Annotated in this window: 61 protein-coding genes, 4 tRNA genes and 1 pseudogene (1 of these 66 running past the window's edge); 21 read left to right on the top strand and 45 right to left on the bottom strand. The window is 41.2% G+C overall.

Going from position 1 to position 57,671, the window contains the following annotated elements:
* Positions 1–6: 6 nt before the first annotated feature.
* Entirely contained in the window at positions 7–372 is a 366-nt protein-coding gene (locus tag BLT91_RS07125) for a transporter (protein WP_090818677.1), read from the top strand.
* A 177-nt stretch (positions 373–549) separates the two neighbouring features.
* Here the strand turns inward: BLT91_RS07125 and BLT91_RS31355 are convergent, their stop codons facing one another.
* From BLT91_RS31355 to BLT91_RS07170, 11 genes and pseudogenes are all read right to left on the bottom strand, one after another.
* The gene (locus tag BLT91_RS31355) at positions 550–702 is read right to left on the bottom strand and encodes a hypothetical protein (RefSeq protein ID WP_175532132.1); all 153 of its coding nucleotides are present in this window, start codon (positions 700–702) and stop codon (positions 550–552) included.
* On the bottom strand, positions 686–1,150 hold the full coding sequence (locus tag BLT91_RS07130) for a hypothetical protein (RefSeq protein ID WP_141224946.1): 465 nt from the start codon (positions 1,148–1,150) through the stop codon (positions 686–688). Before BLT91_RS07130 ends, BLT91_RS31355 begins: the two co-directional genes overlap by 17 nt.
* Positions 1,151–1,494: 344 nt before the next feature.
* Complete coding sequence (locus tag BLT91_RS31360) at positions 1,495–1,641, bottom strand: hypothetical protein (protein ID WP_175532134.1); 147 nt, start codon at positions 1,639–1,641, stop codon at positions 1,495–1,497.
* 32 nt (positions 1,642–1,673) lie between these two features.
* Positions 1,674–3,878: a glycoside hydrolase family 88/105 protein gene (locus BLT91_RS07135; RefSeq protein ID WP_090818684.1), complete on the bottom strand. Its 2,205-nt coding sequence runs from the start codon at positions 3,876–3,878 to the stop codon at positions 1,674–1,676.
* Between the two features lie 16 nt (positions 3,879–3,894).
* Positions 3,895–5,598, bottom strand: coding sequence for a hypothetical protein (locus tag BLT91_RS07140; protein ID WP_368086780.1), 1,704 nt, complete (start codon positions 5,596–5,598; stop codon positions 3,895–3,897).
* Positions 5,599–5,639: 41 nt separating this feature from the next.
* A complete protein-coding gene (locus BLT91_RS07145) occupies positions 5,640–6,587 on the bottom strand; it encodes a sugar phosphate isomerase/epimerase family protein (RefSeq protein WP_090818690.1) in 948 nt (315 codons plus the stop codon).
* Positions 6,588–6,602: 15 nt separating this feature from the next.
* Positions 6,603–7,625, bottom strand: a complete 1,023-nt coding sequence (locus BLT91_RS07150; RefSeq protein WP_090818693.1) for a Gfo/Idh/MocA family protein — start codon at positions 7,623–7,625, stop codon at positions 6,603–6,605.
* Between the two features lie 27 nt (positions 7,626–7,652).
* Positions 7,653–8,615, bottom strand: a pseudogene (locus BLT91_RS07155) (Gfo/Idh/MocA family protein); the annotation flags it as partial.
* 118 nt (positions 8,616–8,733) lie between these two features.
* Positions 8,734–10,425: a type 2 periplasmic-binding domain-containing protein gene (locus BLT91_RS07160; protein ID WP_254776816.1), complete on the bottom strand. Its 1,692-nt coding sequence runs from the start codon at positions 10,423–10,425 to the stop codon at positions 8,734–8,736.
* A gap of 59 nt (positions 10,426–10,484) precedes the next feature.
* Positions 10,485–11,357 carry a carbohydrate ABC transporter permease gene (locus BLT91_RS07165; protein ID WP_090818699.1) on the bottom strand — a complete coding sequence of 291 codons (873 nt, stop codon included), beginning with the start codon at positions 11,355–11,357 and terminating at the stop codon, positions 10,485–10,487.
* A 44-nt stretch (positions 11,358–11,401) separates the two neighbouring features.
* A complete protein-coding gene (locus BLT91_RS07170; RefSeq protein ID WP_254776848.1) occupies positions 11,402–12,286 on the bottom strand; it encodes an ABC transporter permease in 885 nt (294 codons plus the stop codon).
* 290 nt (positions 12,287–12,576) lie between these two features.
* On the opposite strand from BLT91_RS07170, the gene BLT91_RS07175 reads away from it, so the two are divergent.
* The 3 genes from BLT91_RS07175 to BLT91_RS07185 all read left to right on the top strand — a co-directional run bounded on the left by BLT91_RS07175 (position 12,577) and on the right by BLT91_RS07185 (position 17,698).
* Complete coding sequence (locus BLT91_RS07175) at positions 12,577–14,385, top strand: sensor histidine kinase (RefSeq protein ID WP_090818705.1); 1,809 nt, start codon at positions 12,577–12,579, stop codon at positions 14,383–14,385.
* Entirely contained in the window at positions 14,372–15,913 is a 1,542-nt protein-coding gene (locus BLT91_RS07180) for a response regulator transcription factor (RefSeq protein ID WP_090818708.1), read from the top strand. The genes BLT91_RS07175 and BLT91_RS07180 overlap by 14 nt, the downstream gene beginning before the upstream one ends.
* Before the next feature lie 666 nt (positions 15,914–16,579).
* Entirely contained in the window at positions 16,580–17,698 is a 1,119-nt protein-coding gene (locus BLT91_RS07185; RefSeq protein WP_254776817.1) for an ATP-binding protein, read from the top strand.
* An 83-nt stretch (positions 17,699–17,781) separates the two neighbouring features.
* Here the strand turns inward: BLT91_RS07185 and BLT91_RS07190 are convergent, their stop codons facing one another.
* Both BLT91_RS07190 and ftsW read right to left on the bottom strand, forming a co-directional pair.
* Positions 17,782–18,315 carry a YceI family protein gene (locus tag BLT91_RS07190; protein ID WP_090818713.1) on the bottom strand — a complete coding sequence of 178 codons (534 nt, stop codon included), beginning with the start codon at positions 18,313–18,315 and terminating at the stop codon, positions 17,782–17,784.
* Between the two features lie 161 nt (positions 18,316–18,476).
* The gene (gene ftsW, locus BLT91_RS07195) at positions 18,477–19,565 is read right to left on the bottom strand and encodes a putative lipid II flippase FtsW (RefSeq protein WP_302847464.1); all 1,089 of its coding nucleotides are present in this window, start codon (positions 19,563–19,565) and stop codon (positions 18,477–18,479) included.
* Positions 19,566–19,705: 140 nt separating this feature from the next.
* On the opposite strand from ftsW, the gene BLT91_RS07200 reads away from it, so the two are divergent.
* Positions 19,706–20,119, top strand: a complete 414-nt coding sequence (locus tag BLT91_RS07200; protein ID WP_090818719.1) for a hypothetical protein — start codon at positions 19,706–19,708, stop codon at positions 20,117–20,119.
* An 88-nt stretch (positions 20,120–20,207) separates the two neighbouring features.
* Here the strand turns inward: BLT91_RS07200 and BLT91_RS07205 are convergent, their stop codons facing one another.
* A complete protein-coding gene (locus BLT91_RS07205; RefSeq protein WP_090818722.1) occupies positions 20,208–20,885 on the bottom strand; it encodes a phosphatase PAP2 family protein in 678 nt (225 codons plus the stop codon).
* 192 nt (positions 20,886–21,077) lie between these two features.
* A complete protein-coding gene (locus BLT91_RS07210) occupies positions 21,078–21,734 on the bottom strand; it encodes a DUF1232 domain-containing protein (protein ID WP_090818726.1) in 657 nt (218 codons plus the stop codon).
* Positions 21,735–21,857: 123 nt separating this feature from the next.
* On the opposite strand from BLT91_RS07210, the gene ytaF reads away from it, so the two are divergent.
* On the top strand, positions 21,858–22,472 hold the full coding sequence (gene ytaF, locus BLT91_RS07215) for a sporulation membrane protein YtaF (RefSeq protein WP_090818729.1): 615 nt from the start codon (positions 21,858–21,860) through the stop codon (positions 22,470–22,472).
* 33 nt (positions 22,473–22,505) lie between these two features.
* Here ytaF and BLT91_RS33475 read toward each other — a convergent pair whose 3' ends face one another.
* Both BLT91_RS33475 and corA read right to left on the bottom strand, forming a co-directional pair.
* Positions 22,506–22,628 (bottom strand): hypothetical protein, encoded by a 123-nt coding sequence (locus BLT91_RS33475; RefSeq protein ID WP_302847465.1) that lies wholly within the window; start codon positions 22,626–22,628, stop codon positions 22,506–22,508.
* 20 nt (positions 22,629–22,648) lie between these two features.
* Positions 22,649–23,596: a magnesium/cobalt transporter CorA gene (corA, locus tag BLT91_RS07220; RefSeq protein WP_254776819.1), complete on the bottom strand. Its 948-nt coding sequence runs from the start codon at positions 23,594–23,596 to the stop codon at positions 22,649–22,651.
* A gap of 212 nt (positions 23,597–23,808) precedes the next feature.
* Between corA and BLT91_RS07225 the strand changes: the two genes are divergently transcribed.
* Complete coding sequence (locus BLT91_RS07225; RefSeq protein WP_090818735.1) at positions 23,809–24,486, top strand: DUF1345 domain-containing protein; 678 nt, start codon at positions 23,809–23,811, stop codon at positions 24,484–24,486.
* Between the two features lie 142 nt (positions 24,487–24,628).
* Positions 24,629–25,303 carry a phospholipase D-like domain-containing protein gene (locus BLT91_RS07230; protein WP_090818738.1) on the top strand — a complete coding sequence of 225 codons (675 nt, stop codon included), beginning with the start codon at positions 24,629–24,631 and terminating at the stop codon, positions 25,301–25,303.
* A gap of 92 nt (positions 25,304–25,395) precedes the next feature.
* Here BLT91_RS07230 and BLT91_RS07235 read toward each other — a convergent pair whose 3' ends face one another.
* From BLT91_RS07235 to BLT91_RS07250, 4 genes are all read right to left on the bottom strand, one after another.
* Positions 25,396–26,073 (bottom strand): DUF4337 domain-containing protein, encoded by a 678-nt coding sequence (locus tag BLT91_RS07235; RefSeq protein WP_090818742.1) that lies wholly within the window; start codon positions 26,071–26,073, stop codon positions 25,396–25,398.
* 70 nt (positions 26,074–26,143) lie between these two features.
* On the bottom strand, positions 26,144–26,476 hold the full coding sequence (locus BLT91_RS07240) for a hypothetical protein (RefSeq protein WP_090818745.1): 333 nt from the start codon (positions 26,474–26,476) through the stop codon (positions 26,144–26,146).
* A 91-nt stretch (positions 26,477–26,567) separates the two neighbouring features.
* Positions 26,568–27,443: a hypothetical protein gene (locus BLT91_RS07245; RefSeq protein ID WP_090818747.1), complete on the bottom strand. Its 876-nt coding sequence runs from the start codon at positions 27,441–27,443 to the stop codon at positions 26,568–26,570.
* Between the two features lie 27 nt (positions 27,444–27,470).
* Complete coding sequence (locus tag BLT91_RS07250; protein WP_217635186.1) at positions 27,471–28,370, bottom strand: stalk domain-containing protein; 900 nt, start codon at positions 28,368–28,370, stop codon at positions 27,471–27,473.
* 161 nt (positions 28,371–28,531) lie between these two features.
* Here BLT91_RS07250 and BLT91_RS07255 point away from each other — a divergent pair, with 161 nt between their 5' ends.
* Both BLT91_RS07255 and BLT91_RS07260 read left to right on the top strand, forming a co-directional pair.
* Positions 28,532–29,194, top strand: a complete 663-nt coding sequence (locus tag BLT91_RS07255) for a DUF2278 family protein (protein ID WP_090818752.1) — start codon at positions 28,532–28,534, stop codon at positions 29,192–29,194.
* Positions 29,195–29,383: 189 nt separating this feature from the next.
* A complete protein-coding gene (locus BLT91_RS07260; protein ID WP_090818754.1) occupies positions 29,384–29,962 on the top strand; it encodes a 50S ribosomal protein L25 in 579 nt (192 codons plus the stop codon).
* A 45-nt stretch (positions 29,963–30,007) separates the two neighbouring features.
* On the opposite strand, the gene BLT91_RS07265 is transcribed toward BLT91_RS07260, so the two are convergent.
* From BLT91_RS07265 to BLT91_RS33810, 3 genes are all read right to left on the bottom strand, one after another.
* Positions 30,008–30,241, bottom strand: a complete 234-nt coding sequence (locus tag BLT91_RS07265; RefSeq protein ID WP_090818757.1) for a helix-turn-helix domain-containing protein — start codon at positions 30,239–30,241, stop codon at positions 30,008–30,010.
* A 440-nt stretch (positions 30,242–30,681) separates the two neighbouring features.
* Complete coding sequence (locus tag BLT91_RS07270; protein WP_090818760.1) at positions 30,682–31,614, bottom strand: SPFH domain-containing protein; 933 nt, start codon at positions 31,612–31,614, stop codon at positions 30,682–30,684.
* A gap of 7 nt (positions 31,615–31,621) precedes the next feature.
* Positions 31,622–31,864 (bottom strand): NfeD family protein, encoded by a 243-nt coding sequence (locus BLT91_RS33810; RefSeq protein WP_090818763.1) that lies wholly within the window; start codon positions 31,862–31,864, stop codon positions 31,622–31,624.
* 817 nt (positions 31,865–32,681) lie between these two features.
* On the opposite strand from BLT91_RS33810, the gene BLT91_RS33815 reads away from it, so the two are divergent.
* Positions 32,682–32,918 carry a spore germination protein gene (locus tag BLT91_RS33815; RefSeq protein ID WP_175532136.1) on the top strand — a complete coding sequence of 79 codons (237 nt, stop codon included), beginning with the start codon at positions 32,682–32,684 and terminating at the stop codon, positions 32,916–32,918.
* 196 nt (positions 32,919–33,114) lie between these two features.
* Here BLT91_RS33815 and BLT91_RS32670 read toward each other — a convergent pair whose 3' ends face one another.
* Entirely contained in the window at positions 33,115–33,216 is a 102-nt protein-coding gene (locus tag BLT91_RS32670; protein ID WP_254776821.1) for a YjcZ family sporulation protein, read from the bottom strand.
* Positions 33,217–33,580: 364 nt separating this feature from the next.
* Here BLT91_RS32670 and BLT91_RS07285 point away from each other — a divergent pair, with 364 nt between their 5' ends.
* Both BLT91_RS07285 and xerC read left to right on the top strand, forming a co-directional pair.
* Positions 33,581–33,835, top strand: a complete 255-nt coding sequence (locus BLT91_RS07285; RefSeq protein ID WP_302847480.1) for a hypothetical protein — start codon at positions 33,581–33,583, stop codon at positions 33,833–33,835.
* 23 nt (positions 33,836–33,858) lie between these two features.
* The gene (gene xerC, locus BLT91_RS07290; RefSeq protein WP_090818773.1) at positions 33,859–34,533 is read left to right on the top strand and encodes a site-specific integrase; all 675 of its coding nucleotides are present in this window, start codon (positions 33,859–33,861) and stop codon (positions 34,531–34,533) included.
* 116 nt (positions 34,534–34,649) lie between these two features.
* On the opposite strand, the gene BLT91_RS07295 is transcribed toward xerC, so the two are convergent.
* The 9 genes from BLT91_RS07295 to BLT91_RS07330 all read right to left on the bottom strand — a co-directional run bounded on the left by BLT91_RS07295 (position 34,650) and on the right by BLT91_RS07330 (position 42,149).
* Entirely contained in the window at positions 34,650–35,738 is a 1,089-nt protein-coding gene (locus tag BLT91_RS07295) for a hypothetical protein (RefSeq protein ID WP_217635187.1), read from the bottom strand.
* A gap of 138 nt (positions 35,739–35,876) precedes the next feature.
* Positions 35,877–36,527 carry a DUF5677 domain-containing protein gene (locus BLT91_RS07300; protein WP_175532137.1) on the bottom strand — a complete coding sequence of 217 codons (651 nt, stop codon included), beginning with the start codon at positions 36,525–36,527 and terminating at the stop codon, positions 35,877–35,879.
* A gap of 191 nt (positions 36,528–36,718) precedes the next feature.
* Complete coding sequence (locus BLT91_RS07305) at positions 36,719–37,996, bottom strand: hypothetical protein (protein WP_090818781.1); 1,278 nt, start codon at positions 37,994–37,996, stop codon at positions 36,719–36,721.
* Positions 37,997–38,603: 607 nt separating this feature from the next.
* Positions 38,604–39,167 carry a hypothetical protein gene (locus tag BLT91_RS07310; protein WP_090818784.1) on the bottom strand — a complete coding sequence of 188 codons (564 nt, stop codon included), beginning with the start codon at positions 39,165–39,167 and terminating at the stop codon, positions 38,604–38,606.
* Positions 39,168–39,369: 202 nt separating this feature from the next.
* A complete protein-coding gene (locus tag BLT91_RS07315) occupies positions 39,370–40,281 on the bottom strand; it encodes a hypothetical protein (protein ID WP_090818788.1) in 912 nt (303 codons plus the stop codon).
* A 78-nt stretch (positions 40,282–40,359) separates the two neighbouring features.
* Entirely contained in the window at positions 40,360–40,980 is a 621-nt protein-coding gene (locus BLT91_RS07320) for a hypothetical protein (protein ID WP_175532138.1), read from the bottom strand.
* A gap of 76 nt (positions 40,981–41,056) precedes the next feature.
* The gene (locus BLT91_RS33480; RefSeq protein WP_302847468.1) at positions 41,057–41,191 is read right to left on the bottom strand and encodes a hypothetical protein; all 135 of its coding nucleotides are present in this window, start codon (positions 41,189–41,191) and stop codon (positions 41,057–41,059) included.
* A 45-nt stretch (positions 41,192–41,236) separates the two neighbouring features.
* Positions 41,237–41,425, bottom strand: a complete 189-nt coding sequence (locus BLT91_RS07325; protein ID WP_090818794.1) for a helix-turn-helix domain-containing protein — start codon at positions 41,423–41,425, stop codon at positions 41,237–41,239.
* A gap of 49 nt (positions 41,426–41,474) precedes the next feature.
* Positions 41,475–42,149, bottom strand: coding sequence for a helix-turn-helix domain-containing protein (locus BLT91_RS07330; protein ID WP_090818797.1), 675 nt, complete (start codon positions 42,147–42,149; stop codon positions 41,475–41,477).
* 221 nt (positions 42,150–42,370) lie between these two features.
* On the opposite strand from BLT91_RS07330, the gene BLT91_RS07335 reads away from it, so the two are divergent.
* A complete protein-coding gene (locus tag BLT91_RS07335; protein ID WP_090818801.1) occupies positions 42,371–43,501 on the top strand; it encodes a tyrosine-type recombinase/integrase in 1,131 nt (376 codons plus the stop codon).
* 125 nt (positions 43,502–43,626) lie between these two features.
* Here BLT91_RS07335 and BLT91_RS07340 read toward each other — a convergent pair.
* Together BLT91_RS07340 and BLT91_RS07345 are read right to left on the bottom strand one after the other, a co-directional pair.
* Positions 43,627–43,708: transfer RNA gene (locus BLT91_RS07340), tRNA-Leu, on the bottom strand.
* 18 nt (positions 43,709–43,726) lie between these two features.
* Positions 43,727–43,798, bottom strand: a tRNA-Glu gene (locus tag BLT91_RS07345).
* Positions 43,799–43,947: 149 nt separating this feature from the next.
* On the opposite strand from BLT91_RS07345, the gene BLT91_RS07350 reads away from it, so the two are divergent.
* On the top strand, positions 43,948–44,778 hold the full coding sequence (locus BLT91_RS07350; RefSeq protein ID WP_090818804.1) for a magnesium transporter CorA family protein: 831 nt from the start codon (positions 43,948–43,950) through the stop codon (positions 44,776–44,778).
* A gap of 112 nt (positions 44,779–44,890) precedes the next feature.
* On the opposite strand, the gene BLT91_RS07355 is transcribed toward BLT91_RS07350, so the two are convergent.
* From BLT91_RS07355 to BLT91_RS07365, 3 genes are all read right to left on the bottom strand, one after another.
* Positions 44,891–44,979: transfer RNA gene (locus tag BLT91_RS07355), tRNA-Ser, on the bottom strand.
* Between the two features lie 8 nt (positions 44,980–44,987).
* Positions 44,988–45,063: transfer RNA gene (locus BLT91_RS07360), tRNA-Asn, on the bottom strand.
* 20 nt (positions 45,064–45,083) lie between these two features.
* Positions 45,084–45,557, bottom strand: coding sequence for a SprT family protein (locus tag BLT91_RS07365; protein ID WP_090818807.1), 474 nt, complete (start codon positions 45,555–45,557; stop codon positions 45,084–45,086).
* 113 nt (positions 45,558–45,670) lie between these two features.
* Here BLT91_RS07365 and BLT91_RS07370 point away from each other — a divergent pair, with 113 nt between their 5' ends.
* From BLT91_RS07370 to BLT91_RS07380, 3 genes are all read left to right on the top strand, one after another.
* The gene (locus BLT91_RS07370) at positions 45,671–46,024 is read left to right on the top strand and encodes a hydrolase/acyltransferase (protein WP_090818810.1); all 354 of its coding nucleotides are present in this window, start codon (positions 45,671–45,673) and stop codon (positions 46,022–46,024) included.
* Between the two features lie 130 nt (positions 46,025–46,154).
* The gene (gene cmpA, locus BLT91_RS07375; protein WP_090818813.1) at positions 46,155–46,319 is read left to right on the top strand and encodes a cortex morphogenetic protein CmpA; all 165 of its coding nucleotides are present in this window, start codon (positions 46,155–46,157) and stop codon (positions 46,317–46,319) included.
* 232 nt (positions 46,320–46,551) lie between these two features.
* Positions 46,552–47,088, top strand: a complete 537-nt coding sequence (locus tag BLT91_RS07380; RefSeq protein ID WP_090818816.1) for a hypothetical protein — start codon at positions 46,552–46,554, stop codon at positions 47,086–47,088.
* Between the two features lie 469 nt (positions 47,089–47,557).
* Here the strand turns inward: BLT91_RS07380 and BLT91_RS07385 are convergent, their stop codons facing one another.
* The 4 genes from BLT91_RS07385 to alr form a co-directional block, all read right to left on the bottom strand.
* Entirely contained in the window at positions 47,558–49,912 is a 2,355-nt protein-coding gene (locus tag BLT91_RS07385; protein WP_254776824.1) for a Tex family protein, read from the bottom strand.
* Positions 49,913–49,996: 84 nt separating this feature from the next.
* Complete coding sequence (locus BLT91_RS07390) at positions 49,997–50,347, bottom strand: type II toxin-antitoxin system PemK/MazF family toxin (RefSeq protein ID WP_028553893.1); 351 nt, start codon at positions 50,345–50,347, stop codon at positions 49,997–49,999.
* A 3-nt stretch (positions 50,348–50,350) separates the two neighbouring features.
* Positions 50,351–50,632: a CopG family ribbon-helix-helix protein gene (locus tag BLT91_RS07395; RefSeq protein WP_028553892.1), complete on the bottom strand. Its 282-nt coding sequence runs from the start codon at positions 50,630–50,632 to the stop codon at positions 50,351–50,353.
* A 221-nt stretch (positions 50,633–50,853) separates the two neighbouring features.
* Positions 50,854–52,026 (bottom strand): alanine racemase, encoded by a 1,173-nt coding sequence (gene alr / locus BLT91_RS07400; protein WP_090819820.1) that lies wholly within the window; start codon positions 52,024–52,026, stop codon positions 50,854–50,856.
* 300 nt (positions 52,027–52,326) lie between these two features.
* Between alr and BLT91_RS07405 the strand changes: the two genes are divergently transcribed.
* Together BLT91_RS07405 and BLT91_RS07410 are read left to right on the top strand one after the other, a co-directional pair.
* Complete coding sequence (locus BLT91_RS07405; protein WP_090818819.1) at positions 52,327–52,971, top strand: efflux RND transporter periplasmic adaptor subunit; 645 nt, start codon at positions 52,327–52,329, stop codon at positions 52,969–52,971.
* A gap of 12 nt (positions 52,972–52,983) precedes the next feature.
* Positions 52,984–54,717: a DHA2 family efflux MFS transporter permease subunit gene (locus BLT91_RS07410; protein WP_090818822.1), complete on the top strand. Its 1,734-nt coding sequence runs from the start codon at positions 52,984–52,986 to the stop codon at positions 54,715–54,717.
* Between the two features lie 75 nt (positions 54,718–54,792).
* Here BLT91_RS07410 and BLT91_RS07415 read toward each other — a convergent pair whose 3' ends face one another.
* The gene (locus BLT91_RS07415) at positions 54,793–55,995 is read right to left on the bottom strand and encodes an outer membrane lipoprotein-sorting protein (RefSeq protein WP_090818826.1); all 1,203 of its coding nucleotides are present in this window, start codon (positions 55,993–55,995) and stop codon (positions 54,793–54,795) included.
* A gap of 216 nt (positions 55,996–56,211) precedes the next feature.
* Here BLT91_RS07415 and BLT91_RS07420 point away from each other — a divergent pair, with 216 nt between their 5' ends.
* Positions 56,212–57,291 carry an acyltransferase family protein gene (locus BLT91_RS07420; RefSeq protein WP_175532139.1) on the top strand — a complete coding sequence of 360 codons (1,080 nt, stop codon included), beginning with the start codon at positions 56,212–56,214 and terminating at the stop codon, positions 57,289–57,291.
* A 292-nt stretch (positions 57,292–57,583) separates the two neighbouring features.
* Here the strand turns inward: BLT91_RS07420 and BLT91_RS07425 are convergent, their stop codons facing one another.
* A protein-coding gene (locus BLT91_RS07425) for a hypothetical protein (protein WP_090818832.1) crosses the window boundary here: on the bottom strand, positions 57,584–57,671 show its 3' portion. 116 nt of this gene lie beyond the right edge of the window; only the last 88 of its 204 coding nucleotides appear in the window; its start codon lies beyond the right edge, outside the window; it ends in the stop codon at positions 57,584–57,586.

The raw sequence follows: 57,671 nt of genomic DNA on the forward strand, positions 1-57,671 counted from the left end.
GGTGGTATGCCTGGTGGTGGTTTCCCTGGTATGCCTGGCGGTGGTATGCCTGGTGGTGGTTTCCCTGGTATGCCAGGTGAAGGTTTCCCTGGTATGCCGCCAGGAGGCGGTCAGCAAGCTCCAACATCCGCACCCCCTGATTACACACCGCAAAAGCCTTTTACAGCTGCTGGCTCCACATTTGCTGTAGAGCCAGGAGGCATTAGACGCTGTTTGTTTAATTTCACCTTCATATGGCTGAGAAATGGTCAATCGTTCTGGTACTTCCCCGTTTTTGTTGGCCATAACTCCATCGCGGGCTTCCGTTGGACCGGTTTCTCATGGATGTATTTCGGTATTGATTTACGCTTTATTGATGCGTTTACTTGTTAATAAATTTTCAACAAGAGGAAGGCTGTAATTCTCATTGAGGGAATTACAGCCTTCTTCTTGTTTTTGACTGCATTCGGAATCTCTCGATAAAACACTACAACATCAACGTTAATGAGACTTTCGCCATCGATAAATTCTCATGGTCGGTTGAGACGCAATGAAATCAAATTTCAAGCGTTAGTAGTCAAGGCCATTAATGACAACGATATCTTTATCAAAGTGAGTTACATAACCACCATCGACCATGACTGAACTGTCAGGATACAAAACGTAGACATAGTGCTGAAACAAGATGATATTCTCAAAGTCCGTGTCATAGCAAAGCACCATCACGCACATTCCTCTCGTTCAATCGACTCGTGGCTTGGATTAGGACTGGCTCCCCAGCATTCCACCATACGACTTGAAGCTCAGGGTATAGCATCGCAATATGAACGGCTTGCTGTGCTTCACTTTCCACATAACGCGTGCAACCAAGATGAAGTGCCTTTTTCCCTTTCCATTCTGCAGTGGTTTTTTTCGGGGGATAAAGTATTTGGTCATCCCTCAGAAATACATCAGTCTTAATGCAATACCTAGCCATCCAAAGCTTGGTCCGTTCTTCATCCATCATAGGTCTGCCGGTAACAATGACATCTTGCTCTTCTAAAACAGTTCCGAACAATTTTGTCGTATTTAACCGGTGACGCTCCCAAGGCAGAATAAATCTGGCTCCTTTATCTTGGCATTCAAAACAATAAAAGGTTGGTTGACTGGCAGAAAAATGATCTTTACACACAATGTATCCGTTCAATAACCCGAATCAAGTAGGAATTGTTTGCAATCGATAAGTGTTTTACCAGAACCAGCAAATTCTTCAATCAGCAATATACGTTCAGATTTCGGCGGTATTCTTTTTCTCTAATTTCTTGTGCTAATTGATCTAATCTTAAAGAAATAGCGTTGTAGTCTAGGTAAATATGTCTCATAAGACCTCCAGTAATAATATCAACAAAACAAGCGATACTTGACCACCGCTTCTTAATGTTTAATTGGCTTTTCCCTTTTTGTTTCTGGGCTAAATCTTTAGGTATGATTTATATTACAGCCGAAAAGACCTAAACGGGAATTTTGTCGATTAAGTTAAAAATTCCCTAAAGAAACAACAAGAAAAAACCAGAGGAACATGCAATGTGCCTCTGGTTTTTTATCCTTCCTTAACTTTGTTGAATGATCGATAAATGGCTCAGCAGCAGCTGCTTTTTGCCATTTCCCTTCTGCAAGAGTCACAAAATACCTCTCTCTGTTGCTTGCCTCTAGCTCTACAGCTCTTCAAGCCAACGTTTCATCTTAACGATCTCGGTGCCCGCAAGCATCATGATACCCACACCATGGTTATCATTCGTTACGGTTAGCAGATCTTTCTTGTAATAGTCCGCTGTAAAGGCGTAGCGCGACCCACTGCACACACCGTGCACATTGCCTTGCCCGTCAATGGCATATCGGGTTAAACCATCCCAAGCTTTAAGCGCCGCTTGGATAAAGCGCTGAGGCTCCCTCAGCCAGCCGAATCGGACACCCCTGGCAAACGAATACGCAAACATTGCCGTACAAGAAGCTTCCTGATACGCGTCGGGATCGTTCAACACTTGATGCCAAAGCCCGCTTTCCGCTTGAAGATCGGCATAACCCACACACAACTCGTTAAAGAAGTGGATCAGCTCCGGTCGATTCACATGTTCGGCTGGCAAAGCTTCCAGTACCTCTGTTAGGGAAAATAATGTCCAACCGTTTCCCCGCCCCCACGGAATCCCCGTAGGAATATCGTATTTGAAGTCAAACACGTGCGACATGATGCGCTGTTCCGGCATAAATAAATATTTTCGGAATAATAGAAATTGCTTGGCTGCTTCATCCAGCGCCTCGCTGCTTCCCGTCACCCCCGCATAGCGGCACAGAAACGGTGTGCTCATGTATAGGTCGTCGGCCCACATGGTATTCTCCGAATATTCATCCGTACACACCCTGTAAAAGGCTCCATCTTCCTTTCTCTCCAGTTGTCTAAGCATGAAGCCGGCGATTCTTTCGGCGATAGGCAAATAACCAGGATCTTCATCTTCCTTGTAAGCTTCCAACATTGCTGACCCAAACGAGCCGCAGTTATCCAGCATTTTCATCATAACCAGCTGTTGATTGATCGCCGGGAACCCATACTGCTCGCGGTCCCACAAAGAGTACTCGAACATGTCTGTACAGCTTTGAACATGCTCAAGAGCATACGAGGTGATATCTGATCTTTCCAGTAAGCGACCTGCTTGCAGCAAGCCATAGATAGTCACGCCTAGTGGGTAATCCCAACGGGCATAATTGGTGACGTTACCGACCGTCCACTTATTGCTCAGCATCGCATTTTCATAAAAAGGACGTATCCAAGTCTCAGGCCGATCTAGACGCCAATAGGTGTTTTTGTAGACTCGATTCGTGGTAACTAAGTCCTCGTAGTCTATTGCCACATCTGTGTCAAGCGGTCCCAAATAAAGCCAAGGCTCCACAGAGCCGTGAGCGTTCACAGGTGAACTTAATGGAACAAGCTGTCCACCTACATGGGCATTCACCGTAAAGCCCCACGAACTATTTTCACAAACACTTCGGAGTAATAGATCGTGCTTTCCATACGAAAGCGGGACTTCCACCTGGAAGCTGCCTTCTTTCATAAGATCTAACACCTGATGGCCATCCACCCAAACGGTTAACGGACCGGTCGTTGTTCCCTCCAACACGCAGGGGTTCTCGCCAATGTTGACTGCGTTCAGCTGTGTCCATGCATAAGTCTTTTTACCAGGCTGCAGCCCGAACAAACGCTCACAAACGGGAGTTGTCTGCTCATCCTCACTCCAATCACCGGTTGGCAGCCAACTCAGGTTATGATCTTTCTCTGACGATAACGCAACCGGCAGCGGACTCCCTTCATAAACATCGAAGTCGCTTGGGGCTGAATATACCCATCCAGCTTGCCCTTGCCTCTCGGCAAAGGGAGATAGCACATTTAGAATTCTGACCTTAGCTTCATCGGATCCGAACAAGCATCCGAAGCCGGCTGCCGTATTTTTCGCTTTGATAAAAAGTCGATTCCAACCTTTAACGAAATTCAAGTTCAACTTGACTGTAGCGCCAGGCTTTATCTCATCAATGACGTTAGAGCGATACGCAAGCTCATCGTTAAAATAAAATTGAATGGGACCCAAGCAACGGATTAGCACGTCTAAATTTCGTTCACCGTCACTCCATGCCAGACCATATGCGTAAGCGAATTGACCTGGCTTTGCCTCTGGGAATTTACGACCAAGGTTCAGATCAAATAACCCTTCTTCATTCTGCAAAATACCTGCGCGGTTGAACGCACGGAAAGTAAATGGAACAGGAGGGTTAGCCCCTATATAGCGATCCGCAAGCACCTTCAAGGTGCGCTTATCGTCCTGTCCCAAACGAGACTTTATGCTCTCTACTTCATTAAAATAAGTTGTCATATCTGGCCACTCCTTTCTACAGCAACCGTACCGTGAATGTGCGGTCGAACGGTGTTACCAGGTTCACGTGGACGTATTGGCACCCTGCAGGGTGCTGATCTTCACGTAGAATAGGCAGTAAATGTTCATAAGCGCCTGAGGAAATTTCAATACGATCTTCATCTACTGTATAGGTCATGGAGCCGCTTTTGAGGAAATATTTCCCTTCCCCTGCATCTTGCAGGTCGCTACCACTAGCTGCGCCTTCGCTGCCAAGAATAAAAGTCACCTGCGTAAACACGTCTTCACGTTGATCCGAGCTTATGCGTATTGTCCAATCGGATGCGCCTTGTTTAATCTCTACCTGCAGCTCATGCGTTTGCAGATGCGTCATCGGCCGGTGCTGATGCGGCAGTAAATACCAAGGACTTACCGAACTCTTTGCTGAAACGGGAAGATGCTGCTGCGGGATAGGACCGTTGTATCCTTTATCCATCGTAATGCCTAATTTATAGACTCCTTCTTCTACGGATAACTGATTAAATTTGACGATCCCCGGGGAGAAGGAGGTTGCAAGCTTAATGCCCAGCAGCCTTACTTTCCCATGGCGAAGAGAGAAGAAGGAAGGTGTCTGCGGCATGATGGTCACACTCTTATCCAACTCTCTAATGCGCACGATGGGAGCTCCAAATGCTAGATGCATGCTGCTGTGCTGAATTTTCATATGATGTCCCACATCATCGATTTGGTTCAAGTGCTCGTTAATGGGGTGCTGCTGATTAAGGATGCGGACATAATGATCTGGCAGCTTGGCACGTTCCAAATCACTGATATCCGCTTCCGGATACAGCAACACATGCAACAGCGGATTATTGTTCACGCCTTCAGGACGCTTGATGAATGAACCGGCATAATCACACATCGCGGCAAACAAGGGATCCTTGTCGTAAGCGGCCATCAGACGATAAATCGTATAATAGGCAGCCATGTTGTAGGTTTGACCAAAATCCTGACGTCCCGAGTAGTCGGTCACAACTTCTCCTGAAGGATGGATCAAGTATACCATCATGCGTAGATTACATCGCACGCATTCCAATAATTCAGGACGGTTCATCACACGACCGGTATGGTACAATGCAATATCGCTAACGGCGTTGTAAATACCGTTGCTCCGTTCGGTCCATTCGCCATCTGCCGTGATATCCAAGCCTTCAGCCAGCCATTCTTCAGCTCTTGCTTTGAGTTCGGGCAGTTGAAAAATTTCATACAGCAGGGAAAGGGCAGCCGTAATCACCCAACGATGATTAGGTGTGTGGCATCCCCCTGTCAGCATGGCCGGAATCGTACGTTCAAGAAATAGCTTTACTTTGGCAGCTATGGGCAGCACCTCTGCCCAATCATGCGCAGCAAGCAGTTGATAAATTTGCGTAACGCCACCGATAACGAAGCCTGTATCGGGGGGAGAGTTGAAATTCGTTGAACCAAGCGAAACCGTGCCGTCCGCATGCTGCCTGTTCAGAATGAAATCTGCCGCTTTATCCAAGGAGGCCAAAAGAGCCTGATCATGATAGTATCTGGAATCCGGATTAACCAAAGCGGCGACCCATCCGGCTATATACATCGGTGTACTATGATGGCTTGCGCGCGCAATACCCGTCTCATCAATAATCCCGCCGTAATATTTCGATAAAGGATCCAGCACCTGCTGCCGAAGAGCAGCTTCGGTCAAATCGTCATTCATTTGCACTAAATGCTTATATATGAAGTCCATTTTCATCACCTTTAACCTTTCATAGCGGCAATTTTACTTGTTATGAGTCTGTGGCTTTCATCAATCTCATCCGGCTGACACAGAGCCTTCAACTCGTATACTTTGACTTTGGCAGCATCAATGGCTTCAAGAAAATGATCGAAGAATTGCAGATCCTTGCTATGCACATACGGACACCAGTGGTCCGACAGCTCCAGCGTTTCATGAATATGCACACCATAAATATAGCGCTTAACTTCTTGTAGCTCCTTCAGATTGTCGTATAAGCCCATTCTGTCCATCATCATGGCATGACCGATATCGTACCATAAATGAACAGGGCTCCCCTTCAGATTCTCACAAAACGTCTTGGCTTCCATCAAGGAAGGCATCTGATAACAGCGGGATCTCGTTTCAATGCCTAAGGCCACGTTCCACCCTTTTTGGGCTGCGTGTTCACTAACGGCTTCCAGACTTTCTTGTATCCGTTTCGTATACAAAGGACTCAAACGTTCACGTCTTTCGGACATTTCCTTCCACAGCTTTTGATACTCCGGCGAATCCTTGCCGTGATCTCGATACAGCTTCTTCAAATCGGAGTCAATGTTATATTCGAATGGAACCTCGCCCGGATGCACAACCACGGCCTTGGCGCCGTATCGATTCGCGTACTCCATGGATTTTATGAGCAGCTCTACCGAACGCTTGCGCTTCTCTTCATCATCAAAGCCCAGCATGACGGAATCTGTATCGTAATCCTTGTCATCGATGAACGGAAATACATTGTGCACACTGGATACGCTGATCTCACCCTTTTCAATCATCGGGTCAATCATTTTCATCATCTCTTCGGTCACGTTGTAATTGAGCTCTACATTCCGAAAACCAAGTGCTTTTATTTCCTCAATCATTTCCCGGCCAATCGTATGTTTCTTGATGTTCCAACAGGTTGAAAAGGAATATTCCCCTTTATCGAGCATCTGTCTTCCTCCGCATTATTCTGTAAGATCTCGCAGCTGAAAAGCCGCACCCGTTTTTACTGATAAAGTCGCTGCTTCCATTATACGGGTTAAATCAAGCGCTAATTGGATATTGTCAGAAGCCGTCGTTCCATTCTGAATATGCGACACCCATTGCTCGAACGGGGAGGGAAGATTCATCGGCAGCTCCGTTACTGCCTGCCACCCAGCTGCCGCTTCACCTGTTAGCTTGGAGCCACGAATGTATAAGGTATCATCGGTTCTGGAATACGTCATACTTCCCTCGGTCCCCTGTACCTCAATGTCGAATTGCGAATAGCTATTCACGAATCCCGCTTCAACAATGCCCAGTGCACCGCTTGGATAACGTAAAGTAGCTACGGCGCTATCCTCTACCTCACGTCCCGTTATGTAGCCGAAGCTAGCACTGACACTTTCCGGTAAACCCAGAAATAACCGGGTTAAGTACATCGGGTGGCAGCCAAGATCCATCAAAGCTCCTCCCCCGCACTGCTCCAAGTTGAAGAAATAAGAAGGCAGAGAACCATTCGGATTTTTTTCCGTAGGGAGAGCCCCGTTATGAGTAAGCCTGATACGCACCGTTGTAATCATTCCAAGCAGGCCGTCGCGAATCGCGTTGGTTATAGCTTGTGTAAACCCGGTGTATAGACGCGGCAAAGATACCGTCAATTTCACTTGCGCAGCCTCAACGGCCGCTAAGATTTCTTTACATTCTTTCGTTGTGGTAGCTACAACTTTTTCAGTAAAGATGTGCTTCCCCGCTTTTGCCGCGGCAATAATAATGTGCCGATGCATCGTCGTAGGCGTATCCACGATAACCGCATCAATATCGGGACTTCCCAGAAGTTCTTGCAAATCATCGTAGAACTTGACGCCATACGCTTCCGCCTTCTGCCGTCCACGTTCCGGCACTTCATCCCAGATGGCGACGATCTGGGTTTCCGGATGCTCCACAGCAAGGCGGGCATAATCTTTGGCATGAACGTGCCAAAAGCTTAACATCGCTACTTTTATCATGATTCAGAGCCTCTTCTCTGTTAAAAATTAGTCAAAATAGACGGCTTTCCCCGTTCTATTTGATTCATAAATCGCTTCGAGAATCTCTGATACGACGCAGGATTGTTCAGGGGTTACAATAGGCTCTTTATCATGGATAACCGCATCAATCCACAGTCGGATTTCTTTATCCTGCATGCTTTCTTTCTTACCTTCATAGAAATCAGCACCTTTAGCCTCAAACTACAGCTGGTTCACATATAGACGGCTATGGTTTTCTCCGTTAATGCGTAAGCCATCTTGCATATCGGCTCCGCCTTCGGTACCGCAAAGCGTACATTTCGCTTCTTTCGTATCCAGCGTGTTCAATGCCCAGCTGGCTTCCACCATAATGGTTGCGCCGTTCTTCATCACGACCATAGCGAAAGCCGAATCTTCCACTTTAAATTTGTTCGGATCCCAAGGCCCCCAAGAGTTAGCCGCATTTTCTTTGCGTGACAATTTATGATAAGCGGTGCCCAGCACCACCAAAGGTTCGTAATTATTCATCATCCAGAGCGTTAAATCGAGGGCATGCGTACCAATATCGATCAGCGGCCCACCACCCTGTTTCTCTTCATCCAAGAAAACTCCCCAGGTGGGAACTCCGCGTCTGCGAACGGCATGTGCCTTGGCAAAATAAATCTCGCCTAAATCGCCGTCTTCGATCACTTTTTTCAAATACTGACTGTCCGCACGGAAGCGGTTGTTGTAGCCAATTGTCAGCTTTTTCCCTGTGCGCTTAGCCACTTCAACCATACGGCGAGCGTCTGCAGCCGTTTTGGCCATCGGCTTATCACACATGACGTGCTTACCTGCTTCCAGAGCTGCGATAGAAATTTCAGCATGCGTATCATTCGGGGTACAAATATGAACGACCTCAATGGAAGAATCTGCAAGAAGTTCATTGTAGTTTTCAAACACCTTTGCTCCGGGAGCACCAAACTTCTCGGCCGCTTGCTGGGCACGTTCAAGAGTGATGTGATTATCGCTCCGAAGCGTATGAATAATGAATGAAGCTGGACATTCTAGCGATGTCTGCACGGGCAGGTACTCGCATATCCATGTCCAGCTCCTCCATCTAGTTTGATTACTTCACTAGCTCCATCTGCTGTTTCACGATTGCCATAACATCCTTAGCAAGGAACGCTTTATCTTTATTTTCCTGATACCACTTGTTCATGAAATCTTCGAGCTGCTTGCCACCGGCTTTATCCCAAGCCGCTTGCGAGTCTTTAATCGCTTGTTCAGGGCTGTACTTGCTGCCGCTAAGTATTGCCTTGACAAAGAAGTCGCCTTTTTCTTTAAGAATCGTTGTATTAATTAATTGGAGATCAGCAGGATATACCGGCATATGATCCCCTAAGGCAATCCCCGGGTACTCTCTTTGTGGATCGAAATAAAGCTTCTGAACTTCTCTATACATATCCATCCCGGCTTTTTGTGCTGGCACCTCAGGATTAAAACCGTTCAGGACATAAGTACATTTATCTACTCCCGATGAGAAGAACATTGTATAGTCGTAAGCGTAGCCGACCTCATTTTTCGACTTAGCAGGATCTATAGCCTGCGGGCAGCCATTAGGAGCTTTCTTCCAGTGGGTGCCTTCGTCTCCATTTACAATTTTAAAAGAGGTTTCCGGCTTCATAATAAAATCAAGATAGCGCCCAACGGCTTCTGGATCTTTCGCCTTTGCGTTCACAACTGTCGTCATCTGAACCGGATTATCGATAGCGCCAGTAAATGTCCCGAGCGGTGATTTAGGATAAGCTAATGGAGCCACATCCGCCCCAGGCGCATTTTTCTTCAGCGTGGTCAGGTCATTCATGACAAAGTCATACCAGCCTCCGGTGAATTTGACGTAAATGCCGATCTTGCCATTCAGAAAGTCCTGTTTAGCCTTTGCGCCGTCTTTATCATTGATATAGTCTTTATCAATAAGGCCTTCATCATAGAGATGTTTCTTGAATGTAAGGGAAGCAAGCTCTTTGTCCCACGCACGGACAACTTTGCCATCCTTAATATCCCAGGCCAATAGAGTACTCGAAGAGCTCTCGCCGAATATCTCATTGATGGCCTGTTCCGAATATGTGCTCATATTAAGACCATATGTATCTTTCTTTCCATTGCCATCAGGGTCTTGGTCAGCAAATGCCTTGGCTACCTTCAATAATTCATCCGTTGTTGTCGGCATGGCAAGATTTAGTTTTTTCAACCAATCGGTGCGAATTAATAAAATATGCGCAGGGGTTGCTTCTTTTACCTTACCGATCTCGTACAGCTTGCCATCTGGCTTCGTCCCAGCCTTTTTCAACTGTGGATATTGCGTTAGCAATTTCTGGTATTCGGGCATGAATTTCAAGATGTCGTCGATAGGAAGCAGTTGCTTTTGATCATACAGACTACCCCGAAACGGTGTATTATACTCGTTGACGATATCCGGAGCGGAACCGGATGCAAACAGCACGTTCAATTTTTTCGTAGAATCGCTGCGAAGGATGGGAACATACTTCACGTTCTCCGGTCCGTTTTGGTTGATCCATTTGCTCCAACGATTTTCTTCATACGTTCCTTCCGACGCTGGAACGGCTCCCCGATCGTACATAGAGACGGTAACATCCCCACGTTTGACTGGCTTCTGCTCACCCGACTTATTTGAAGCCGCTGCCGCTGTCGTCGCCGTTGCCGCTCCTTCCTTTTTGTCACTGCTGCAACCAACAAGCGTTGCCCCTAATGCTACGACTCCTACTGTCATTCCAAGCCACAGTTTCTTGTTTTTCATGTGCATTTTCCCCCTGCGATTTATTGTAAAGTTTTGTTAAACGGGAACACCATCTTCATTTAACCCTTAACAGACCCTAGCATAACGCCCTTGACAAAATACTTTTGCAAGAAAGGATAGACCAACAGCATGGGCACAACCATGACAACAACCCCGACAGCTTTAACCATCTCCGTAGCAACAGCTGCCTGTTCCTCACTATTAAGAGAAGGCGAGTTCAAAAGATCATTTTTCTGCAGCATAGCTTGGACAACGACAGTCAAATTCATCATATCGCTCTTGTTGATGTACATAAGTACGTTCATGAAAGAATTCCAAAAGCCAATCCCGTAGAAAAGGGCCAGAGTAGCTATCATAGGGAGAGAGAGCGGCAGTATGATACGAATGAGAAGTGAGGTATCGTTACATCCGTCAATTCGTGCTGCCTCCTGCACTTCATAAGGAATATTCTCAAAGTAGCTTCGCATCAGCAGCATATTGTATGTACTGATGAATCCGGTTAACCATAATGCCCAGTAGGAGTCGATTAGATGCATGTTCTTAACAACCAGATAAGTAGGAATTAACCCCCCCGAGAACAACATCGTAAACACCATGCCAAGAACTAGATAGCGACGACCAATCAGATACGATCTGGACAACGGATATGCAGCTAAAATAGTACCCAATAAACTCAGTGTCACACCCACAAGCGTAATCATGATGCTATTTTTAAAAGCGGTAAAAGCTGGGCTGGCGATGAAGAAAATTTTATATGCCGTGAACTGTAACCCTATCGGCCAGAAGAAAACATGCCCTGAGTCCACGGACGACCGATCGCTAAGCGATAGCGCCACAATATGAATAAACGGCAGAATACAAGTTAAAGCAATTAATCCGAGCAGCACGTAATTGACAGCGTAGAAAATCCTTTCTCCTTTTGTCGCTTTCATGCAACCCCTCCTTTCATTATTGCCCAACATATTTTTTTCAAAGTTTAGAACAAAGCTTGGTCAAACTTTTTAGCAATCCTGTTAGCTATCAGCACGAGACTACAACTAATGATTGATTCGAAGAATCCCATTGCAGTAGTTAAACTAAATTGTGAACTGCCTAGACCTATTTTATAAATGTAGGTACTAATGACCTCCGACACGTCCGATACCGCAGCGTTCTGCAAGTTGTATACTTGGTCAAAGCCAACCTCCATCACCTTACCCATCGCTAATATAAGCAATAGAATAATGGTGTGCCGAATACCTGGGAGCGTTACGTGCCAAATTTGCCTCCACTTCGTAGCCCCATCCATACCGGCAGATTCGTAAAGGGAAGGATCAATGGTCGTCAGTGCAGCCAAATAAATGATTGTACTGAATCCCATTTCTTTCCATATACCTGATCCGATAAAGATACTAACCCAAGATTTTGACTCGTATAGGAAGGTTATCGGTTCAATGTTAAACAACTTAAGCACCTTATTAATCGAACCGTAGTCGGTTGCAAATAACGACAACACGATACCGGAAACAATGACCCAGGAGAAAAAATGCGGTAAATAGATAATCGTTTGCACCCATCTTTTAAACCACGACTTTCTTACTTCATTGAGCAGAATGGCCAGAAAGATTGGAATCGGAAATCCAAAAACTAAACTCAAAAGACTGAGCCAAAACGTGTTCCAAATGATTTGGAGCGTATTAGAGCTAGAAAACAATATTTTAAAATACTTCAGTCCCACCCATGGGCTGTTCAAAATCCCATCCGAAAAATTATAGTTTTTGAAAGCGATAACAAGTCCGCCCATAGGCCAATATTTAAATAGCACATAGTAAGCAATTACAGGGACAAGCATGATGAACAATGGAATGTTTTGCTTCAGCATCCTGCTTCGTTTCAGCGACGATGCGTTACGTATTTTCACTGATGATAAAGAAACAGGAGGTTCTTCTACAGGACTGCTCATGATTGCTCACTTCCTAATTCATTGGTATCATCCTATAATAATTGGTTTACTCATTAAAACCCTTAAAAAATTATAGAAGAATCTATAATTTTATTGGGTAATCGCCTGTGCCATCCATCGAAATGTACAATTCTCATTTCTTATAGGAGAAATCTTGCTATAATGTCTTAAATAGAAATAAAAACTACAGCTTCACAGGGGTAACTGCGATGCAGATCTGGATGCAATTATTACTAGGAATCAACAGAAGCTTTAGGATTAAGCTAATTCTTAGCCTGTCCCTCATCATTTTACTTGCTTTCGGTGTAACCGGTTACTTGACCTATACGTATAACTTAAAGCTCTTTGAGGAAGAGATCAGCAAGCAGTTTTCTCGAACAAATGAAGAAGCACTGGCTAAGATGGAGCTTAAAGTTCAGGAGATTGTTCGCGTCTCACAGACGGTGGTGTTTAATCCGCAAATTGAAAAGCTTATCAGGCGGATCAATTCACAAGAAGACACTGATGCCTTTAATTTGTACTATGATAAAAAGCAAATCGAAGAGCAAATTTTTCAAATCAAGTCGGACGCGCCCTATATTACGGGCATGTACTTATATGATTTAAACGGGAACCCTTCCTATTTCAGCTACACCACCTCATCTATCAATAACATGGATGCTTCTACGTTTCAAACGATTCAATCCAAGCTAAGCAATACTTATGGGAATCTAGCTTGGATGAGTATGTCTCTTCCGAGCTCCATTGAACCTAGCGGGTTCAGAAAGACGATCATTATCGCCCGCCTGATGAAAAATAGCTCTTTGAACACGTATGGTGTGCTCGTCATGGCCGTCGATGAATCTTTCTTTGCAAGCTCTCTCAAGGAGTTAACGAAGGACGGTACGGGCGAAGTTTATTTGTTCAATGAAAATAAAGAATTACTATACAGCAACTCCTTACAGGAAACTGCCGAGAAGGAGCAGCAGTTGAGGAATCTCAACGAAACCCAGGTAATGAACAATCATCTATACGTGCAAGGAGAGTCCAAAGCAACTTCTTTCAAGCTCGTCAGCAGTACTTCTCTTTCCGAAATTCAAGCTAAAAACAAAGACTTGTCCAAGAGAATCGTATATACCGGCTTGATCAGCATTCTTCTGACCAGTGTGTTAATCGTACTATCCACAGGTAAGCTGCTGAGACCGCTCAAGGACTTGCTCCTAGGACTGCGTAAGGTTCGATCCGGCGATTTTGATACACGTATTGAAATTCGAACAAAAGATGAGCTGGCTTATATCGCTGAAAGCTTTAACGCAATGGCCGAACAGGTTGGCCGGCTCATTAAGGAAGTTTATTTAACGCAGTTAAGTGAACGAGAAGCCGAGCTCAAAGCCCTGCAGGTACAGCTAAATCCTCATTTTCTGCACAATATGTTTAACGAGATTTATTGGAAGCTTTATTTACAAAACGAGAAGGAAACGGCAGCCTTGATCGCCACCATCTCGGAAATGCTCAAGTACTCACTGATGCCCGTTCGGACATTAACAACCGTAAGAGAAGAGTTTCAGCAAATTCGCAATTATGTGAAGCTGCAAACCGAACTCTTCGAAACAGATTTGGAAACCATTATTCAAGCCGACGAACAAATATTGGACAGCGAAATCATGCGATTCCTACTCCAACCGCTCGTAGAAAATGTCTTCGTGCATGGCTTCCGCAATAAGGTATCACACAAAGTTTTATTAATTCGAGCGCGAAATAACGATGGTTTTCTGGAAATTGAAGTGACGGATAATGGCTGCGGCATGGATGAGACAGCGATTTCTTTACTGCTAGGGCCAAAGGGTACTTCTTTGCCACAGCGCTCAGATGGACGGGAAAGCCTAGGGGTTCGCAGTGTCGTGAGACGAATTGAACTTGTTTACGGTCAGCCTTATCGGCTGGAAGTGAGCAGCGTAGTGGATAGCGGAACGACGATGCGCCTCATTCTGCCAAATACAACCACGAGAAAGGAGATCAGTGAACATGCTGAAGGGTAACGTGTTGATTGTCGAAGATCAGCCTAATTTCCGTAAGGGATTAATAAAAATGTTTGAGGAGGGGCAGCTTGGGTGGAACGTTGTCGGCGAGGCCAGCAATGGACAAGATGCACTTGCGTTGTTGGATGAAGTCAAGCCTGATCTCGTACTCACGGATATCCGTATGCCGATCATGGATGGAATCGAGTTTGTGGGCCATCTCAGGCAGCATCATCCTGATCTTTTGGTCATCATACTGACAGGCTACAAAAACTTCGAATATGCTCAGGCGGCTGTAAGGCTTGGCGCACTTGATCTCATCATCAAACCATGCACAGAACAAGATGTAAGAGAGGTGATGAGTAAAGCATCCGAGCGTTTCTATGAAAAATATGCACAGCTTCAGCAACAGCAAGTTCAGCGCAAATTGCAGCAGGATCAAGAGCTTCGTGCGGCTTTATTGGACCTGCCTTCCACCTACGAAGCTTTGAAAAGTATGGATGAAGTCCTCACTGCTAAGGAATTATGGTTGTTACAGCTGAACAATGAGGACTTAGCCGCAAAAGACTACGGAAAAAGCGACATGAGTTTACTGCAATTTGCTTTCTCCAATATCGTCGAGGAACTAATGAAGGGAGCAGGAATCGATGCCCGCCTCCTCCTGGTTGAGCATGATCGCTTCGTCTTAATCGCCGAGCAGGGTGTGGATGCGCATTTACATGAAGCGATACAATCGGCTTCTTTCGACTATTTGACCCTACGTGTGGACGTTCAGCCGATGGGAATCGCGCCCTCTTTCAAGCACCTGGCCGACTTGTATGAGAGATTCAAAGGGATTGAATCTGCAGGTTCAGACACGCAACGTGAAGGTAAAGAAACAGGCTCCGGAATGACACTGTCCTTAAATCAGGCCAAAGTCAACGAGCTAGAAGTGCAGCTGATGTCTGCCATTTTGATAGGACAGGAAGACAGTCTTCAATTGCTTTTGGACCGGGTACTCGCCGAACTCTCGCATCAAACGACCGAAGAAATGAAGATTCAAGCCTTATCGCTTTCGATTGCTCTGCTTGGAACCATCCAGAAACAATTCGACTCTGATAGAAAAGAATCTTTGGCAAGAATACCGAACGATATGCCACAATCCCATTGGACTTCGGAGGAAGTGATTCAGTGGGCTGACGAGCAGGTGAAGAATTTCTTACTTCTGTTTAACAGCTGGCAAGCGTCCAAAAGCGATAATCTCATTGAGAGAGCTACCAAATATATCGAGGAGCATTACAACGAAGAATGTCGCTTGACGGATGTAGCGGCCCATATTCACCTTAATTCAAGTTATTTTAGCGTCTTGTTTAAAAAGGCTACTGGCGAAAGCTTCACGCGTTACGTTACCCGACTCCGCATGGACAAAGCCGCGCTGCTGCTCCGGAATACCGATATGAAAATATTCGAAATTGCTTGTGCAATAGGTTTTGACGAACCGAATTACTTTACGAATGTATTTAAGCAGCAATACCATATGTCCCCGAAGGAATACCGAAATCATCGGTGAAAACGAGGCTTTCTTTATGGTTAAAACCTTAGAGAGAGTCTCTTTGAAATTAAATTTCAAATTTCACGAGAATCCTGACATAAACCGACAATTATCTAACACTTTTTCGTTTATAATTTATAAGGATGAGTTTCTGTTCATCGAACAAGGTTAATATGTAGCGGGTTTATTACGCAAATCATTGCTATTCCATCTATCAGTCGGGAGTGTTTTCTGTTGGTCATCAGGATAATCAAACATGTTTTCATCCCCTTTATTTGTTGTTTTACCATAATATCATCTTTGGCTATGGATAAAGCTCCAAGTACCGTTGCCGTCATTCTACTAGGCTGCTCTTATTATCTCAGCATTGTTTTCGATAATAAGTTTCCCTCCTTACAGAAATTTCAGTTTGTATTCCTCGCCCTATTTCACTGGTCTAGTCATTTGAATTGGTGTCTGATCCTGTATTATATATTAATTGGATTCTCCATCCAAAAAAGAGAGCGATACACGCACATCATACGAATTGCGCTCATGTATATATTACTTTATACCGTTATTCGGTTATCTTACGTACCATTTACGAACTACAACCTCTTTGTTTCCATCTATGACATCATTAGCTCTGTTGTATTTGTGCTTCTTCTTCAATATGTCCACAAATCCGAATTAGAAAAGAAACGCTTGAGAAAAGAAAATAACTTTTTAATCACACATGACCCGCTTACTGGACTGCTAAATTATGAAGGGTACGTAACTGCCGTTCAAGATCTTATCCATAAAAAGTGCAATTTTGTTTTAATTTTACTGGATTTTCAAGATTTTAAATCTGTGAATAATGAAAGTATTTGTACAGGAAATGAGATATTAACCCAGATATCGCTTTTATTGGGCAAGTTGTTCTATAATTCACATGCAATGTCACGTTATGCCGGGGATCGCTTTGCTATTATTCTGCCTTCAAAAGAAAACCTCATATCTAACCTTAGCGAATTGCTAGATCCGAATACTTTAGGACTTCAAGTCACTTATAGCTTTGCACAATTTCCACAAGAGGCAGTTACAAAGGAAGCGTTAATCTCTATTGCAGAGGACCGGTTATTCCAGAGCAAACGAGATGTATGGCTCAAACGTGAGGATCATTTGTTTCGCTCCGAGAAAATGAAGATGGTAGGCGAATTGGCAGCAGGAATGGCTCATGAAATTCGAAACCCCCTAACCACAATAAAAGGCTTCATGCAAATATCTACGAACCATGACTACAATATCCATCCTTGGTTTGATATTATCATGAGTGAGATTAGGAGAATGAATGAACTGACAGCAGAATTTTTGCAATTTTCCAAACCACATCTCAGCAACATGAAACAAGAATTACTAACCGACTGTATAGACAGAGTGTTGTCTTTAGCCGAGTCAGATGCGCTTTACCGTGGACATAAGATCATTTTTGAAGATACCAAGGAATCCTTATATGTTTTTATTGACCGGGACAAAATTGTTCAAGTACTGTTAAATCTTATTCAGAATGCTTTTGAAGCGATGAAACAACCGGGAGATATACACGTTCGAATTAAGCAGGAGGAACATGCTGCCATCATTGAAGTTGAAGATTCCGGTGATGGTATTTCAGAAAGTGATTTAGAAAAAATTTTCATTCCCTTTTATACCACCAAAGAAGCAGGTACCGGTCTAGGTCTCTCGATATGCCAAAAAATTGCATTAGATCACGGCGGGTCGCTGGAAGTTAAAAGTACGATCGGCCTAGGCTCCATATTTAGCTTTAAACTGCCAACCGTTTGAGTTTAGTTTAATTGCATCGGCTAGGAAAACAATAAAAGCAGGTAGGGACTACTCCCGACCTGCCGGCAATTGACTACGCTTAGTTAAGATTGTTGTGTGGCCTCAATTTCAATTGAAATCTTAACCTCGTCACCGATCAGCACACCGCCAGTTTCCAATACCGCATTATAGGTTAACCCATAATCAGCTCTTTTGATACTCCCCAGTGCACTAAATCCAACCTTTTCATTGCCCCACGGATCCTTGCCGGCACCTTCGAAACTAACCGAAAATGTTTCAGATTGCGTTATACCGTGAAGCGACAGGTTACCGGTTACTTCGTATTCCCCATCATTTGTCTTTGTAATTCCCGTAGACTGGAATGTCATCGTGGGATGTTTCTCGATATCAAAGAAATCGGCCGAACGCAGATGTGCATCCCGATCCGTATTCCGCGTGTTAATGCTGTTTAAGTCAACATGGAAGAGAATATCAGCTGAGGAAAGATCTAACGCATCCGCTTCAATATGTGCCTCGAAAGCATGGAATGAACCTTTTACCTTTGCAATCATCATGTGCCTAACTGAGAAGTCAATGCTGCTGTGACTTGCGTCTACTGCCCACTTCGATTTCGTCATAAAACGACCTCCTTAATAGTATTAACTCATTAAAAATAACTCGCTAACTAATGTATATTCGAATTACTTAGTATTATGCTAGCTCCCTTCATATCTTCAACCTAATAATCCCACCGATTCTGCTAAAAGCTCAACCAAATGAACAGCCCGAACTTGGCCAGCTAATCCCGAGTTCTTTGATCATTCACGACTCTTCCCCCTCTAGAGATATTTAATAAGATTCCGATACTTGCCATACTAATAAGTAAAGAAGATCCCCCATAGCTAATTAAAGGAAGAGGAACTCCAGTAATGGGGATACTCCCTGTAACGCCGCCTAGATTAATGAGTGCTTGAACAGCGATAAGAGATACTATTCCTATACCCATTAAAGTTCCGAACAAATCAGGACATCTCAATGCGACAACGATGCCTCTCCAGATAAACAAGATATAAATGATTAAAAAAATGAAACATCCAATAAAGCCGAACTCTTCTCCTATTGTTGCAAAGATAAAATCCGTATGAGCTTCAGGTAAGTAAAGCAACTTCTCTACCCCCTTGCCGAACCCCGCTCCCGTCCACCCCCCATGTCCGAGTGCTATTAAAGACTGAACTAATTGATAGGACGAGTCCTGAGCATCATTCCATGGATGAAGATAAGCTGTGAACCTTTGAAGCCTGTAGCTCTTAGCAAGGACAATTCCAACTGCAATAGGAAGCAGGGAAAGACTAACAACGAACAATTGCAAAAGGCTTGCCCCACCAGTAACAATTACAATGGAGGCAGCGATAAGAATCACGAGGTCGGAGCCTATGTCCGGCTGAAGCATAATTAATCCCAGAACAAGACCAACGATGATAAATAGAGGGAGTAGACCCTTTTTGAATTGCTGAATATAATCTCCCTTTTTACTGATTAGAGCCGATAAATAGATGATTAATCCAAGTTTAGCAAACTCAGTAGGCTGGATACCAAAAGAACCGACACCAAACCAACTGCGATGTCCGTTAACCTTCGCACCGAACACAACAACAAGCCCTAATAAAATAAGAATCAACACAAAAATTGGACGAGACCACTTTTGAAACATTTGATAGGGAACATTCATTACGATCAGCATTGCAATTGTACCAATAAGCCCCCATATAGCTTGTCTTTCCGTAAAGTAAATAAAAGAATGAAACTTCCATGAGGCTGATGCTTCACTAGAGCTAAACACCATTATGATACCAAAGCCAACAAGCATACTTGTTAATAACAAAAGCAAAAAATCAGGTCGTCCCCTTAAAGATTTCTTCAGCCTGCTCGCCTCCGTCTACAAACTTACATTTCATCGTACTTTTATATTTTCGTATTTATGTTAATAAATGATTATAGAAACACCCTGACAGAGTGAGGTCGAGCATCATGAAATGGAAACGTTGGCTGTTCAAGTATGTATTTCTAATCTTTACGACAATATTAATGACTTTCTATATGACCAGAACGATTGGTACTATGTACATCGAGGAATTAAACAAAGAATTTCACATTTCTAACCCGACTTTTTTAAATATAACAAACAATCAAACCAATTCTACTAACGAACTTCTAACACCAGAGAAGTTAGTGGAAATCAAGCAACACATGTCTACTGAAGATAAAGTTAAAATTTATTCACTTATCACCTCAAAACTACCACAAAGTGATATTCAGAATATCTCGTCTCTCATCGAAGATGGCCTTACAAAGGAAAAACTTAACAAAATTCAAAAAATTCTAAACCAGTACTTGAACGAACAGGAGTATTCAGAACTGATATCGATTTTTAGCAAATATTAGTTCGTATCATCTCCAGTAAAAATTCTTAGGTTTGTGCGACCCATTTTGTTCCATAACCATACTTTTTTGCTCTCGGGTGCATCGGTTACTAGTCTAGAATCATAGGTTTATTTTCCTTTGATTCAGGAGTCATTTGTTTTTTTCTTGTTCCTATTCGTCTATAGGTCATCAAAGTTATTAAAAATATAACTTCTACGATCAATATACCTCCGATAACATCGAAAATAACATGTTGTTTAACAAATACTGTAGAAACTATGATTGTAGCGCCAAACAAATAGATAAATAAACGTGTTATTCTTTGTTTTATCTGACTATGAAATACACCTTTCATAACCAAATAACATCCAATCACATGAATACTTGGAAAACAATCAAAAGGTAGATCATGTTGATATACCCAAGATACTAACCTACTTAACCAATCATTTCCGATATTAATTGGTCGCGGTACTGTGGTTTGATAACAAAAAAAAATAATATTACTTACGATGAGACAAAAATTGTATGATGTTAATGTTACATAATAGGCTATCCGATCCGATATACAAAGAAAAATGTAGGAAAAAAGAAGATAAGGATACCATGCAATATAGGGTAGGATGAATATTTTAAGATATGGGATATTGTAATCAAATAAAGTAATAAGGGAGTGCACGGGATGTTCACTGTTATCCGTCAGACTATACAAAAAGCTTAGAAGTGGAATAGTAAGTATAAATAAAAAAGGAAAATAATAACTTGCATAATTCCGAAATTTACACACGAATGGTCGTTACTCCCTTTGCAACGTAGATAACATGCTATAATAATGTGAGTATACATAATCTTCCTTAATTTTACCTTAAAACATGAGAATCTTAAGTTCCGAAGCTCTTAAAAGCGGGAATGAGTGGACTATTTCAACTTTTGGGTCGGCCGTCATTCGACGGCCGTTCTTTTATTCGTGTAGTCATTTTCACAGGTAATATTTCATATGTGCTAGACGCTCTTGAACTAATTGCACAGCCAAAGCATCATCTACATATCCAATCGGAAATACATAATCCGGGATTATATCAGCTGATAGTATGAAGTAAAGTAAACCGCTCCCCAGCACGGACTTCTCTGCTTCGGAAGTTTCCCCATTACAATAACGTTCATGCATAAGCTTAAGTTGTTCGATAAAAGGTCCGGCACCATTAACCTGATTCACCTTTGCTTGAAAATCCGCCATAATGATTTGACGTCCCTCTTCAGTCTTAGCGTATGCTTCGTATTTTTCCAGTTCACACTTTACTCGTTCTGTTGTAAATTGATGGTCAAACAATCGCGCAGAACCAAGAATATTTTGAATCATCGTAAAGGAATCCTCGATATCTGATTGAGAACTATGCTGCTTTTCCTCGACGTTGTATCCATCTGCTTCTAACAACTGATGTAATTGAAGATCAAGGTGAAGGGCAAATTGCTGTAAATGACTTAATTTGGCTTGTTGTTTCCCGTTCATAATCCGTGAAATCGTTGCAGGATCAATGCCGGTAAGGGTGCCTAATTTACGCATCGATAGCGATTTATTTTCTAATCCGACCTTTAACAGAGGTCCAACTTTAGAGTTCCAAACCAATGTTGATATCCCCCCTATTCCTTTATTCTCCTGATGTGTTGTTGTTTTATCAATAGCATATGCAATAAAACTGCACTTTTCTCAACAAGTTAAATATAATGTATCATCTTAGTTTTAAGGAGTGCATTCATCATGGGTTTGCAGAATTTAATGGCTATAGTTGCCATCGGAATTGCATCGAATTTAGACAATGCCGGTGTTGGGATCGCATATGGTGTAAAGAAAATCCGAATTCCGCTTATCTCCAATATCATCATTGCATTAATGGGGTTTGTTCTCACATTAGTTGGGGGCTTATTCGGAGATTGGGTTTCACTTTGGTTACCAACAATTATTTGTAACGTTATTGGTATGATTGTCCTCGTAATAATAGGTGTTTGGGTATTGTGTCAACCTTTACTAGCCAAAAAGTCAGAAAAGAAACCTCCTACTGACGGCTTGATACTTCGTATTCTGCAAAATCCAGAAAATGCTGATTGGGATGGTTCCAAATCCGTTGGGTTTATTGAATCCATCATTCTTGGGGTCGCATTGTCAATAAATAACTTAGCGGGTGGTTTTGATGCAGGAATTACACATCTCAACGTCTGGGCCACTTCATCCATTTCTGGTATATTCAGTTATATATGTGTTGGTTTATTTTCCTTTCTTGGAGCAAAATTCACATCACATAAGTTAGGACAGCGTGCAAGTATTATTTCTGGTACTCTTCTGATCCTGGTAGGCTTGCATCAAGTGTTAGGTTAAATAATCTCGATAATATACACATAAATTAGGCATTTACATCGAATTAGTCTCAGTCCTATGAATGGTTACTGAAGCAGGGATTGCCATCGGTGCTGGATTAATGGCACATTCCCTTGCTTTAGTAACTTTTGGCGCTGTACATCGGTAACGTGCCATCTTTATATAGCCTTTTTTACCTACATCCACTTTTTCTTTTTGAAAAATGCAATCATAGCCAGAATCACAACGATCATGACAACCCATACATATGCATACCCAAAATCCCAATTGTACTCCGGAATCCCTTTCAAATTCATACCATAAAGACCAACCACAAAGGATAAAGGGAGAAATATCGTGCTCCATATTGTCAATGTCTTCATGATTTCATTCATTCGATCCGCTTTCATGGAAATTTGCATATCAAGCAGACCGTTCAGCGAATCTCGAAACATATCAATGGAATCTACCACCCGTGAGAGATGGTCAAAAACATCCACGAAATATACATCCGCTTCAGGTATTGTGTAAGGAAAGTGCTGATGACTAATACTACCCAATAACGTGCGTTCCTCAATAAAAATTCTCCGTAAAGTATGAGTAGTCCGCTTAAGACGAAAAACCTCCTCTGCTATTTTCGAATAAGGATTTTTGTGAATAGCCTCCTCCCATTCCTCGATCTTATCTTCCATATGGTCGACAACTTGAACGTACTCATCCACGCACCGATCCATGATATGGTATAAAATTTGGGCTGGAAATTCCATTTTTCCTTCGATAGTTTTGAATTCTTCATACAGGTTGTCCAGAACGGGAATATCCTGTTTATAAATAGACACTACATAGTTAGGACCAATGACAAGGGCAATTTCGAGAAGGTCGTGCGACTGATCGATAGCAAAAAAGGAAATAAAAATATGATTCGGATAACGGTCCATTTTAGGGCGTTGATTCAGTTTGATACAATCTTCTACCATAAGTGGATGCCCATCAAGCAACTCTGACAGAACGTGCTTGGTTTCTGTAGGATCTGGAGATTTGAGGCGAATCCAAACCACCTCGTCCTCATTTGGTTTTCTTACCTTTTCCGTGGTTATTTGTTTCGTGATTTTATGATAAATGAGCATTGTGACGTCTCCTCTCATGAACTATACCCCTATTATAAACCGTAGGGAGGATTTTTTCGTTATTTGTTTAAATGACAGAAATTTGGTTCAGACTGACTATTGAATAACATCTGGTGAGGTGAAATCGTCAGTTATTGATGCAGTCTATGGTAAAGGTGAAATATTAAAATAAATGGATTTTTTTGTTGATATCCGAATACTGACTTTAACCATAAAGTGGAGGCTAGTTTGTGGAAAATAGCAATGATGATGTTTCCGAAAAGCTTGAAGAGAATTTGCAACAATTTGTTCATCATGTACCGCGATGGTCATTCTTTATTGTGATAGTAATCATAGGGACGCTACTTTTCATACTACCTGAAAACCTAACATTAGGACCTAGTTGGGTTATACCAGTGATCGCATTAGTCTTGTTGATTCCGATGTATATTTCCATTTTAAAGTCTCAGCAAAAAACAACTCGTATTATTGCTCTGATTATTACAGGCATAGTTACGGCTGGATTGATCAGCAGCGTAGCTTATTTAGTTTATAACTTAATTAAACACACTGGTGGAACTGCGGTAAGTTCGTTCTTTGATGCAGCCATTATTTGGGTAATAAATATCACAATATTTAGTGTTTGGTACTGGGAGATTGATCAAGGCGGTCCCTATTTAAGACATGTGAACAAGACGCAACCGACTGACTTTCTTTTCCCTCAAATGTATTCCGATTCACAATTATGGAAGAATTGGAAACCTGAATTTTTAGATTATTTATTCTTAGCTTTTAACACGACTGCGGCTTTGGGCCCTACTGATACAATGGTTATGTCTAGACGTGCAAAACTTCTTATGAACTTACAGGCATTGCTTTCTTTAGTCACAGTTGCTGTACTGGCTGCTCATGCTATAGGTACGTTATAAATACACTTTTGTGACGGAATTTGATGGGTTCCGGCTGCTTTTGTTGGCGTTTTTTTGTTTGTTTTTACCACTATTTGTCACATTTGCGGACATGTATATTAGCATGCAATACTATGACTATCAACGAAAAAGGAGATGTAATATGCGCAAAATTATCGCTCTACTAATTCTTGCAATTGTTCTTGTTTTATCTGGATGTACAAACACAGCTCCAGTCACATCGAAAGAAACGATGACAACACCACTAGCAAGTATTCAGCCGTCTCCTGTAACACTTACAGAAACAACTACTCCGAAGCCCTTAGAATCCTCTTCTAAAACTGATCAATCAACACCATCAAATGATACAACTTTCTTTTTTACTCAAGCAGGTCAGCATCCTGAGAAATCATTGATCGATGGTATCAACTCGTCTAAGGAATCGCTAGATATTGCAATCTATAGCATAACTCACCCTGACATCGTCAATGCAATTAAAGCGGCAAAGAAACGCGGTGTAAACGTTCGTATGATCACTGATAAAACAGAATTAAAAAGTAAAACGCAGGAAGAGGCTTTAAAACTTTTGGACAGCGCGGGTATACCAATAAAAATAAATAAACATAGTGGGCTTATGCACTTGATGATGACCGTAACTGATAAAAAGGTAGTAAGCACCGGATCATATAATTTTTCGAAAGCCGCCAGTACAACGAATGATGAAGTCCTTGTCGTAATAAGTAATGAAACGGCAGCAAAAGCATTCTCCGAACAGTTTGAACGGATGTGGAATGATACGAAAGGCTTTGAAAAGATTAATAAAAGTATAACGAAATAATGATCCCCCGTTGCCGTAAAGATTGCAACAATAATAAGCCAGCAACTCTTCTTAAAAGAGGGCTGGCTTTAATTGTTTTGATACAATTTTACTCATTGCAGGAATGATGTTAAAAAATAGATGACTCCTACAGTGGAAGTACTTATACTCGCATACCATAATGGCTTTTTTCGTAACAAACTTGAAACAGATGCAAGTACGATTGATATTTGTAATAGCGTTAAAGCTACTCCAGCTTTATGATGTTTTTTTACAAGTACTGCAGTTTCCTTAATCTTTTCATCTCTTGATTTTTCAAGTTCAGTCGCCTTCTCATTAATATCTTTTTTTTCCTTATCATATTTCTTTACATTTGCATCAAACTCACTTTGTATTTCTTTAGTTAGTGGATTTCCAGATGCAGCAAGCGATTTCGATTGGCTTAAAAATATCTCTTCTTTGATTCCTTTAGCTTGATAATAAGCCCATTGATCAGATGCTTGTGATTGAAGTAAAACGACATTGTCCATTTCTAAAAGAGTATCCGTTGTAACTTGACTTTCATTTAAACCAACATAAGCGGTTAAAACGGCATAAATACTTATCGTCACTGCAATAATATTATTGAATTTACTTCGGTCTTTTTCTGCTTTATCTTGTTTTCTTTCACGTTCTTCAATTTCTCTAATTTCTTCTTCAACTTTTTCCAATGGATTTTCAACCCCGAAATTCTCTTCCATTTTATGCTCCTTCTTACCCTCTTTAGTTAGTATACATAAAGTCCCCTTCATGAACTGTACCCCTATTATAAACCGTCCTTATCTGATAAAACAAAAAAGCCGCGGTTTTCGCGGCCATTATTTATTTGAGTTCATATTGTTTCTTAATGTCATTAAGCACTTGATCATTGTCAAACTCTTTCACTATTACATTAGAATGAAGATGGATGGTTTGACCGTCCTTATCGTCGAAGGAAACCCATCCATCTTTCAACTCCACCCAATCATTCTGTATCACCCAGTAACGTGTCGCTTTGTTATTCCCGTCCAGCAAGATGACAACAGAATTGCCATCGAGCGTAGTACCATTTGTATCTATACCAGATCTTTTGAGAAATACCCACTGAAATAATAGACACGCTAGAATCAATGCAGCAACAATTAAAGAAGATATCCATACCATTTTACGATTCATGTTCTCTCCCCCATAATCAAAGATTGTTCATTATTAAGTTGCTACTTGTAAAAAAGGAAACTATGCCTTAAAGGCACGTTCCCTTTAGTTATTATTTTGTTGTAGTAGTGCTTGAACCTGCTTTTATGGTGCTTGCATTCAAAGTAACACTACTCAGCATAGTACCAATTTGTTGTTGAACCGTATAAACTTGCTTTTTTAAATCAATAATTTGCTGCTTATAGGAAACAACTTGTGCGAGAGATTGAACAGCTGCGCTAATGTCACCATTATCTACAGCGGTATTAAATACTTTCCAAGCGCCGTTTCTTTGTTGTTCGGTTGACTTTATAGTACTCCATAACGTTGTTTCTTGTTGTTGTAACGGTTTTAATGTACCAAGTATACTATTGATTTGCTTACGTTCAGCATTAACGCGATCTCTCACATCTTTCACAGAGGCCTCATTACTTTTAATCTGTGCAAAGATCGGCTGTATTTGACTTTTTAGTGCATTAATCTGTAATCTGAGTTCTACTGTTTTCTTTTCGTCTTTCATTTTTCTCGATACTTGGTATTGATGATTCAGCTCATTCCATTGAATAAAAAGGGGCTTATTCGTTTCTCTTAATACTTTATTTTGATCGCTGATAGCCTTTAATTTAGAAATATCCTCTTTACTAACTTGAGAATATAAACCTTTAATTAAACCATAATTAGTATCATGTTGTGCTTTCATAGATACGTCTAAATCTTTCTCTTGTTGTCTAAGATTAAGAAGTTGGTTATAAAGAGGATCAATTTGACTCACATCGTATGTAGCGTATGTAACTGATGTAACTGTTGAATCTCCGTTAGTTACTGTACCTGGTACAGCACTAGTAGGAGTATTTGGGTCATCTGCAAATGCTGTCGAGGCACCCATTGTTAAAATTGCTATTGCCAAGAAAAGAGAAAATACTTTCAATAGTTTACTTTGATTTTTCATTGTCTAATCCTCCTCTAAGTTTTGTGGTTATCGTTTATCGACAAGAGATATAATTGCTGTACCATTATCGCTTGGTATATATTCAACGGATTTATTAAATTGTTCTCCAACAAACCTGAGGGGGACTACGATATGTCCGTTTAAATTTTGTGCAGGAACTTCTAAAGGTGGAACAGCTTGTCCATCAACTATAGCGTTTGTCGAATCCTGTACTAGTGCTACCGTTTTACCCAATAATCTAATATTAGCTGTTAAAGTGTTAGCAACCCAATCAACTTTAGCCCCTAGCTTTTCAGTAATTTTCCGTATTGGAACTAACGTACTTCCGTTGACTATTACAGGATTTACTTCGTCATTTCCATCTTTGAAATCGATTTTGTCACCATTAACAAAAACTGAGATTTTACCTGGATTTTTCGTTTTATATATTGTAACTAATTCTTCATAAATTTCTTTTTGTTCGGGTGCTAAAGATATAGCCTTATGTAGTGCCTCTACTGCTAAATTATTATCATTTGTTAGTTCATACGCTACAGCAAGCCTTAAATAATCTGCCGCATCTGCATTATTCTCAGCAGCAGCCTTTAGCGTAACAAGTTGGTCTTGAGGATTATCCCCTAATTCGGCTTTAATTTCTTCTACAGTCGCTAATTGAGTAGTTGTTCCTAGTGTAGTTGTAATCGGTGACAATACCTGAGTTGAGCTGCTTTGTTCACTTTTCCCAATGTCTTTTAACTTGTTTAGCACACTAGAATTCGATGAGTCTGCAAATACTGATGTTGAGATTGACAATGTTACTAGGACGGTTGCAATACTTAAATATCTTTTCTTCAAAATGAAAACCTTCTTTCTCCTTGTATAAGATTTATTATCGGAATTAATTGCATAAAAATTAAGTAATTCAACAAACTTCACTTCCTTCCACAACAAACAGAGCCGCATTATGTTAAATGGCGGCTCATATCTGAATTGTTCTAGAACGTGTAACGAAAAAGTTACAATTAAAAAAAGAGGTATTATTTTCCTGGTGTGGAAAGGTTAATTGAATCACAAAAGGAGCTTTTCGAATCCGTTAAAGGAGGAACCTTATGCCCATCCATTCCTATGGGGTACTCAAATGTAAAGCGATCGATCGGCGTCTCGGCACAAACGAGAACCCCCATTTCCAGGTGCACGTTACTTCAAATAATGAACACTTTAGGATTGCAATCAATGTCAAGTCGCAGCTGAGCCCGTCCGAATTGTTATACTGTACGATTGAACATTTTCAGCATGTCATTACGGCTGAGTTGCCTGCTTTGCCATTTGGCTTTACGCCGTTATTAAGCAAGCCTGGACATGCGCTCGATTATATCCGCAGCAAACTGTTCGACCGCCGCGACATGGTGCCGCTTGCCTTCGACATACCGGGAAGAAACAACGATCTGAACGAGAAGCTTGACTCCAACATCAAGCGCGCAATGGAGACAGAAGATGCCGTTCTGTATGCATTCGGTGAAAGATGGGGTCCGGAACACGGCAAAGCGGACAAAATTTTCGGATTCAAACTCGGCAACGGCATTCATGATATTCATATGAATCAAGGCAACAGCGGCAGTTTTACGAAAGACGACGGTGTCTATCAAGACGGGGGACTGCTGATTCATTTCCCGTCGGAAGACAGATGGTTTGCCGTATTCCTCGCATTTCAGTCCCAGTCGTGGCATACCGACGATCGGTCGGGACACGCAATCACCGGCCACAAGAAATAATGCTTAGTCCTTAACGAGACCCTATTTTCTTGTTAACGAAGTTCATACTCACACCCTTCTCGTTTGACAAGTGGGGAACTTGTGATAAAATTAACATATGACAAGAAAATATGGTCAACTTGCGGGCTGATTAGACATTACATTGCTAATCGGTCTTTTTTCTTTTCCCATTCGATTAGGAGGCAACAAATGATGAACAATTCTATCCAGTTAAATGCACGGGTTAAGCTAAGTAACTCTCAAATCAATCTACTGAGAAAACAAGGGCATGTTCCGGCAATTGTATATGGTACTGACATTGGCAGTATCGCTGTCACCGTAGGCGAAAAAGAAATACTTTCAACCTTAAAACGGAACCCGCGCGCCATTCTGAATGCAGCTATTCCGGAAAAAGGAAACAAACCGGTATTGATTCAAAATATTCAAAGAGACCCAATCTCCAACAAGATTGTCCACGTTGATTTTTATCAATTGAATATGAACGTAACTATGGATTCGAAAGTAACGATTCACTTCTCCGGTGAACCTTTAGGTGTCAAAGAAGGAGGCATTCTTCAGGTGGAATTGTACGAAGTAGAAGTTCGCTGCATGCCTGATAAATTGCTTAGTGCATTTGAGGTTGATATCAGCGGACTTGGAATAGGCGATCATTTACTCGTTTCTGATCTTGCTTTTCATGAAGGTATAGAGGTTCTATCCGACTCTAGTGCGATGCTTGTCAAAATCTCGCATGCCCATGCCGAGGAAGCCGTCGTCGTTCCAGCCTAACAACAACCAAAGGGAACCCTGTACATTTGTATAGGGTTCCCTTTTTTATTGATTAAAATCTTCATCTTCATGAACAGCTACGATAAAATGTCCAGGGCTCACATTAAAATACTTGCATAACCGCCATATTAGATCTCTCGGATATTGTACCATCTCATCTTTATACATTTTGCGGACAGAATCAAAATGGTAGTCAATATCTTTTGCGAGCTGTCGAATCGATAAGTTTGGATCTTTTGCTCTCATAATCTCTTTTAAATTACTTCGAACCCCCGGCATCCTACACCTCAATATGATCAATTAGAAAAAAGCAAAAAACCCTTATCATCTGCTAAAAATAAGAAAAACCCTTATAAAAAAGGGTTTTCAGTCAATTAAAACCGGGATGCGGTCGGAGGGATTTGAACCCTCACGCCTTGTGAGCGCCACCCCCTCAAGATGATGGAGTGGCTCCTGAAAACTCTGTTATAGTAAGATAATACCTTGATTTAAAGGGCTTGTCTACATTAGTATTATGTTGCAACAAAATCCATTCCTGATTTACACCAAACAGAAGTACCCTATTGCTAATTCATCGGCTTCCCCTTATGTACGATATCAAACTGTTGAAATGGACCCGATATAACGTAAAAAAAGACGATGGCAAGTCGGATTATCCACCGACTACGATCATCTTTAACTTTATTTTTCTGGATTTTTAAATGATGTTTTAATTATCACTATTTTTCATCTAACTTGAATATTTTCGCCATCGCTCCAACTGAGCCTAAAGTACTAACAACATCCGTTGGGATGAAAATTGTTGATGCTGCTCCTTTGGCCATCTCTGAAAGAGCCTCAAAAGACTTATAAGTAAGAATCTCAGAATTAAGACCGGCTTCATTTAGTGCTTGTATTCGTGAACGCTCTGCATTCGCCACAAGTCTAATGGCTTCCGCACGTCCTAAAGCTTCAAGTTCCTGTGACTTTTGTTTTGCTTCAGCGTCAAGAATTTGACGACGCTTCTCCGCTTCCGCTGCAAGTATAACTGCGGATTGTTGCGCTTCTGCACGAAGAACGGTAGCTTGTTTTTCCCCTTCCGCCTGCAATATATTCGCCCGTTTTTCTCGTTCAGCTCTCATTTGCTTTTCCATTGAAGTTTGTATATCGATTGGAATTTCCAGTTGTAAAATTTCTACCCGATCGATTCTCACTCCCCAGTTTTCAGAAGCATTATCTAGTGCTTGACGCAATTCAGCCTGAATTCGATCACGATTCGAAAGAATTTCATCAAGTTCCATTTTACCTATCGTGGAGCGTAAAGCAGAAGCAACAATATTATGAATTCCTTGCACATAATTAGCAATTCCATATGTAGCTAATTTAGGATCAACCACTGAGAAGAAGGTTGCAAGTTCGACACCAATTGCCACGTTATCTTTTGTAATAACTGATTGGGATGGAACTTTCTCTTGCTGAATTCTTAAATCATGTCGACTGCGAATATTATCGATAATTGGGATTATTATGTTAATACCTGCATGAAGTGTTTTATAAAACTTTCCTACTCTTTCAACAATCGCTACGGTTTGTTGAGGAACAATCCTAATTCCTTTAACGATAACAATAACAATAAGAATGATGAGAAAAAGAAATACAATAACCCCTACCATATTACACCTACCCCTTTTTTACATAAAGTTTCGTGACCTTAACATCTATTACTATCGCTTCTTCACCTTCTTTAATCATCTCATCTGCGAATGCACTCCACATATCGGAATTCACTTTAACCAAACCACCCTCACCAGGTTTGATATCACTTATTACGTATGCCTTTTGACCTATTAATTGATTCGGTGAAGGCAACAGTTCATTAGATGAAGGTATTAGCTTGCGTGCAATAGGTAGCAAAAAAAACATATATCAAAAAGGCAAAGGCAATAAACACACATAGCTGTATCAGAATAGAAAAATGGAATATTGCAGTGATCATTGAAATTAAAGCACTGGCTGCTAGAACTAACATGTAAAAAGCACCTGTATTAAGTTCGAAAATCACAAATAAAACGGCTAAAATAAGCCAAATTAACCAAAGCAATTTGTTTCCGCACCTCGCTTTCAGCATCTATTCCATGTTAAGATTTATGTGATATCATGCTTGACTATGTCAATAAAAAAGACAAAGGAGGCGGTTACTTATGAACGAAAAATACTCCTTACGCGGCCTCTATAGGGGTTTCATTCTTTTCTATGCCACCACCTGGAAAATTCCAAACCTAACGAACGAGTAGAAATTTTAAGCGTCAAACAGCCCCCACCTTGTCATCAAGTTGAGGGCTGTTCTATGTTGTAATCAAGACATGAATAACGCGACAAGTCAATGGCAGTGAGGGCGACCAAGGCAGCAAGTTGTCCAGCGCTTCTGGATCTGTTGGATCGGGAAGCTGCGGAAGTTGCTCAAAGATTTACTAAGTTGCCGAAGCCTATTTCCAGAAATGTGTAGACCGATACAATTCGTATCGACATCAGAAGGCGGCGAGGTTAGTGTCACAGAAGGAAGCTCTGGAAGGCATTTCACTGCACGCATGTTTAGTGAAACGTTTTTCGTTTTCTTTGGAATTACTCGAGACTGCTACCAAACCCCACTGAAAAATGGGTCTGGACATGTTCACTAAACCAAGCAAAAAGGCCAAGCTCACATATAATATGGACATCATAAAGAAAAGAGTTGATGCAGATGCCATCTATAATCGGTGCCTCTAAAGTAGTCACTAACTCAGGGACCATAATCAACGGTGAATCGTTAATAATTATGGCGCCAACTCAAATCTCTAAATCATTCAATGGTGCCGGCGCCGGCGTTACTGGTGCCCACGCCATGACGTTTTCTTTCTTTAGTGCAACGATAACATTGATTCAGAGCGGTAATGGAGAGTTATCAAAGTATCGAAGAAAGCGCTCTGGAACTGGCTAGAAGGTAAGTAAACACGAAATGGGTATCGAAGTGGGGGTATAGACCTAGTGCGAAACCATCCACTTGACCATATATTGGTATTGCCAGCCAGCACACTTAGCACTCACTCGTCACCCCAACAACGAGAAAAACAAAAACGGTCTGTATTCGCATCTATTTCGCGATAAGACCGTTTTTGTTTTTGTGTGATGTTGGTTTAAATTGCAAAAGTCATTAAGATAATAACCAAAAGAATAAAAAGAACCAAAACAGCTGCTGAGCTAGAACCAACACCATAACCTGCACAACTTCCACTCATATTTACTCATTCCCCTCAAGTGAATTTTCATTACGGTATAATCATACGCTCGGTACATAGTGATTGATTGGACGTATGCCACTGGGAGGCAACCGAAAAACGCAAACCGGGACGCAAGTCCAGAAAAAGGGGGAAGGTTGTAGGATTAAGGTTGTGATAATGGCAATTTTAGCAACCTTGATCTCAAGAATCGATCATTTCATCCTCAGTCCATTCTTTGCTTAACTCTGCCTTCAGAACATCTCTGTAACCAATCCATTCCCAATCCTTTGCTCCACTAAATGGTTCAACAGTGTCTAATTGAAATACTCTTCCGTTAATTCCAATAGAACAATATCAACTTCTTCTGCATCGCGAATTTAATATAGGTCAGACGTTCGGAATTGGCCATGCTGATCCGAGCAAACTTTTTGAAATGCTGAAAAAGACATATGAAGTCGAATTTATCGAGCGGAATCAGTTGTGTCAATCGCTTCTATTCTCTAATCGAATGGTATTCCCTCTCCACAATGAAGCAGGAGAAGTGATAGGTTTCGCCGGTCGGACACTGATTGACGAGAAGGTCAAATATGTTAACAGCTCTAATTCCATCGTCTTCCAGAAGTCAAAGTTTTTATAATCTGAAGAAGTGTTTATAGAGGACTGGAGTATGCTACTAAAGAGCTCGCTCCCCTAACACTTAGAAATTACGATCTACACCTTAAAAACCATATTCTCCCGGTTTTTGGTCATATGCGTATGGATCAAATAAAATCACTACATATTGTCACTTTTCTTGATGACCTAAGCAAGCCAGGAGCTCGAAAGGACGGACAAGGTGATGTACTCTCTAGCGGTACCATCGAATATATTTATCGTGTAATCAAGAACCTTTTTAACCGCGCCATGGACTGGCAAATGCTCAAGAAACATCCAATGGAAGGTATAAAAAAGCCGAAAGTAGTTCAACTTGAAATGCATTACTACGATGAGGGTGAAGCGCAGCTTGCAATAGAAGCACTATTCAAAGAACCAGTAATGTGGAGATTATTCTGCATTGGGGTAATATTCGGAGGGTTTCGTCGCGGCGAGCTTATAGGCTTTGAATGGGGGATGCCGGAATGGTTCATGCAAGAAATGAAGGCTTTCCACCATAATTGGAAGGTTGATAAGTTGAAGCTGGTGAGCTTTGGGAAGGGCAAGAACATCAATATGTATTTCAAATTGGATTTGGCCCCTCAATGTCGAGAGGTACATTATTTGCTGTTATTGGTGATACCTGAGAAGCATTTACTATTAAGCTTCTCGGGTATTTTTGTATTCTCTTGTTCTGTTTAATTCAGGCTAGTTATCTCTAGTTTGTTGCCAAAAATGTTGCCAATAATTTAAGACTAGCTTTCGATACATTTGGTAAAATCAATCTTTTTTAGGTTGTAATAATGATGCAACTTAATTTATGCTGATTTGTTAGTGGAGTCGTCTTCGATAGTTTCAGCTTGGCTGTTTATCTGATTAATTTCTTCAACTTTATTAATTAAAATCTTGGCTAAGTTGTCTATCAAAGATAACTTCTCCCTGTAATAAATTTCGTTATATTTTAACTCATCACCATGAATAACATGGCTTGTCCACCTATATGTATCATTAATTACAGTTACAATGTTTGTATCTAATATATTGTCATGGTTCAATAATCCAACCATCCTGTTTACACTATAGAATTTTCTATCTTCTTTGGTAACCAAATTAAATAAATTGGTTATTAGTTTTTCCAAAATATATCTTTTCTTAAATGTTTCAATGACTAGATATTCATTACTAGTAAACCTATCTAAACTGATTTCATTCTCGCCATTAAATGTAGTTAAATTATTCAAAACAACATTTGTATTTAAGTTAATTTCATTTTCATTTATATTATTTAGATTATTTTTCTTTTTATTTAACTTTATTGTTTTCGTAGAAATAGACTTTAAAGTTCTTGCAATTAAAATCACCGCTGTAACGCATGATGTTAAAATTACAACCACAAATAGAAAACTAGTTAAATTATTTTGATTCCCTTCAATTTTAGTAATTAAAACAGGGACTATTAATGTAAGTATCGAAGTGAAAATAGTAGTAATTAAAGAAAAATTACTTGAGGTCTTGGTAGGAATTTCTGTGTTTTCCGCTGATTCGTTGTAGTGTAATGAATTAATTATTTCCTCTATTTCAAAAAGTAACTTAGGTCTAATTTCATCACTAATATGCTCATTTTCATAAACCTTTGCATAAACCATTTTTATTAATTCTTCTTTAGTATATTTAAATTCACAATTTTTGAGATACATGAACCCATCCAACATAAAATTTAGATTGATTTGAGAGAGTGATAATTTTTTGTTGACACAATTTCGAATAATCAAATTTACAATTTCTTCAGTCAATCTTATTGTTTCCTTATCCACTTGTTTACGTTGTCTAAATTCCTGATACAGAAAAAACAGAATACCTAAAATCAATGAAACTATTGCAATAGAAATATTAAATTCTGATGACAACAATAACTTGTAGAATTTTTCCCACATATAACGCACCCACTATATAATTTTTTAAAATCTTACTTTAAGTTAATTATTTCCGTTAATATCCATTATACATTATTTTTATTTAGATACGGTGGGATGCCTAGTATTGTTCTATGACCCATTTAAAATAAATTCTTCGAACTGTTTAATATTATTATCTAATTTCAATTCAAATATATCGTTTAAGCTATCCATCGCTATTAGAAGACACATTATTGCAGTCTTATGCTTTTTTAATTCAAATATTTGCGGTCCATTTTCAAACATAGTTATGTTGCCTTGTTCATCAGTGACAACATATGCTTCAAGTGACCTAACTGTCGTATGAACATCTTCACTTAAATTTCTGTATGCAGTTTGATAAAAAGTTTGCATATTTGCACGCCTTGCAATCTCTTCTGTACTCATATCCTTATAACCATTTCTTTCTATTTCTTCTTCCAATTCTTTTTTCTGTTCCACTGATATTTGCGAATGTATCGTACTAAATGACTTTTTATCGTTAAGGATAACATTCATTAGTTTGAATCGTTTCCAATTCTCTGTTAAGATAAATTCCTCTACAAAGTTTTCGCTTTCTACTATTGCTTTTAATGGGAATGTAACTTCAAGTAATGCCCTTGTAAGGATAGCACATTCGATGCCTAAGCCTTTTTTACTAAGTAAAACAATCGCTTGAAAACAATTTGTTACTTTGATGAATAATGTAGCCGCTAATATTCCCTTTATATTATCAGGATATATTTTAACTCTATCTTTCATTGTCATAGCAAACTAATTCATTTCATCTATTTTGGTGTACAATGCTTTATTTACTTCAATAAATGGATTCATTATGGAGTCAATTTGACTTCCTAAAAAGCCAACTTCATCAAAATCAATTTCCATTTCTAATCCTCCATACTTTCTTCATAGTGACATTGCTGTCCAAATAATCTTTTAATTATTGTTACCTAGTTCATAGCTTTTCTATAAACAGAAATACCTTTTTTCACCAATTGAATAAGTTCACCTTTTTGATGACTTTCATCTAATTGCTTATATAATTGATTAGAATCTATTTTTATAAACTCATCAGTATTTAGTATTTTCTTTAAGTTTTCATTGAAATTACGTTGTTCATTATAAAAATCACTATGTTTTCCTAGTTGTTCTAAAATAAACAATACCGTTATCTCTCTATCCTCTTTTATTCCAACCAATTCAAAATAAATATCATCGCATGAGCTATTTGGGTCAAATTTAGAAATTGTTTTTTCAATATTGATTACATGAACTTCTAAACTTTTTATGGTTATTAATTGAGTAGTTAATAATATTTGTAAGTTCTCTGATAACAACGCATTTATTAATTTTAACGCCAAACTAGCATCTTTTGAATGAATATATGGGGTTATTAACGTCGGGGTATTAATTATTTGTACATTCCCGTCCAGTGACAATGAATAGAAATTAGTTCTTGTGTCCTTCAGCAAAAAAACAGGGTGCATTTTAGTTATTATCACTTTGTATATTACAAGCCCAAAAAAAGAATAAAGAACATACACTTCTCCATCTCTTTGATAAGTAATTGAAAATGAATGGGAACCTAGAAATAAACTTTCTTTTAATTGTATATACAAATTTAAATCTGTAACTATTTCGACTACATTAAAATTTGGTTTGATACCATTTACAATATAATCTATAGTTTGTTTAAAAGAAGTAATCATGTCGTTTATATTATTTTCTTTGCAATACCACTCAAAAGCAATTTTTGCTACCATTCGAAGCATTTGCTCTGATTTGAATAAGTCTGTTTTCAATATAGTTGCATTCATGAAAATTTGATTGTTATCTATTTCTGTAATTGTACCTTTTTTGAATTTCATCTTTTTTAATTTTTCCATTGGTCCTAATATATGTTTTATCCCATTAAATTTCGCACTAATAATATTTTTTTTATAAAATTGCTCCTTTGTACTAATTTTTGCAGGAAACGACTTGTCATCAATTTCAATTACAGCATCAAATACAATTGGGTTTCCTATTCTTGTATTAATCCCTAAAATGTTTCTTAAAAAGTTTAATTCATTTATTACGTAGCTTTCGGCATCAATATTAATTTTTTGATTGTGAAAGGAGCATACATTTCCATTAAGTATTTTTTTATTTGTTAATCCAGATGGAATAATATCAGATTTAGTTAAATTATCTTCTTTTCCGCAATATATACATTTAGTATTTCCCATAGAGGTAAAACACCTTCCAGATTTAATTAATACCCACCGTCTACTAAATAACACTTTTTCCCATTTTATCATATTTTTTTGTTATCCACATCACTTTCCAATAAGGGTGAGCGGCAGAAGTTCAAGTTTTTAAAACAAGTCACATCAAATCATCAAATATTTCCTATCCAGATTTTATGCGGTCTAGCCGAGTATTACAGTTGAACCCTAAAACGAAGTATGCCTTATACTTTTTGATATAAACACTGCCCCTACCATATGCTTTCAATACCACCTTTAAGCTCTCGTTTCAATTGAATTGGTTCAGCCCTTAGTCCTAATCCAAAAATCCTATTAGCCTCGCATATGAGCTCCCAGAGGTATAACCCAACCATTCATGGCTACTAGAAATAGAATGCATCCTATCGTTAAGCTATCGCAAAGGGCATTGATTATAACCAGTTCTTAAGTACATAGGTTGTAATCTATCGCTATCGCTTTTCAAACATAAGAAGCAGACTTGAACACAATATTTAAAGTAGATTAAAAAAAATAAGACCACCTTTGGTTAAGGCGGTCATTTCGTTATGTAACTATCGTTACCCGTTAGTTTAGAAATCAATACCAATTATAGAGTCCAATATTCTACGCTAGGGTTTAAACTTAACCCGATATTCCCTTCTTTTTCCCAGTTATAGTCAAGATAGCCCTCTTTGTCTAAAAAATAGACCTCCTCTTTATAAAACTCAATAATTGTTTCTAAAAATTTTTCAGGTGTTCGATACATTACCTTCAACTCACCTTCATCATGTAACAACACACAGATACAACTTTCTTCTTCCTTTATTTTGACCCAACAAATATAGTCGCTGGAGTAATTGACCAAGAGTGGAAGCGCCAATACTCTTTCTACCTCATTGGCTATTAAATTATCCAGTATTTTTTGCTCCTCAAGAATTTCATCAATATGAATAAGTCTATAACCAGGAATAAAATCCATTAGCCTTTGATCCTTTATTCCCCTGCAAGTCCCTTGAACGCTACTATAAATGACTTCAAATAAACTCGGAACTTCTAAAGTTAACTGAATAATATGTGACCAATTCTCTTTAGCCTTACCTAAACTCTTTCGATAATTTGGTCGCTGTGATTCAGACAATTCAAGGAACTTATTAAAAAGATCGTATAACATCCAAATCCCTCCAGTTATGTACCCATAAACATAACATGTTTATTCGTTATGAAGATACTCAGTTCCTCTGAGGGCTGGTCGATTAGCGTAACCTGCCCGTTAGTTCAATAAAGAAGTTAAAACCAACAAAAACATTAATAGACATTAGTGGTCAACTAATCAAACAAGAGCAGGATTAACCTGCCCTATTGTCCAACTTGATTCATAAATCTATCTTTAAATCCTTTAGCTTGTTAACCTTTGGGAATACTATTGGTTCAATCATATTTTTACGGTTAAGAAGTGTTTTAGCTGAATACAACTCTTTTAATACTGAATCTCCATAGGTTTCACTTATCTTTTTAAACCCTAATATCGTTTCCGCACTACTAATGCTTTTTTGTTGTTTAAGCCATTCAAGGTTTAATTCATTATCTATGTTATGGAAGGTTATTCCTTCCAGTATTGGCTTGGTTATGTGTTCAAAAAATTCTCTTGTTAATAGTTCAATTGCTTTTTTCTTTGGTGAGAATTTCTTTATATCCGCTGTAGAAGGGCTAATTTCAAGTCTTAGAATGCCTTCTGCCTGTTTTATTATTTCGTCTGATTCTTTGGTTTTTACGCATTGTTTCATTTTGTCATAGAACATAATCCTACTACTCTTATTTTCAAAGATTACTGTTTCATTATGATTATAGACATTCGTGTTTTTGTATGGCATTTTCCGTTTTGCCAGTTGCATAATATAGTCGCTTACGTTGGTTCCTACTTGAAAATTCCAACTAACGTCTAATCTGCTTGTAATTGTCCAATCAGCAGGTACTACATTTATATGTAGTAAGGTTAATAAATGGTTGTTAAGTTTCGTAAAGAAATCAGATATATCGTTTTGAGCAACCATTTTTATGTTGTTTCCGAACAAGAACTTTGGAATTGACACTTGTAATGTCAATATTCGACTATTGGTATAATAAACTAGGTAGGGTATCTTTTCGTCCTTCAACTTATAGACAGTGTTAAGTTCACCCGTAACTCTATCAAAGTATGTTGTATCTTCTACCTTATCAACTAGTTTTTCAAATATAGAATCCTCAATGTAAATATTATTAGCCTTCAATTTGATAGTATCGAACAAACACTGCATACCCCTCTTTCTTTATACTTGATATTAGTAGCGGAAAAATTATTCTCTTCTTTTAGCATGTTATAAGAATCACTCATCCTGCCACTTACCGTGAACTATCAACTTGGATATATCTGGGTTCCCCTTTTTAATTTTGCTAGTCATCCCAACACTTTGCAGAATCACAAGCGTTCCATCTTTCAGAAAGAATGGGCAATTAATTTGTACTTTTGATATATCAATGTCATTCTCTTCAAGGAATTTATGAACATCCCAATTTACATTTTCACGAGCCTCCTCGTACTTAATTTTGAAATAATCTAATAGTTCCAAGCAATCTTTATACTCAGCACTTTCTTGTGGAATCATCTCCATCAGGGCATATGCTTCTTCTTTGAATATTTCAATGAGTGAAGGCAGACCAATTTCTAGCCCCTTATCATAAAGGAATTTTCTGTGTTTTAACACATCTTCAAACCTTAGATAGTTAAATTGAACATCAGTATAAATGCCATTCGAAGCCTTTAATGTAAAACAAATTTCATCTACATTTCTTGTAATTTCAACTATATCAGGAAAATAAAAGTCAATTTTTGTGTTTTCCATATTATGTGGCTCGCCTTTATAGCATACACGAAGGTTTTTTTCCCTGTTATCAGCTCTAAAGTGATTCAAGTGGTCAACTTGTATATTGCTGTCAGTAACTCCCATTATGAGTCTATGCATACTTAACGTCTTCTTTTTACCCTCAATATACACATCTGCAATTGCATACCCTTGACCATTGTCAAAGATGCTTTTTTATCATATCTTCATTATAAGAATCAATCAAAGCAAATTTCCCTGCATCCTTTCCTCTAAAATATACATATGCAACTTTTCCATCAATCTGTATTTGGTTAGATTCCCTTTTTCTTGGCATATACTTTCCTCCGTTACGAGATAAAAAATCCCTAATTTAACATCCTTACTTCCCTTCTAACCAATTAAGAAAAACGTCTTTTGCAACTAAAATTCTCTTTCCAACCCTCGTACAATAAAACTCACCCGAATTTACGAGTTGGTATGCTTGTGGTCGTCCAATTCCCAATATTTCCCGAATATTCTTAACATTCAAGACAGATGGATAGTCTGCTTTACTTAAATATGTCGCCATTTCTATCACCTCCCTTCAAGCAACCTGTTCTTAGATTGCCCAAATTTCCTTACCTAAAATTGTACTTTTTAAGAATGTTATTCAATTCACTAAAAAACTCATAATGATATGAAGAGTCTATTAATGCATTTTTTTCTACCCATTTTGTTTGGTCAACATCATAAAATTCCATTAAAAAGTACACTAGATCATTAATAATAGCCGCTTTCTTACCTTCTTTCATTGCCATAAGGCTTATGAAGTTTGAAATATATCTATGGTACTTTACGATTTCTTTTTCATAATCATGCTCTTGTCCGTTAGATAAATCAGTTGTAAATTTTTTCAATTGTGTGTTTAAAGATTCGATTCTTTCTAGAAGGAACAGTTCACGTTCAAGATTTTCAAGTTCACTTGAATCGCTATACTTAAATTGTTTTGATGCTTGTATAAGAGTTCTCCAATTTCTTATTCCGTTGTATTCTTTCCCATCAAGCATCTCATTCACTTTTTCTTTGAATTTAATCTTTAACTTTAATTTTTGAACTTCAGTTAGCTCATTATTAATCAATGCAGGATCAATCTCAAAGAAATCAGACAACTCCTTTAATCGTTTGTTAGGTACATGGCTTCTTAATTTTACCCAATCATTAATTGTTTTAGGACTAATTCCAAGTTCTTCAGCTACATCTTTGTAATTGATTGTCAATAAATCAACTATATATTCCAATCCAATACCGTTCATAATGCAATCCACCTCACATTTAATTTATCATCTAAAATCAATATACCACAAAAACAGATTATCTGTAAAGATTGAAACTTATTATCTTGAAAAATCATCAAAATCAAGCTTAACATAGGTATAAAACACATTTATATCATACGAATTGACACAGACTATTAAGTATATTAATATTAAATAGACAGATAATCTGTAAGTCAAATTCAGGAGGATTGGTAGATATGCCAGTATTAAAAGACGAAAAAGCCAAAAAAAACCCGTGGTTCTATGTAATAGAATTAGGAAAAGATGAAAATGGGAAAAGGAAGAATAAGAAAAAACGTGGATTCAAAACAAAGAAGGAAGCTGAAAAGGCACTAGTGGAAGCTCAAAGTGCTTTGAATAGAGGGGAATATATGGAGCCTTCTAAGATACTCTATAAAGAATATCTGACTCAGTGGTTGATTGAGAAACAGAATACAATAAAAAGACAATCGGCAAAAACTACCGAACAAATTATTAGAACACATGTAATTCCTTCAATTGGAAACATCCAACTTTGCAATCTAAATTCTTTACATATTCAAAAATTCATCAATGAGCTACATAAAAAGGGCTTAGCAGATGGGACTATTAAACGAATCTTTAATGTGGTCAATACATCTTTAAACAAAGCTGAAAAGATGAAACTCGTTCAGAAGAACGTTGCATCTGCAATTGATAAACCAAAAGTGAGCCACAAAGAAATGAAGGCTTGGGACGTAAACGAAGTACAACCATTCCTAGACTTAGCTCGTAGTAGCAGATATTACATTGCTTTTCATCTTGCAATTATGACTGGGATGAGACAAGGTGAGATTTTGGGGTTAAGGTGGCAAGATGTTGATTTGGAGGGTTCTATACTACGTATTACGCAAACACTGAGCCATGATGGTAAGGAGTTCGTACAGGGAGCAAAGACAGCCTCAGGCGTTCGCACCATTGCCTTATCACCTGAAACCATATCTGCGTTAAAGAAACACCGTTCTATGACCTCTCAGGAGCGTTTGCAATTGGGGGAAATGTATCAAGACAGTGGTTTGGTCGTATGCACTTCAAAGGGTACAAAAATGCTTCCTAGAAGTCTGAGTACCGTCTGGGCTTCATTATTAGAGAAATCAGGACTTTCCAAAATTCGTTTTCATGATTTGAGACATACTCATGCTACATTGATGCTTAAGATGGGTATTCATGTAAAAGTGGTTTCGGAACGCTTGGGACATTCTTCTGTGCAAATCACACTCGATAGATATTCTCACGTCTTGCCTAACATGCAAGAAGATGCGGCAAATGGTCTTGGTCAAATGATTTTTAAGGCTCCAAATGCGCTTTAGTATAGTAAAGGTTGCCAAAATGTTGCCAAATTGGTTTAGTGAGAGAAAAACAAGTATAAGTGGAACGCTAATAGAAAAAGAAAAAACCCTTAACTAGTAAGGGTTTCCTGCTTATAAAACTGGGATGCGGTCGGAGGGATTTGAACCCTCACGCCTTGTGAGCGCCACCCCCTCAAGATGGTGTGTCTGCCGTTCCACCACGACCGCGAGGTATAAAAGAAACAATGACCCGTAGGGGACTCGAACCCCTGTTACCTCCGTGAAAGGGAGGTGTCTTAACCACTTGACCAACGGGCCACGAATGTCTGTAAGCATTTGCAGCCCATTTAACGACAATTGTTATTATAATAGATTATTTCGTAGATGACAAGCACAAAATCTGGAATACTCAACGACAAATATGGTATGCTGAGACCAATTCAACATACTCGAGTTGCTGGTCACTCATGCTAATTTATGAATCTACCCATGGCACGGTCCATGAGGCAGCAGAACGAGTTCCCAGGCCGAGCGAGATCGCTTGGATACGAATGGAGAACCCTGCTCCTGATGATGTAGAGCACGTCCTAGGGGACTTATTCAAGTGCCACCCTCTCCTCATTGAGGACGCCATTAAGCTGAATCAACGACCAAAGATGGATACCTATAAGGATCATATATTCCTTACCTTCTTCGCCATCTCCGATCAGCTTGAACCTCGAGAAATAGGGATCGTGATCGGATCTAACTTTGTGATAACCGTATACAAGAACAAGCTCCCCTTCATCGATCAACTTTACCAAACATGCCAAGAGGTCCCAGAGCGGTTAAGTCATCCAGGAACTATTCTTCATGGGATACTCGATCGCTGTGTCGATGATTATTCTGTCGTTGCGGATCATTTTGATGAACGCCTGAACAGTATGGAACAGGCCGTGTACCGTAACCCTAGGATTCGCATTGCGCAGGATATTTTCCAGCTCAAAAGATCCATGCATCAGCTGCGCCGTGTCATCGTGGAAGAAAGAATCACCCTTTCCGCCATCGCGCACTACTCCTTCCCCTACACACGTAAAGAAGATGATGTGTATTTCATGGATATTATGGACCACATTTCACGAATCGTGGATTCTTTTGACATCTTTCGAGAATCGTTAACCGGACTCCTCGAGCTCCAAATGAGTATGAAGTCCGACCGGATGAATGAAATTATGAAGACTTTAACGATTTTTAGTACGATCTTTCTCCCCCTAACTTTTGTCTTATCTATATGTCTGGATCCTAATGATCATAGTTAGCGGTATCATGTGGTACTACTTTAAGCGTAAGCATTGGTTTTAAGCACCATGTACAAAAAATAAGCCCAACGGCATGAACGCCATTGAGCTTATTTCCAGCTAATTTCAAATACGGAGAGAGAGGGATTCGAACCCTCGCACCGCTAACGCAGTCTAACCCCTTAGCAGAGGGTCCCCTTATAGCCACTTGGGTATCTCTCCAGAAGATATGGCTCCCCGAACAGGACTCGAACCTGTGACAACTCGATTAACAGTCGAGTGCTCTACCAACTGAGCTATCAGGGAATGGAACAAGCTTTATTTTATTATGAAGGCGTTAGTAAGTCAAGTGTATACGATTTCAATTTCCCCTTACATTTTCCACATGCGTATTTACGGACATCCATTTTTCGCTTGCGATAGTATTCGGTTTTGCAGTTGACGCATTCCAGCCTGTATTTAAAAGACTGCTTTTGGGAAGCACGCGGCAGCGAACGACAGAACCGGGTACCTCCGACTTGCGCCAGCAAGGTTTTGAAATCATGATCCCGATGCTGGTAGCCCCGCTTTAATATATGCAAATGATAATGACAAAGTTCGTGCTTAATGATTTTCTCAATTTCATCTCGGCCAAACGTTTCCCACTGCATCCAACTAATTTCGATATCATGGGATTTCGTAAAATAGCGCCCGCCCGTTGACCTTAATCTCCGGTTAAATCGCGCTTGATGTACAAACGGCCTACCAAACGATGCCATAGAGATCTGCTCGATCCATTGCTGCAGCTCCCGATCCTCCATTCCCATACGCTCCTTTGACAAGTTCTCTCTTGAATTTGTACCGTATGTACGGCTATACTGTCAAGTAGAAAAGAAGATCGAAAGCTCTACATAGAAAGGATCTGAACAACCCCATGCCACAAATGAGATATGCCATTCTTAAGCTTGAACAGCAATTGGAATTCGTAGAAATGCCCTCTTCCTATTCGTATCAATTGACAGCTCTAAATCAAAGATTGCACAAAGAATTAGACAAATTAACCGCTGACCATGTCCCTCAGCTTCCTCGCGTCATTGCAGAATGTGATGACTTGGAATTGATCGGCACAGCGCATACCCTCATTCAAGGCCTTGATTACATCAATCATCTGGAAAAAACCTTCGCTGGCATTCAGGAGAAAACGTATCCGCTTATCTCTTTGCTGACCGAAATCCGCGCGCTTCAAGCTCAGCTGGAACAGTGGTATGAAGAGGAATTTGAAGGTTAAGGCTAAGATGTTAAAACCCGCGCTCCGGCAAAAATGCCAAGCTAAAAAGTAAAGCAAACCAAAAGGACCTGCACCGAGCAGAGTGAACCTTCATATGCTATTATTACATGGCGAAGAAGGGGATGGGCATATGCCGCAATGGCTCTGTAATCAATTAATGCGGGCCTTCCAGAACAAAAACCGCAGACAAATCCGATTGCTGAATGATAGCTGGTACTTTTACCGCACCCGCCGCTCACAAGAGGAGTGGCCTGACACCCAATCGACGGACGGACCGGGCAAGCGTAAATTTTGATAAAAGAGCTAGTACTTGTGTGAAGCAGGTGCTGGCTTTTTTGCTATAACAATTCACAAAACAAAGATACATAAAAGTAAACATTTGTTAAAAAAGGGTTGCATATTTGAAATGTGCCCTCTATACTGTAAATAAATGTAATACTTGTATGGAGTGAAGCACACTCGATCCTGCAGAATGGTTCTGCGGTTCGGTGTGCTTTTTCGTATTAATAAAAAGGGGAGTCGGTAGAGTGCACCTTAAAACACGAAGTTGGTTAAGAAAAATGCGAGAACTTGGTTGGAGTCGGCAAGGATTTGGCGGTTGGATAAGTGGGTCTGAATGGATTGCTCAGCGCGGTTTAAGACAAGATCAGATTGATCTCATCCTGAAAGATGTAAGGCAGAAAGAAGTAAGACTGAAAGATGTAAGACAGAATTATTTCGTTCAAGAGCGACGAAAGTTTTTGCAGGATAAGAAACATTCGGTTCATGGAAGCAATGTCTATTTGATGCAGCCGAAGCAGTCCTCTAGTACAAAACCTTCTTCGTCCTTGGCCAATTTAGAAGCGGACTTGTGGGAATTAAGGAAGCAGCTTGTCGTTCAAATAGCCAAGCGTTGTAATGGCAAAGTACGACTACAGGATGTCGCTTTCGAATGTAATGTAAATATTCGTATCGCTGCTGAATGGCTGAAACGCTTTGCGCTGGAGGGAATGCTCTCCGTTGTCGCTGGTCAACGGAATGTCGTGGTTTACTCAGTGAAGGATGTGAGGCAAGCTCAGAAATGATCTCTCCTTTCGCAAAAAGATGTAGTACTTGTTGGAGAGGATGATGTGGAGAGCCAATAAGCTGATTAACTTAAGAGAGGATGATGTGGAGAAACATCCACTTAAATAACTTAAGAAAGGATGATGCGGAGAAAGGTATAGTACGGCGCTCGGGTTTGGCGTTATGAGCAACTTATGAAAGGATGATGTGGACAACCAACGACCTCGAATAAGGTTCGCTGGAACCTTCTATTTGATCATTATCGGGTAAAATTGTATGATTAGAAGTCTTTAGCAGCTCTTATTTGTAACTTTCCATATTAAGATACCTATTTTTATCAGAATAAGAGTCGCTGGAAGCTTCTATTTATCTAATTTGTAATGAAATCAAAGAATTAGCAGCCTTTTGGGGCTCTTATTTGGCTGGTAGCAAACCCCATACAAAAAAGCAGCTGGAAGCTTTACGCTGCCAACTGCTGCTTAGTCACTCTTATTGTTGAGGCTTCTTCATGGTCAAGCTAACGCGACCTTTTTTCTGATCCACGCTGAGCACCCATACTTGGACGATATCACCCACGGAAACCACATCCATCGGGTGTTTCACGAAGCCGTTCTTGAGCTGGGAGATGTGCACCAGCCCATCGTTTTTAATGCCGATATCGACGAAAGCACCGAAGTCGATAACGTTGCGCACCGTGCCGGTCAATTCCATACCCGGCACAAGGTCTTCAAGCTGCAGCACGTCGGTGCGGAAGATTGGCGCGGGGACTTCGTCCCGCGGATCTCGCCCAGGCCGCTGCAGGCTGTCTAAGATGTCCCGCAGCGTCGGGACACCTACGCCCAGCTTCGGAGCCAGTTCCTCTGGCTCCAGCGTCTGCAGCAGCGCTAGCAGCTGCTGTGAACCCAGCTGCGTGAGCTCCAGCCGCAGCTCCTTGAACAGCCGATCCACCACGTCGTAAGACTCCGGATGGATCGGGGTGTTGTCGAGCGGGTTCCGGCCGCCCGCAATCCGCATGAAGCCGACACACTGCTCGAAGGTTTTCGCGCCGAGGCGCGGAACCTTCGACAGCTCCTGTCGGGAGCTGAATTTGCCGTTCTCCTCGCGATACTTGACGATGTTTTTCGCAAGTGTCGCGTTCACGCCCGACACGTACGAGAGCAGTGACGGGGACGCCGTGTTGAGGTCCACGCCTACATGGTTAACGGCCGACTCCACGACGGCCTTCAAGTTCTCGTCAAGACGTTTCTGCGAAACGTCATGCTGGTACTGCCCGACGCCGATCGCCTTCGGCTCGATCTTCACCAGCTCCGCGAGCGGGTCCTGCAGCCTCCGCGCGATCGAAATCGCGCTGCGCTCGGCTACGTCGAGCTCCGGGAACTCCGTCTGCGCCAGCTTCGACGCGGAGTACACGCTCGCCCCCGCTTCGCTTACGATCAAGTACTTGAGCTTCTGCTCCTTGATCTCGCCAATCAGCTCCGCAACAAACTGCTCCGTTTCACGGGAAGCCGTCCCATTGCCAATCACGATCAGCTCTACGCTGTACTTGCTGATCAACTGCTTGAACTTCGCCTTCGCTTCCGCCACCTTATTATTCGGCGGCGTCGGGTAGGTGACGGCGATTTCAAGCATTTTACCGGTGTCGTCAATGACAGCCAGCTTACAGCCTGTCCGGTAAGCGGGATCGACCCCGAGCACGACATGCCCTTTGATCGGAGCTTGGAGCAGCAGATTACGCAGATTTTCGGCGAAAATCTTAATCGCTTGCTCCTCGCCCATCTCGGTCATTTCACCGCGCACTTCGCGCTCAATGGAAGGAGCGAGTAATCTTTTATAAGCATCCTCGATAACAGAGCGAAGCACGTCGCGAACAACCGAATCACCTTTAACGACTTGTCTCACCATATAATCATGAATTTTATCGACGGCAACATCCAAGCCAACCTTCAGGACTTCCTCCCGCTCCCCGCGATTAATCGCTAGAATGCGGTGAGGCGGCAGACGTTTAACAGGCTCTTGATACGCATAATACATCTCGTAAACAGACTCCTGCTTCGCATCCTTGGCTTCCGTTCGCAGAATCCCCTGATCATGCGTATATCGACGCACCCAAGCTCGAATCTTAGCGTCATCCGCGATGTTCTCCGCAAGGATATCCATAGCGCCCTGGATCGCGTCTGCAGCGCTTCCTACCTGCTTGTCCGCGTTCACATAGCGCTCCGCTTCTTGATCCAGCGAGCCTTGACGAGGCTGCTTCCAGATCCATTCCGCTAGCGGCTCCAGGCCGCGCTCTTTGGCAACACTTGCACGCGTCTTGCGCTTTTGACGATACGGTCTGTACAAATCTTCGATTTCCTGCAGCTTCGCAGCGCCTTCAATCGATTTACGCAGCTCTTCCGTCAGCTTACCCTGATCATCAATCAAACGAACAACCTCGATCTTACGATCCTCAAGGTTACGCAAGTACTGCAGCCGCTCCTCGATATCTCGCAGCTGGTTCTCATCCAGCTCACCGGTCATCTCTTTCCGGTAACGAGCGATGAATGGAATCGTATTGCCCTCATCAAGCAGCCCCATCGTCGTTTTCACTTTGCCTGTGGGCAGCTGCAGTTCAGCAGAGATTTGCTTCAGGATCCGCTCCTGGATCTCTGCTTTCTTCTCTTCGGAGAGAACGATTTTTTCCTTAGGCTCATCGTCGTATTTGTTCTTTGTTTCTCTGCTACCCGTTGCGCTATCATCATGTTTGCTCTCAGCGCCATCATCGATTGCGCTATTCACCGCAGCACTGCCCGAAGCATCTTCTACGGCGAAGAACATTTTACTTTTCATCGTATCCAACAAGGTCATTGTCATTCCCCACTTCTATTCCTATGTATGTTTACAAACCAAAAAACGAGGGAACTTATCGCCCTCGTCCGTTCCAGATCCTATTCAAAACTCTATCAGTCCCACACTAATCTGCAAAGCGTCATCAACCTTCCGCATCGTTTCTTCATCCAAATGCGTAATTTTGTCCGTTAGCCGTTGCTTGTCGATCGTTCTGATTTGTTCAAGCAGAATCACCGAATCTCGATCGAAACCGTGCGTTTCCGCATCGATTTCCACATGCGTGGGAAGCTTCGCCTTCTGGATTTGAGCTGTAATCGCTGCAACAATCACGGTTGGGCTAAAGCGGTTGCCGATATCGTTTTGGATCACAAGAACAGGACGAACCCCTCCTTGCTCCGACCCAACTACCGGCGAAAGATCTGCGAAAAATACATCGCCACGTTTCACAATCACTACTTACACCCCGCTTACTAAGCGATCAAGCGTACCGTCCGCTTCTTCCTCCGCTTGAAAAGCTTCAGATGCCATGCTGAGATTTATTTTTGCCATCTCCATATACCCACGCTGCATGGATTCGCGTAGACTGCGCTTTTTGCGTTCAATTAAATACAGCTTCATTGCCTGGCGAATAAATTCGCTGCGATTGGAATTCTCCTTCTCGACAATACCGTCCACTTCTTGCAACAGATTGTCAGGCAAGCTAATCATGATCCTTTTCGTATTATGCGCATTGCTCACACTCTCGCACCCCCAGAAACGATACAAAGACAATATTACCAGTATGTCATCTCAAAAACCAATTTATACAATAGATATATGCATCCAGTATATCAAATATGTTACATCCTTGGATATAAGAATCTTACTCACATAGTATTCGATAGTCTATTACGAAAATCCTCTGTTTCCACTTCAGAACTCACATGGTAAATTAATGAAGCCTAGAACATGCCCTGCATTTAGTAGCGATGCCGCATGAGAGGATTAATGGCATCTACACGTTCGCCGCCCCGAACATACACACGAGCAACCCGATGTGAAATCATACAAGTCATTTCATAATTAACTGTACCGAGCTGACGCGCCACATCTTCAACCGTAATGCGTTCTCCGCCCTGCTCCCCGATCAACACTACTTCATCAAGAGACTGAACGCCCGGCACATCCGATACATTGATCATACATTGATCCATACAGATTCTACCGACAATTGGCACCTTTTTGCCCCGAACAATAACCTCAGCCTTACCCGAAAGCATACGGGAGAACCCATCCGCATAGCCAATCGGCAGTGTCCCAATTTGTTCTTCGCCCTTTGTATGATAAATCGTTCCATAACTAACTCCAGAACCTGGAGGCAGCGTTTTAAGATGAACAATCCCTGTTTTGAGGGTCAGTACGGGCTTTAACTCCACTTTCGCTTGATTCACATCCTCGGAAGGATACAAACCATACATCGAGATCCCTAGACGAACCATCGAATACGTTAAACCCGGCAAATCTATGGCCGCTGCGCTATTGCCTGCATGTATATATGGAAAGTTAATACCTTTATCCGTAAAATAGCTCACAATTCGCTCAAATCTGCGATATTGCTCCATCGTATAGCTCTTATCCACTTCATCTGCACTCGCGTAATGCGTGAACAAGCCCTCAACTTCCACATTCGGCAGTGTCAAAGCTTGCTCAATAAAGGGAATAGCATCCTCTTCCGTATGCAAACCAAGTCGACCCATGCCGGTATCCAGCTTGATATGAATTTTTAACTTCTTTTTGTTCTGCTGAGCCTGCAGCTCCTTAAGGACATCATGACTATAGACAGCGATTGTTACATCAAGCTCACGCGCTCTCTCGACTCCCTCTGGAGGCGTATAGCCTAGTACCAGAATAGGCGCAGTAATCCCCGCATTCCTTAGCTCCAACGCTTCATCAAAGAACGCCACACCTAAGTAATCCACACCTGCAGCCAGAACCTCTTTGGATACTTCAACAGCCCCGTGTCCGTACGCATCCGCTTTAACGACTGCCATCTGTTTCATTCCTGCCGGCAGTACCTTTTGAAAACCTTCAATGTTGCTTCGTAGAGCATCTAACGAAATTTCTACCCACGTGGGACGATAAAAAGCATCCACCAGCTTCACCTCTTTTTCCAAATGCAAAGGACAAGGGAAGGCCCGCTCCTCTGCGAGCAGGACTCCCCCTCCCTATTTCCGATACCGTTCGGACCGATAAACCTATGTTAATCCGAATCACGAAAAACTGTCAACCTTACTTTTCTGGATTCGAGGCTTGGCATCTGGCCAAGATGAAGTGATGTGAAGCAGAAATCATCGGCTGCGCAGAGGTATCCTTCACTTTTTGCCGCATACTCCTTTTTTTTGTGGAGATATTAATTCTATTGGCAAGAAATCCACAGAAAGGATGTTTAATCCATGAAAGGTGCAGCTCGGATCGTTATTCTTAACGTTGTTCTTCTTATCGTTCTTGTTGGGGGCGCCGCGCTTGCGTATTATTTTTACAATCAATCGATTAATTATCTGTCCACGAATAACGCTCAAATTGCAGGTGAGCAGGTAGTTGTCGCTTCCGTATCAACGGCTGGAAAGTTATCAGACTGGTCCGGGGAAGTTGGGAAAAAATATACGCAAGGAGAGCATCTTGGTTCTGTATTAACTGCTACTGAAACAGTAGAAATAACAGCTCCAAAGGCTGGGACGATCGTTCAACAGAGCGCGGTTGTCAATTCTGTTGTTGTTCCTGGCTTACCGCTTGCGTATATGTATGATCTGGATCGATTATGGGTAAATGCTAATGTCAAAGAAACGGATCTAAATGACGTTAAGGTTGGACTTGCTGTAGACGTTTATGTGGATGCTTTTCCAGGCACAACCTTAAGCGGCAGGGTGGAGAAGCTAGGACTAGCGACAGCTGGAACGTTCTCACTCCTGCCTTCATCCAATACGACCGGTAATTATACAAAGGTTACGCAGGTTGTACCTGTTACGATATCGCTCGAAGGCAATCGCGGATTAGGGATTATTCCAGGCATGAGCGTAACTGCACGCATCCATAAGTAAAGGAGCGATCATATGAATGTATACATGATAGGGTATGCCATATTCAGCTTGATCGTTTTGTTTATTGCGAATTGGATGCTCGCCAAAAAGAGACGTTCTCGAGACGCCTTGCCAGTTGGACGCTACTCGCCTTTACCGGAGCCTATAAACACATTCGTGGAGATGTCGGAAGAGCTGAATGGTAATAAGCCGGAAGACAGATCAGATTCCCAAACGAATACGACAAGAACCGCAGAAATAAAGGTTGGGCAGCTGCTCACTGTAGTGCTGCTCGGGGCATTCGTTTCCATTTTAAATCAAACGCTCATTAACGTTGCTATTCCTCAGATCATGATTGACTTCAATGTTACGGCCAATGTCGTTCAATGGTTAACAACCGGCTATATGCTTGTGAATGGGGTCATGATTCCTATTTCAGCTTTTCTTATCGAAAGGTATGGCTCCCGTTTCATGTTTCTCACGGCCATGATCTTATTTACTGTTGGAGCGCTTATTTGTGCGGTTTCTCCCAATTTTATGATTCTCATGACCGGCAGGGTCATACAAGCTTCAGGCGCCGGTATCATCATGCCGCTTATGATGACGGTGTTTTTAACGGTGTTTCCTCCAGAGCAAAGAGGAAAAGCCATGGGGATGATGGGGGTTGCGATGATATTCGCCCCCGCAATAGGCCCCACTCTATCAGGTTGGCTTGTACAAACCTATACATGGCGGCTTTTATTCTATTTAGTCCTGCCAATCGGGTTAATGGATATCATACTAGCTTTCTTCATGATGGGGAATGTGACGAAGATGTCGAAAGTTCGATTTGATTTTTGGGGCTTTTTATTTTCAACAGTCGGTTTCGGAGGATTGCTGTTTGCATTCAGTGAAGCAGGTTCTGCTGGCTGGTTAAGTGTGCGAGTACTCGGAACTATGGTTATTGGAATCGTCAGTTTGATCTTGTTTGTGTGGCGGGAACTTTCCGTCAAAGAGCCTATGATTGATTTACGAGTGTTTACTTATAATGTTTTTACATTAACAACAATTGTAAGCTCCATCGTTAATATGGCGTTGTTTGCGGCGATGATTTTGCTGCCAATCTATTTGCAAAATATACGCGGCTTCACACCGCTGGCCTCCGGATTGCTGCTGCTCCCTGGCGCGATCCTAATGGGAATCATGCAGCCGATCGCTGGAATCATATTTGACCGGATCGGCGCCCGCTGGCTGGCCGTTGTAGGCCTTCTAATCACGACGGCCACAACATGGGAGTTTAGCCGGCTAACCTCGGATACGACATATAGTCAAATCCTGCTGCTTTATAGCTTGCGCATGTTCGGCATGTCATTCATATTGATGACGATCATGACAGAAGGGTTGAACCAACTGCCGCGTTATCTTCATAGCCATGGAACCGCAATGTCCAATACCTTACGCCAGGTTGGGGGTTCGCTTGGCACCGCATTATTAGTTACAGTGATGAGCAGCCGGGCGGATTTCCATATGGAGAATTACAACAACACATTTACGTCTGCCAATCCGGTTATCGTTGGCGAAATAGCCCGATTAGGAAAAGGAATCGCCGCAATGGCTCATATCCCCCTTGCAGCAGGAAACAAGCTAATCTCGATTTTGCTCTTTGCAACCGAGAAGAAGGAGTCTACGATTAACGGAATCAATGATGCTTTTTTAATCGCCACTGGCATCACGGCGGTTGCGCTCGTACTTGCTTTCTTTATTCGCAGGGTAAAACAGCCCTCGTAAAGCGCAAAGAAACAGTCCATGCATCCGAATTACGGAGCATGGACTGTTTTTTCTGACGTAGGGGTTCAATTCACCTTACTTCCCAGACTGCCCCTCCGTCGCCATCGCAACTTTAATCATTTCATTCGTAGGCAGATCACCAGTCGATAATCTGAACTCTACGCCGTCATTGGTCCATGTGAGGGTTTTCTTGCTGTCTCTCTTCTCATCCCCTGTGATCACGCCGATCGTGAACCCAAGATCAACAATGTCACCTGGCTGCAGAGACACCGATTTCGCCTGTGGTCTTACCTCGACGAGACTGAAATTGTACTTCCCTTTGTATCTCAAAAGAACTGCCGCGTCCTCACCAAGCTTCATATCCGTAATGTCCTGCTTCACCACATCTTTTGGCAGATAGGTCGGCTCAACGAGTCCGATACTTTGCGGCTTGCTTGCCGCGGCATTCGACTTCGTCGTATCCGTACTCGCTTTGGCACCTGCAGCCTTCTGGCCATTCTGGGCTTTGCCAGCTGTTTGATCGGATTGACCGCCTGTTGCTGACAGGTTTTTATCTGTTACGGCGGATTTGCCGCCTGTTGTAGGGTGATCAGCATCTGTTCCAATGACACCTGCAATTGTCGGTAAAGTATTCATATTCCAGCTGGTCATATTACGCTCCATTTGGAAATAATCCTTATCGAACTTGGCATCGAACTCAAACTTCGTGAAATTCACCTGCACCATGACATTCTGGTTCGCATCCGATACCTGAACCTGCTTAGGCGCCAGTGTTTTCTTATTCAGCCAAATTTTCTGGCGAGACAATTGTTCATTCTGATAATTCGCTGCAACATCGAACACATAAGTATCATTATCCGTTGTAAATTGGCGATCCTTATCCGCGATTATGCTCTTAGCAAGAGATTGGAACAAATACACCTGTCCTTGATTCTCCGGCCAGTCGCTTTGGAAGCGGAAGCTTTTCTTGAGATGCGGCGTCAACACGAACACGCCCTCCTCATTACGCAATACGATCTGCGTCACATCCTTCTGAGCATTCGTAAGCGAAATGCGGTAGAAATGATCCGGCGAGAACGCTACCTCCACCTGATACTCCTGTGGCTGCTGCCCCGTGTGCAGAATCATGCTCCCTGAAGCCTGATAGCTGCCCGACTTGCTGATCACATGATCCAAATCCTTTACGATAGATCCTGCATCCTTCTTGCCCATCCCGCATCCCGCGAGAACCAATGCTACGCTCATTACCACTGCTATCATCCATGTGACCCGGCGCATTCGATCATCCCCTCACTCATGATTAACATCAACTAGTACATGCATATGAGGGGACTTGGCCGATTATGCAGACGAGTTGGGGCTTGGCCTTGAAAAAGGTTTTGTAATGGAATTATTAAACAATTCATCTGACTTTCAGGTTATATACATAATTTATTCATAATCATATGGCATAATGGTTTTTGGATCGATATCCAAGAACCGGAGGAGTTATTATTGAATAAAAATCAGAGAATCGTGCTCCAAGCATCACGAGGAGCGGCTGCCTTCTTTGTACTGCTGTTTCATACATCAGCCATGTCATTCAAGTACTTTCAATACGACTTTCTAGGGATAAGCGCTATAGGTCGCTCAGGAGGTGTAGATTTCTTTTTCTTACTTACGGGTTTTCTACTCTATCATACATACGGCCATAAAATCGGAACCAAAATGACCGTTCTTCCCTACTTAACGAATCGACTAATACGTATTTATCCCTTCTACTGGTTAATTACACTTGTCGTGCTGCCCGTCTATTTTCTCGTTCCAAGCTTTGGCTACGGGTATGAGACCCATAAAGATACAATCATTAAATCATTCCTACTGCTCCCCCAAGCTCATGGTCCCGTACTGCCTGTAGCTTGGTCGTTAAGTTACTTTGTACTATTTTACTTGGTGTTCAGTTTCCTTATGGCTCTTGGGAGGAAGCCAGCCTACCTCTTCGTTTCCATATGGATGACATTAACCCTCTGCCATTTTCTAAATGTACCGCTGATAGGTGCTGATATTGACCGTCATTTCTATCTAAACTTCCTCTTCAGTGGAGTTAACTTAGAATTTATTGCTGGCTGTTTATTGGCCAAATGGGCAGAGCATCATAGAAATAAACACTACAAACAGTTGATTGTTATAGGCGCACTTGGCTTTGCACTGATATGGTTGAATAATAAGTATCTTCTTTTCCCTTATCACAATTACCTGCTTTACATCATTCCAGCTACATGTGTACTATTAGGCGCTTCTTCTGTTCCTGAGCAGCTTCGGTTGCCTTATTGGGTAAAGAGCTTGAGCAAGCTAGGTAATGCTTCATACACGATTTTGCTAACGCATCTATTATTTATTTCAATTTTAATGAAGCTAAGTGTAAAGATTCATGTGGTCGACCATCTTGGCTACCTTCTTACAGATCTAATTATTATGGCCTTGACCGTTCCCCTTTGCTACATGGTATATAGACTTGCTGAGAAACCGCTTGTTACCGGGCTCAAAAACGCAATAAAGTTAAGTCCTTCCAAATCATCAAATCCTATCTCCTAGGTAAAAAGGCTGCAGTGGCTTCCATTAGCCCGTGCAGCCTCTTTTTTTCTCAGAAAAAGCAATGCAAATTATATGTTCTCGTCTTGTAGTAGAGTAAAGAACTGAAATTTCTTTGCAGGCGAGCTAAGACGCGACTTGGTTCTAGCTGTACCTAGCTTGGATAGGCGCGCATGCGAAAAAAAGCAAGATAAGGTTAGCTAATCTTACTCGTTTATTTTACCAATTTAAGTGTTCGTATGCTTGCCGCATGCTCCATCATCGTAACAGCAATACCTGCAATCTGCTCACCCTGCTATATTTGAACTTGTTTGACCTCTTGCAAATTATCTTCAATTGTTATCAGACGATTCTCGACACCTGTGAGTCGATCCTCAACATTG

This window comes from Paenibacillus sp. yr247, from assembly GCF_900103825.1.
In the GTDB taxonomy this organism is placed as follows: domain Bacteria; phylum Bacillota; class Bacilli; order Paenibacillales; family NBRC-103111; genus Paenibacillus_E.

Excerpts from the sequence above, each read along its gene's own strand:
- BLT91_RS07190 (WP_090818713.1), bottom strand. The coding sequence starts at position 18,315 with ATGACGAAATCGAAGTGGGCAGTAGACGCAAGTCACAGCAGCATTGAC.
- BLT91_RS07415 (WP_090818826.1), bottom strand. The coding sequence starts at position 55,995 with ATGCGCCGGGTCACATGGATGATAGCAGTGGTAATGAGCGTAGCATTG.
- BLT91_RS07320 (WP_175532138.1), bottom strand. The coding sequence starts at position 40,980 with ATGGGAGTTACTGACAGCAATATACAAGTTGACCACTTGAATCACTTT.
- BLT91_RS07150 (WP_090818693.1), bottom strand. The coding sequence starts at position 7,625 with ATGATAAAAGTAGCGATGTTAAGCTTTTGGCACGTTCATGCCAAAGAT.
- BLT91_RS07310 (WP_090818784.1), bottom strand. The coding sequence starts at position 39,167 with ATGTTATACGATCTTTTTAATAAGTTCCTTGAATTGTCTGAATCACAG.
- BLT91_RS31355 (WP_175532132.1), bottom strand. The coding sequence starts at position 702 with ATGGTGCTTTGCTATGACACGGACTTTGAGAATATCATCTTGTTTCAG.
- BLT91_RS07175 (WP_090818705.1), top strand. The coding sequence starts at position 12,577 with ATGCAGATCTGGATGCAATTATTACTAGGAATCAACAGAAGCTTTAGG.
- BLT91_RS07270 (WP_090818760.1), bottom strand. The coding sequence starts at position 31,614 with ATGGTAGGGGTTATTGTATTTCTTTTTCTCATCATTCTTATTGTTATT.
- BLT91_RS07350 (WP_090818804.1), top strand. The coding sequence starts at position 43,948 with ATGCTAATTTATGAATCTACCCATGGCACGGTCCATGAGGCAGCAGAA.
- BLT91_RS33810 (WP_090818763.1), bottom strand. The coding sequence starts at position 31,864 with ATGTTTTTTTTGCTACCTATTGCACGCAAGCTAATACCTTCATCTAAT.
- BLT91_RS07370 (WP_090818810.1), top strand. The coding sequence starts at position 45,671 with ATGCCACAAATGAGATATGCCATTCTTAAGCTTGAACAGCAATTGGAA.
- BLT91_RS07160 (WP_254776816.1), bottom strand. The coding sequence starts at position 10,425 with ATGAAAAACAAGAAACTGTGGCTTGGAATGACAGTAGGAGTCGTAGCA.
- BLT91_RS07260 (WP_090818754.1), top strand. The coding sequence starts at position 29,384 with ATGATGAACAATTCTATCCAGTTAAATGCACGGGTTAAGCTAAGTAAC.
- BLT91_RS07300 (WP_175532137.1), bottom strand. The coding sequence starts at position 36,527 with ATGAAAGATAGAGTTAAAATATATCCTGATAATATAAAGGGAATATTA.
- corA (WP_254776819.1), bottom strand. The coding sequence starts at position 23,596 with ATGAGAGGAGACGTCACAATGCTCATTTATCATAAAATCACGAAACAA.
- BLT91_RS07265 (WP_090818757.1), bottom strand. The coding sequence starts at position 30,241 with ATGCCGGGGGTTCGAAGTAATTTAAAAGAGATTATGAGAGCAAAAGAT.
- BLT91_RS07140 (WP_368086780.1), bottom strand. The coding sequence starts at position 5,598 with ATGAATGACGATTTGACCGAAGCTGCTCTTCGGCAGCAGGTGCTGGAT.
- BLT91_RS07235 (WP_090818742.1), bottom strand. The coding sequence starts at position 26,073 with ATGAAGGGGACTTTATGTATACTAACTAAAGAGGGTAAGAAGGAGCAT.
- cmpA (WP_090818813.1), top strand. The coding sequence starts at position 46,155 with ATGCCGCAATGGCTCTGTAATCAATTAATGCGGGCCTTCCAGAACAAA.
- BLT91_RS07410 (WP_090818822.1), top strand. The coding sequence starts at position 52,984 with ATGAATGTATACATGATAGGGTATGCCATATTCAGCTTGATCGTTTTG.
- BLT91_RS07305 (WP_090818781.1), bottom strand. The coding sequence starts at position 37,996 with ATGGGAAATACTAAATGTATATATTGCGGAAAAGAAGATAATTTAACT.
- BLT91_RS07230 (WP_090818738.1), top strand. The coding sequence starts at position 24,629 with ATGCGCAAAATTATCGCTCTACTAATTCTTGCAATTGTTCTTGTTTTA.
- BLT91_RS32670 (WP_254776821.1), bottom strand. The coding sequence starts at position 33,216 with ATGAGTGGAAGTTGTGCAGGTTATGGTGTTGGTTCTAGCTCAGCAGCT.
- BLT91_RS07125 (WP_090818677.1), top strand. The coding sequence starts at position 7 with ATGCCTGGTGGTGGTTTCCCTGGTATGCCTGGCGGTGGTATGCCTGGT.
- BLT91_RS07165 (WP_090818699.1), bottom strand. The coding sequence starts at position 11,357 with ATGAAAGCGACAAAAGGAGAAAGGATTTTCTACGCTGTCAATTACGTG.
- BLT91_RS33480 (WP_302847468.1), bottom strand. The coding sequence starts at position 41,191 with ATGCCAAGAAAAAGGGAATCTAACCAAATACAGATTGATGGAAAAGTT.
- BLT91_RS07240 (WP_090818745.1), bottom strand. The coding sequence starts at position 26,476 with ATGAATCGTAAAATGGTATGGATATCTTCTTTAATTGTTGCTGCATTG.
- BLT91_RS07255 (WP_090818752.1), top strand. The coding sequence starts at position 28,532 with ATGCCCATCCATTCCTATGGGGTACTCAAATGTAAAGCGATCGATCGG.
- BLT91_RS07200 (WP_090818719.1), top strand. The coding sequence starts at position 19,706 with ATGAAATGGAAACGTTGGCTGTTCAAGTATGTATTTCTAATCTTTACG.
- BLT91_RS07245 (WP_090818747.1), bottom strand. The coding sequence starts at position 27,443 with ATGAAAAATCAAAGTAAACTATTGAAAGTATTTTCTCTTTTCTTGGCA.
- BLT91_RS07135 (WP_090818684.1), bottom strand. The coding sequence starts at position 3,878 with ATGACAACTTATTTTAATGAAGTAGAGAGCATAAAGTCTCGTTTGGGA.
- BLT91_RS07330 (WP_090818797.1), bottom strand. The coding sequence starts at position 42,149 with ATGAACGGTATTGGATTGGAATATATAGTTGATTTATTGACAATCAAT.
- BLT91_RS07385 (WP_254776824.1), bottom strand. The coding sequence starts at position 49,912 with ATGACCTTGTTGGATACGATGAAAAGTAAAATGTTCTTCGCCGTAGAA.
- BLT91_RS07170 (WP_254776848.1), bottom strand. The coding sequence starts at position 12,286 with ATGCTGAAGCAAAACATTCCATTGTTCATCATGCTTGTCCCTGTAATT.
- BLT91_RS33815 (WP_175532136.1), top strand. The coding sequence starts at position 32,682 with ATGCCATCTATAATCGGTGCCTCTAAAGTAGTCACTAACTCAGGGACC.
- BLT91_RS07180 (WP_090818708.1), top strand. The coding sequence starts at position 14,372 with ATGCTGAAGGGTAACGTGTTGATTGTCGAAGATCAGCCTAATTTCCGT.
- BLT91_RS07145 (WP_090818690.1), bottom strand. The coding sequence starts at position 6,587 with ATGCTCGATAAAGGGGAATATTCCTTTTCAACCTGTTGGAACATCAAG.
- BLT91_RS07405 (WP_090818819.1), top strand. The coding sequence starts at position 52,327 with ATGAAAGGTGCAGCTCGGATCGTTATTCTTAACGTTGTTCTTCTTATC.
- BLT91_RS07335 (WP_090818801.1), top strand. The coding sequence starts at position 42,371 with ATGCCAGTATTAAAAGACGAAAAAGCCAAAAAAAACCCGTGGTTCTAT.
- BLT91_RS07365 (WP_090818807.1), bottom strand. The coding sequence starts at position 45,557 with ATGGAGGATCGGGAGCTGCAGCAATGGATCGAGCAGATCTCTATGGCA.
- BLT91_RS07325 (WP_090818794.1), bottom strand. The coding sequence starts at position 41,425 with ATGGCGACATATTTAAGTAAAGCAGACTATCCATCTGTCTTGAATGTT.
- BLT91_RS33475 (WP_302847465.1), bottom strand. The coding sequence starts at position 22,628 with ATGGCACGTTACCGATGTACAGCGCCAAAAGTTACTAAAGCAAGGGAA.
- ytaF (WP_090818729.1), top strand. The coding sequence starts at position 21,858 with ATGGGTTTGCAGAATTTAATGGCTATAGTTGCCATCGGAATTGCATCG.